The following is a 54,806-nucleotide window of genomic DNA, read 5'->3' as shown; positions in this document are numbered from 1 at the left end:
AATCCCCACCGAAGTGGTTCATCGTTCGACTTGCATGTGTTAAGCACGCCGCCAGCGTTCGTCCTGAGCCAGGATCAAACTCTCCGTGAATGTTTTCCCGACTGCGCTCGATTAAAAGCTGCGGGTGACACCACGATGAGCGGAACAGCCAGGCGGAATAAGCCCGGCCGTTCACAGCGTCCTCGCTGTGTTTTGTTTCAAAGGAACCGCGTCCCAGCCATGAAGACTGGAGACGGGGTATCAACATATCTGGCGTTGACTTTTGGCACGCTGTTGAGTTCTCAAGGAACGGACGCTTCCTTTGTACTCACCCTCTCGGGCTTTCCTCCGGGCTTCCCTTCGGTGTTTCCGACTCTATCAGATCTTTTCGATCCGATTTCCTCGGTGCTTTCCAGGTTCTCGCTTTCGCGTTTCCCTTTCCGGCGGTTCCGACTCTAGCAGACCCTTTCGGTTCTGATTCCCGGTCGGAGCGGGTTGCCTTCGGGCTATTGGCTTTGCGCCGTTGGCCTTTCGACGTTCACTACGCTAACCGATTGCCTCGCCAACTCATAATCGAGTTCCTCGGAATAGGAATTCAGGCATGCGCACATGACTGAGAGACCCTGTCGAGGGAGGTGGTAGGTAGTGGTGGTGGCCGCTTCCGGCTGCTGGCGAAACGCCGTACCCGGTTCAAGCGGCTCGGGCTACATTACGGAACCGCGCTGCGGCGAGTCAAGTTGAGCGGCGGCGGGGGGCGTGGGCCCGGTACGGACTCACTGTCGGGTCGTCAGCGATCCAGAACCGCCAGGGGTGCACGCCCCCTTCGCCGGCGACTCCGGTCCGCGGCCCACTGCGTACCTGGTCGGACGGGACCGGTGTACCGGACAGGATCCGCAGGGGAGTGTCACCGGACGTACAGGCGTCGACCCCGTTCTGGGCCCGGTCCACCCCCAGTGCCGTGGCGAGGCGGGCCGGTCCTTTGGCCAGTTCCTTGTCGTGTCGGGCCGAGAACCGCCGTTCGCGGGCCAGCTCCACGCCGTCGACCACCTCGCCCGCGCGCAGCAGGACACCGCTCGCCGTGCCCACCGGACCGCAGACGAAGTTCATGCAGTGCCACATGCCGTAGGTGAAGTAGACGTACACGTGACCGGGCGGCCCGAACATCACGTCGTTGCGGGGCGTACGCCCGCGGAAGGCGTGGGAGCCCGGGTCGTTCGCGCCGTCGTACGCCTCCACCTCCGTGAGGCGCAGCGTGATCGGGCCCTCCGGTGTGGACCGGACCAGCAGGCGGCCCAGCAGGTCGGGGGCGACGTCGAGCACGGGTCTGGCGAAGAAGGCGCGGTCGAGGGGCTTACGGTCGGGGCTCACGATCATGGCGTTCGAGGGTAGTGCAGAGCGGCCGTGCGGGCGGGGTGGTCAACGCGGCGTCGCCTTGCCAGGGTGAGTGCGCGGAACCGGCGGGTGCGCGAGCGCGTTTGTAGTGGTCGAGGACCCGCGTGATCAAGGACCCGCGCGACGTACGCAGGACGACAGAACAGGTGTGGCCCGGCCTGGGCCGCCTGGAGAGGGAGAGAGATGCCGTTCAAGAAGCTGCTCGCGAGTCTGGGGGCCGGCGGGGCTTCGGTCGAGACCGTTCTGACCGAGGTCAACGTCGTTCCGGGTGGCGTTGTGCAGGGCGAGGTGCGGATCCAGGGCGGATCCGTCGACCAGGAGATCCAGGGAGTGACGGTCGGCCTTCAGGCGAAGGTCGAGGTCGAGAGCGGGGACCAGGAGTACAAGCAGAACATCGACTTCGCGAAGCTGCGGCTCGGCGGCGCCTTCTCGCTCCGGGCGGGCGCGGTGCACGCCGTGCCGTTCGGTCTGGAGATCCCGTGGGAGACGCCCGTCACGATGATCGACGGGCAGGCCCTGCGCGGCATGAACATCGGTGTCACGACGGAGCTGGAGATCGCGCGCGCCGTGGACTCCGGTGACCTCGACCCCATCAACGTGCACCCGCTGCCGGCGCAGAAGGCGATCCTGGACGCGTTCATCCAGCTCGGCTTCCGCTTCAAGAACGCGGACCTGGAGCGCGGTCACATCCGCGGGACGCGGCAGCAGCTCCCCTTCTACCAGGAGGTGGAGTTCCACCCGCCGGCCCAGTACCGGGGTCTCAACCAGGTCGAGCTGAGCTTCGTGGCCGACGGGCACGGGATGGACGTCGTGCTGGAGATGGACAAGAAGCCCGGACTGTTCAGCGAGGGCAGCGACACGTTCCGGTCCTTCGAGGTCGGTCTGCACGACTACCAGAACACGGACTGGGCGGGCTATCTGAACCAGTGGCTGTCCGAGGTCGGCAGCAAGCGCAACTGGTTCTGACCGGTCGCCCCGTTCCGGACAGTTGACCCTGTCCGGAACGGGGTACCCGGCGCGTCCGGGCGGTCCCCGTGCCGCGTTCCGGAGGCCGCGCGCCTAGGCTCGGTGCTGTGCTTCCCGTACGCGGGGAGCCCGTGCGAAGCGATCAGGAAACCCGATCAGGAGGTACCGAGGTGTCCGAGCTCAAGAGGCGGCCGCTCCCCCATGACTTCCACCCGCCCGTGCCGTCGTTCACGGTCACGAGCGAGGACGTCGCGCCGGGCGGCACGCTCAAGGACGCGCAGGTCCAGGACGCCGGGAACACCTCGCCGCAGCTGCGCTGGGACGGCTTCCCCGCGGAGACCCGGAGCTTCGCCGTCACCTGCTACGACCCGGACGCCCCGACGGGTTCCGGCTTCTGGCACTGGGTCGTGTTCGACATCCCGGCCTCGGTGACGGAGCTCCCCGCGGGCGCGGGCACCGGCAAGTTCGAGGGGCTGCCCGAGGGAGCCGTGCAGGCGCGCAACGACTACGGCACCCAGGACTTCGGCGGCGCCGCCCCGCCGCCCGGTGACGGTCCGCACCGCTACGTGTTCACCGTCTACGCGGTGGACCAGGAGAAGCTCGGCCCGGACGCGGACGCGAGTCCCGCCGTGGTCGGTTTCAACCTGCGCTTCCACGCGCTGGCGCGCGCGCAGCTCGTCGGCGAGTACGAGGTGCCCGCCGGGAACTGAGCCCGGACCGGGCCGAGGAATTCGCTCAGCCCGGCGTTCACTGAACGTTTGCCCGCCCCTGGTCTTGGAAGTGATCAGGGGCGGGCATTTTTGTTGTCGGGGGTTCCGGGGGGCCGTCCCCCGGCGAAGCAGCAGATATTGCGTTGTCCATCCCGGCGCGCCCGGCCAGAGTTGATCCCAGCCCGCCAGGGGGTGGGCGGGTGCGTACGGGAGGTGGGCGGCAGTGCGGGACACGCTGGTACTCAATGCGAGCTTCGAGCCGTTGTCGACGGTCACGCTGAACCGGGCCGTCGTTCTGGTGCTCCAGGACAAGGCGGTCGTCGAGCAGGCCCACCCCGAACTGCGCATGCGCGGTGCCGCGGTCGACATACCGGTGCCGCGGGTGATCCGGCTCTGCCGGTACGTGCGGGTGCCGTTCCGAAGACAAGCACCGTGGTCGAGGCGGGGTGTCCTGATCAGGGACCGGCACCGCTGCGCGTACTGCGGCAGGCGGGCGACGACCGTGGACCACGTCGTACCCCGGGCGCAGGGCGGTGCCGACTCGTGGCTGAACACCGTGGCCTCGTGCGCGGAGGACAACCACCGCAAGGCGGACCGCACTCCGGACCAGGCGGGGATGCCGCTGCTGCGGCTGCCGTTCGAGCCGACGCCCGCGGACGCGATGCTGCTCGCGCTGGGGCAGGACGACTACGACTCGCTGCCCGAGTGGCTGGGGCAGCCGGCCGCGTAGGGTCGGCACGACGCGGTGGGGCCCGCCTCCCCGAGGGAGGCGGGCCCCACCGCGTCGCGGCGTGTGCGGTCAGTCGATCGGCGGGCGCTCGCGGCGCTCGGGGATCTTCGCGGTCTGCGCGGTCCCGGTGGTACCGCCGCCGTTGCCCGAACCCCCGCCGGTGCCACCGAAGTTGCCGAAGGCGCCGGACAGCCCCTTGAGGGCGTCGCCGATCTCGCTGGGCACGATCCAGAGCTTGTTCGCGTCGCCCTCGGCGATCTTCGGGAGCATCTGGAGGTACTGGTAGGAGAGCAGCTTCTGGTCGGGGTCGCCGGCGTGGATGGCCTCGAAGACCGTGCGGACGGCCTGCGCCTCGCCCTCGGCGCGCAGGGCCGCGGCCTTGGCCTCGCCCTCCGCGCGCAGGATCTGTGACTGCTTCTCGCCCTCCGCGGTGAGGATGGCGGCCTGCCGCGTACCTTCGGCGGTGAGGATCGCGGCGCGCTTGTCACGGTCGGCGCGCATCTGCTTCTCCATCGAGTCCTGGATGGAGGTCGGCGGTTCGATCGCCTTCAGCTCGACGCGGTTGACGCGGATGCCCCACTTGCCGGTGGCCTCGTCGAGGACGCCGCGCAGCGCCGCGTTGATCTCCTCGCGGGAGGTCAGCGTCCGCTCCAGGTCCATGCCGCCGATGATGTTGCGCAGGGTGGTCACGGTGAGCTGTTCGATCGCCTGGATGTAACTGGCGACCTCGTACGTCGCGGCCCGCGCGTCCGTCACCTGGTAGTAGATGACGGTGTCGATGTTCACCACCAGGTTGTCCTGGGTGATCACCGGCTGCGGCGGGAACGGCACGACCTGTTCACGCAGGTCGATGCGGTTGCGGATGGTGTCGATGAACGGAACGACGATGTTGAGGCCCGCGTTGAGCGTGCGCGTGTAGCGGCCGAACCGCTCGACGATGGCAGCGCTGGCCTGCGGGATGACCTGGATGGTCTTGATCAGGGCGATGAAGACCAACACCACCAGAATGATCAATACGATGATGACCGGTTCCATCGTGGCTCCCCGAACCCTTCTTCGCCTCGGAACTTGCGGAAGATCTCATGGTGTTGAAGATCTTGCTGGTCGAGTCTGTCAGACCGCCGGACACCTCGTGGGCCGTTCCGGGCAGTTGGCGCCGCGCATGATCACAGAACGACCGCCGTGGCGCCGTCGATCTCCACGACGTCCACCTCCTGGTCGACCTCGTAGACGCTGTCGGAGTCGAGCGCGCGGGCCGACCAGATCTCGCCGCCGAGCTTGATCCGACCGCCCCTGCCGTCGACCCGTTCCAGGACGCGGGCGCGCTTGCCCTTCAACGCGTCGATTCCCGAGGCGAGTTGGGGGCGCTGCGCGCTGTGCCGGGCGGCGATGGGCCGGACCACGGCGACGAGCGCGACGGAGACGACGACGAAGATGAGCACCTGGGCGACGAAGCCCGCGCCGAGAGCCGCGGCCACGGCCGAGACGGCCGCGCCGATGCCGAACATCGCGAACTCCGGCATCGCCGTGACCACAAGCGGGATGCCGAGTGCCACCGCGACGACGAGCCACCACACCCACGCGTCGATGTCGTTCACGCCGCCCATCGTAGGGCGCGGTGCGCGCCGCCGACAGGGCGCGGATCAGCCCGCGCTCCGGGCACGCCGACAGCCGGCACGACGTGACGGGACGCGGTGTGCCGGTGGGCGGCGCGAGGCGGATGTGACGCGGTGCGGTCCGGTGCGGTCCGGTGCCGTCCGATCAGGACATGGGGAGGCCCTGCGCGGTCCAGCGCTCGCCGACCTGTTCGACGACGAGCGGGAGGCCGAAGCACAGGGAGAGGTTGCGCGAGGTGAGCTCCAGCTCCAGCGGACCGGCGGCCAGCACCTTGCCCTGCCGGATCATCAGGACGTGCGTGAAGCCGGGCGCGATCTCCTCGACGTGGTGCGTGACCATGATCATGGAGGGCGCGATCGGGTCGCGGGCCAGCCGGCCGAGGCGGCGCACCAGGTCCTCGCGGCCACCGAGGTCGAGACCGGCGGCGGGCTCGTCGAGCAGCAGCAGTTCGGGGTCGGTCATGAGCGCGCGGGCGATGAGGGTGCGCTTGCGCTCGCCCTCGGAAAGGGTGCCGAAGCGGCGGTCCAGGAACTCCGTCATGCCGAGGCGGTCGAGGAAGGCGCGGGCGCGCTGCTCGTCGACGTCCTCGTACTCCTCCTGCCAGCCGGCCGTCATGCCGTAGGCGGCGGTGAGCACGGTCTGCAGGACCGTCTGGCGGCGGGGCAGCTTCTCGGCCACGGCGACACCCGCGATGCCGATGCGGGGGCGCAGTTCGAAGACGTCGGTGCCCGGCTTGCCGAGGGCCTCGCCGAGGATGCTCACGGTGCCGGTGGTGGGATACAGGTAGCTGGAGGCGACGTTCAGCAGGGTGGTCTTGCCGGCGCCGTTCGGTCCCAGGATGACCCAGCGCTCACCCTCCTTGACCGACCAGGAGACCTGATCCACGAGAGCCCGGCCCTCACGGACCACGGATACGTCCTGAAGCTCCAGAACATCGCTCATGAGCGCGTTGTCTCCCCTTGCAGTGTGGCTGTGGCCGCCGGTCTCGGCTGTGTCGTACGCCTGTGGCTCGGTCCGCCGCGCCCGCGGGCACGGCCCTCCCCGAATCTACGCCACCGGTCGGCCGCTCCATTCCATCGGTCCGGTCCTTAGGGTGGGGGGATGCTCAAGGAACCACGATCGGGGCGGCTCGCCTCTTGGGGAAACGCACTGTTGGCCGGACTCGTTCCGCCGGACGACGTGGCGGTCGCCGTCGTCGGTGAGGACGCCGCGCACCGGGTGTCGGGGCTGCCCGGCGAGCCCGCGCCCGTCGGGCTGACGCTGGCGCTGGGGCGGCTGCGCACCCTCGGCACCACGGGACTGCTGGTGGCGCTGCCCGCGCCGGGGCACCCGCTGGGGCTGAGCGGACCGCCGGAGTTCAACGCGCGGGCGCTGGACGCGGGCGAGGCGGTGGTGTGCCACGGCGCCGCGCTGGGGCTGGTGCCCGAGGTGCGCGAGGCCGGGCCGGCCGGGGACGTCCATGTCGACGTCGTCTGGCACGTACTGCCGGTACGTCCGGCGCCTCCCGCGGACGTACCGTCCCTCGGGGAGGCCGAGCGCGAACTGGCGGAGGCGCTGCGGGACGCGACCGCCGTGCTGTCCCGGCTGGACGTGGCCGGTTCGGGTCCGGTCGCCGAGGCGGCGATCGACGCGTACCGCGCGCGGGCCGAGGCGGGCCGCAAGGTGCTGGCGCCCGGCTATCCGCCGCGGGCGGTGCGGGTGCTCGAACTCGCCCAGCGGGTGGGGCTGTTGGTCGAGATCGCCCAGGAGAACGGGCACGGCGGTGCGATGAGCGCGTCGGAGATGGCCGCGCGCGCCGAGGCCCTGCGGCCGGTCCGGCGCACGGCGCGACGGGCGCAGGTCGCCGCGTACAACGCGGTCGTGGAGGAACGGGAGCGCGGGAAGCGCTAGGCCCTCGCGGCACCGACTCCCGTACGGTCGGCGGGTGTCGGCGGTCCGGCGGCAGCGGAAGGGCCCCGCGGGACGGATGTCCCGCGGGGCCCTTCGGAGCTGTTGGTCAGCCGTTGGCGGCCTGGTTGCCGAACGCCGGGTTCAGCAGACCGATGACGTTGACGCTGTCACCGACGACGTTGACCGGCACGTGGACCGGAACCTGGATGGCGTTGCCCGAGGCGACGCCCGGGGACTTCACGGCGGCACCGTCGGCACCGGCGTCGGCGAAAGCGGCACCGGCGGAGGCGCCGGCGGCGATGCCCGCGACGGTGAGGGCCACGGCGGCCTTCTTGGCGATGTTCATGAGAAGCGTTCCTCCTGCGTTTGCGTGTCCGACCCTGCCGCGGGTCGTGTTCCGTCAACGTGTCGCTGACAAGGAACGGCACGGGTGGTCACGCGGAAACGACCGTTCGGATCATTGGCACTACAAGCCCTTCAGCGGATGGGCGCACCGGCCGCCGTCGGGGCGGCGTTCCTCAGCGGTTGAGGCCGAGGTTGCCGAAGGCCGGGTTCAGCAGGCCGACGACGTTCACGCTGTTGCCGACGACGTTGACCGGGACGTGCACCGGGACCTGGATGGTGTTGCCCGAGACCACACCCGGCGAACCCGCGGTCTGACCGAGGGCCTCGGCACCCCCGTGGGCGGAGGCCATTCCGGCACCGGCGGCGACCAGACCGCCGGCCACCATCGTCACGGCCGCTGCCTTCTTCAGGTTCTTCACTTCGCAGTCCTCCTAGCGATCGCCGCGGCACTCGCCGCGGCACGCACTGGAGAACGCCGCGGCGCGCGGAAGGATGCGCCATCCGGGGGACATTCCCACGACGGTATGAATCTCAGCCCGGAGACCAATCCGGGCCGCCGGCAGGGCAGTTCCGTCAGTCCCGTCAGTCCGTCATTCCGTGGCGGACCGCCCACAGTGCCGCCTGGGTGCGGTCCGAGAGGTCGAGCTTCATCAGGATGTTGGAGACGTGGGTCTTCACCGTCTTCTCGGACAGCACCAGGGCGCGGGCTATCTCCCGGTTGGAACGCCCCTCGGCGATCTGGCCGAGCACCTCCCGCTCCCGCTCGGTGAGCGAACCTCCCCTGCCCTGGCCGGAGTTGGCGTCCTCCTGGGAGAGCAGGGCGCAGGCGACCTCGGGCTGGAGCAGGACGTGGCCCGCGTGCACGGAGCGGATCGCGCCGGCCAGCGCCTCGGGGTCGACGTCCTTGTAGACGTATCCGGCGGCGCCCGCGCGCAGGGCGGGGACCACGGTGCGCTGCTCCGTGAAGCTGGTCACGACGAGGACGCGGGCGGCGTTGCCGAGTTCGCGCAGCCTGCGCAGCGCCTCGACGCCGTCCATGACCGGCATCTTGACGTCCATGAGGACGACGTCGGGCTTCAACTCCTCGGCGCGCAGGACCCCTTCGGCTCCGTCCGCCGCCTCCCCCACGACCTCGATGTCGTCCTGCACCTCCAGGAAGGTGCGCAGCCCCCGGCGCACCACCTGGTGGTCGTCGACGAGCAGTACCTTGATCGCTTCAGCCACCGGGGACCTCCATCTCGACGGTGGTGCCACGGCCGGGCTCCGAGCGCACCGACAGGTTGCCGCCCGCGCCGCTCGCCCGGTCCCGCATGGAGACCAGGCCGAGGTGGCGGCCGGCGGCGCGGACCGCGCCGGGGTCGAAGCCGTCGCCGTCGTCCGTGATCCGCAGCAGGGCGCCGCGGCCGGATCTGCTCAGCGTCACCTCGACGAGGCGGGCGTCGGCGTGCCGCAGGGCGTTGTGCAGGGCCTCCTGGCCGACCCGGAGCAGCGCCTCCTCCTGGGCGGCGGGCAGTGCGCGCACGCCGCGCGCGGTGAACGTCACGCGGGCGGTGTGGGCGCGGTCCAGGACCTGGACCTGGTTGCGCAGGGTGGCCACGAGTCCGTCCTCGTCGAGTGCGGTGGGCCGCAACTCGACCACGGCGGCCCGCAGTTCGTCGACCGCCTCGGCGGCGAGCGCGGCCACCTGCTGCAACTCGCCCTTGGCGCGGGCCGGATCGCGGTCGACGAGGGCCGCGGCGGCCTGTGCGGTCAGGCGCAGGGAGAACAGCTTCTGGCTGACGGCGTCGTGCAGTTCGTGGGCGAGGCGGGAGCGTTCCTCGGCGATGGTCAGTTCCCGGCTGCGTTCGTACAGGCGGGCGTTGGTGAGGGCGATCGCGGCGTGCTGGGCGAGCAGGCCGAGCAGGTCCTCGTCCTCCTCCGTGAAGCCGCAGTGGTCCCGGGGCGCGCGGTCGCCCGCGGTGGTGCCGCCGGGACGCAGCTTGTTGGCGAGGAAGAGCGCGCCGATGATCTCGTCGCCGTCGCGGATCGGCAGTCCGAGGAAGTCGGACATGTCGGGGTGCGCGGCGGGCCAGCCCTCGAACCGGGGGTCCTCGCGCACGTCGGCGAGGCGCTCGGCCTTCGCCTCGTGCAGCATCGCGGCGAGGATGCCGTGCTGGCGGGGCAGCGGGCCGATGGCCTTCCACTGGGCGTCGCTGACGCCGTCGACGACGAACTGCGCGAAGCCGCCGTGGTCGTCGGGGACGCCGAGGGCGGCGTACTCGGCGTCGAGCAGTTCGCGCGCGGAGGCGACGATCGTCTTCAGGACGTCGCGCACCTCCAGGTGCCTGCTCATGGCCAGCAGCGCGGCGCTGACCGCGGCGAGGCCGGACCGGGGTCCTTGGCTCATGTCCCTCACGGTACCGGCGGTCCCGGCCGCGCGGATCGGGCTGTGGACAGAGGCCGGGCGGCCGGTGGACGCAGGTCCGGCCTAGGTCCCGGGACGGAGGGGGCCGTCCTACGCCGAAGGGCCCCGGCGGCCTGCGTCCGGCGTCCGACGCGGCGGGCCGCTCCCCGTTCCTACCGTGAGGGCGCGCCGTTCGGACGGCGTCACGACGAGGGGAGACGGTCATGCCCGTAGCGGTGGTCACAGGAGCGTCTAAGGGGCTGGGCAGGGCGCTCGCGCGGGCCCTGGCGGCACGGGGCTGGGATCTCGTACTGGACGCCAGGGGCGGCGGAGCACTGAAGGAGGCGGCGGCGGAGGCCGCGGCGCACGGTACGCGGGTGGAGGCGCTGCCCGGGGACGTGGCGGACGCCGCTCACCGGGCGGCCCTGGTGGCGGCGGCCGGGCGCCTGGGCGGGCTCGATCTGCTGGTGAGCAACGCGAGCGCGCTGGGCGCCGAGCCGCTCGCACCGCTGGCGGAGCTGCCGGAGGCCGGGCTGCGGCGGGCGCTGGAGGTGAACGTGGTGGCGGCGCACGGCCTGGTCCGCGAGGCGTTGCCGCTGCTGCGGGCGGCGGCGGCCGGGGCGGTGGTCACCGTCAGTTCGGACGCGGCCGTCGAGGCGTACGGGACGTGGGGCGGCTACGGGGCGTCGAAGGCGGCGCTGGACCACCTCGCGGCGGTGCTGGCGGTGGAGGAACCCGGGCTGCGGGTGTGGGCGGTGGACCCCGGGGACATGGGGACGGACCTGTACGCGGCGGCGGTGCCCGGGGACGACGGGGCACGGCCGGACCCGGACGCGGTGGTGCCGGCGTTCCTGCGGCTGCTGGACGAGCGTCCCGCGAGCGGGCGGTACGTCGCGGGGGCGCTCGCGGGGTCCGGGACGGAGGCCCGGTGAGCGTCGCCGTGCGGGTGCCGGAGGAGCTGTCGGCGCGGGAGCCCGTGGAGCGGCGCGCGCCGGGGCTGGGGCGCGACGGCGTGCGGCTGCTGGTGTCGCGCGGTACGGAGGTGTCCCACCACGCGTTCACGGAGCTGCCGCGGCTGCTGCGGGCGGGCGACGTCCTGGTGGTGAACACGTCCACGACGCTGGGCGCCGCGGTGGACGGCACGGCCGGGCACGCGCGCGTGGTCGTCCACTTCTCCACGCGCGGGGACGACGGGCGGTGGGCGGTCGAGCTGCGCGACCCGGACGGGCGGGGCACCACGCGCCCGCGCACCGGCGGCCCGGCGGGCACGGAGGTCCGGCTGCCCGGCGCGGCCCTGCTGCGGCTGGAGGAGCCGCTGGCCGGGCCGGGGGCGCGGCTGTGGTGGGCGCGGGTCCGGGGCGCGGCGGTGCCGGACCTGCTGCGGGCGCACGGGCGTCCCATCCGTTACTCCTACACGGAGCGGGACCAGCCGCTGTCGGCCTACCAGACGGTGTTCGCGCTGCCGGAGGCGGACGGGGCGGGCAGCGCGGAGATGCCGAGCGCGGCCAGGCCGTTCACGGCGCGGACGGTGGCGGAGCTGGTGAGCCGGGGCGTGCAGTTCGCGCCGGTCACGCTGCACACCGGGGTGGCGTCGGCCGAGGCGCACGAGCCGCCGTATCCGGAGCGGTTCGTGGTGCCGGGTCCGTCGGCGCGGCTGGTCAACGCCGCGCGGGCCCGCTTCGGCCCCGCGGGCCGGCGGCGCGGCGGGCGCGTGGTGGCCGTGGGGACGACGGCGGTACGGGCGCTGGAGTCGGCGACGGGGCCGGACGGCAGGGTGCGGGCGGCGGCGGGCTGGACGGACCTGGTGGTCACGCCGGAGCGCGGGGTGCGCGCGGTGGACGGGCTGCTGACCGGCCTGCACGAGCCGGAGGCCTCGCACCTGCTGATGCTGGAGGCGGTGGCCGGGCGGGCCGCGCTGGAGAGCGGGTACGACGCGGCGCTCCACGGGCGGTACCTGTGGCACGAGTTCGGGGACGTGCACCTTCTGCTGCCCCCGGAAACCCCTCACGCAGTGCGTTGCTAGAGCAACTGACGGTAAGCCGGACCGGGGTGGCGTGTGACCCCACGCATAGGGCCCAGGTCACGTACGAAGAGGCCTAGGAGACCGGGAAGTCCCTTTTGACCGGGACAGATGGTCCTGTCTGTCCCGATTTGCCCTTCCCGTCTCCACTAAGCGGGATCGTATGTCACACCTTTGCTTCGGAATTTCGCGGCCGCTAACAATGGCTCACGTCGCTCGACGTCCCGGGTTCCCCCGGCAGCGTTCGTGCCGGAGGCCCCCGCCTCCAGAGCCGGACCCGGAGCGACCCCGCGCTATCCGAAGAGGTCCGACTGCCATGCACAAGTACGTCCGCTTTCGACGCCCCGCCAGCCTGAACCGCAACCAGAAGATCGCCCTCGCCGGCGTCGCCACCATCGGTGCCGCCAGCCTCGCCTTCGCGGTGGCGCCCAGCGACGGTCACACCACGACCACCGACGCCTCCTCCCAGTCCGCCGTGACCTACAAGGCCGGCCGGATCCAGGGCGTCAGCGGCAGCATCACCGGCCAGTCCGCCGGCGACAGCGTGAAGACGCAGACCATCGCCGCGCAGAAGAAGGCCGACTCCGACGCCGCCGCGAAGAAGAAGGCGGACGCGGCCAAGAAGAAGGCCGCCGTCGCCGCCGCCGCGAAGAAGGCCGCGCAGGCGCGCAGCGCCAAGGAGGCCGCCAGCCGGTCCGCGAAGCGCGCCGAGGTCAAGACCGTGTCGGCGAAGAGCTACGCCAACAACCTCAACGGCTGGATCACCCAGGCGCTGGACATCATGCACGAGAAGCACATCCCGGGCAGCTACCACGGCCTGTACAAGAACATCATGCGTGAGTCGTCCGGCAACCCGCAGGCCATCAACGACTGGGACGTGAACGCCGTCAACGGCATCCCGTCCAAGGGTCTGCTCCAGGTCATCCCGCCGACGTTCGCGGCGTACCACGTCTCCGGCACGTCCTCGAACATCTACGACCCGGTCGCCAACATCACGGCCGCGGCCAACTACGCGGCCGACAAGTACGGCTCGATCGACAACGTCAACAGCGCGTACTGAGGTCGGCGCGGACCTCTGATCGTGTGACGCCGAAGGGCGGCGCCCCCGTTGCGGGGGCGCCGCCCTTCGGCGTGCCGTGCGCGTGCTCACGCGCACCGGGTCACTTGCGCATGACCTCGGGCTCGTGGCGGCGCAGGAACCGCGCCACGAAGAAGCCGCACACCACGCCCAGGAAGATCAGCACCGCCATGTCGAGCGTCCACGCCGAGGCGGTGTGGTTCCACAACGGGTCGGTGTTGCCCGGGTCGTCGAGGTTCGGGCTGATCCCGTTGAAGTCGAGCGTCGCGCCGGCCGCGCCGACCGCCCAGCGGGACGGCATCAGGTACGAGAACTGGTTGACGCCGACCGTGCCGTTCAGGATGAACAGGCAGCCGGTGAACACGACCTGGATGATCGCGAACATCACCAGCAGCGGCATGGTCTTCTCGGCCGTCTTCACCAGCGACGACATCATCAGGCCGAACATCATCGACGTGAAGCCCAACGCCATGATGGGCAGCGACAGTTCGAGCAGCACCGAGTGCCCGAGGATCACGCCCTCGTCGGGGATCGTCCGGCTGGAGAAGCCGATCGCGCCGACCATCAGGCCCTGGAGCACCGTGATGCCGCCGAGCACGACGACCTTCGACATCAGGTACGCCGAGCGGGACAGGCCGGTGGCGCGCTCCCGCTCGTAGATGACCCGTTCCTTGATCAGTTCGCGCACGGAGTTCGCGGCGCCCGCGAAGCACGCGCCGACCGCGAGGATCAACAGCACCGTGGTGGCCGTGCCGTTCGGCGTCGGCACCCCGGTCTTCGGGTTCACCGGATTGACCAGCAGCGTCTTGTCCGGGTCGATGAGCAGGCTCACCGCGCCGAGCACCGCCGGCAGGATCACCGTCAGCGCCAGGAAGCCCTTGTCGGACGCGATGACCGACACGTACCGCCGTATGAGCGTGACGAGTTGGGATCCCCAGCCCTGCGGCTTGGGCGGCTTCATCGCCTGCGGCGGAGGCATCTGTACGGACTGCGCGGCGATCGCGTCGATGTCCGCGGCGTACATCTGGTAGTGCTGCGACCCCTTCCAGCGGCCCGCCCAGTCGTAGTCGCGGTAGTTCTCGAAGGAGGAGAAGACGTCGGCCCAGCTTTCGTAGCCGAAGAAGTTCAGCGCCTCCTCCGGCGGCCCGAAGTAGGCGACCGCGCCACCGGGCGCCATCACCAACAGCTTGTCGCAGATGGCGAGTTCGGCGACGGAGTGAGTGACCACCAGGACCGTGCGGCCGTCGTCGGCGAGGCCGCGCAGCAGCTGCATGACGTCGCGGTCCATGCCCGGGTCGAGACCCGAGGTCGGCTCGTCCAGGAATATCAGCGACGGCTTGGTGAGCAGTTCGAGGGCCACCGAGACGCGCTTGCGCTGGCCGCCGGAGAGGGAGGTGACCTTCTTCTCCTTGTGGATGTCCAGCTTGAGTTCGCGCAGCACCTCGTCGATGCGCGACTCGCGTTCGGCGGACGTGGTGTCGGCGGGAAAGCGCAGCTTGGCCGCGTACTTGAGCGCCTTCCTGACCGTCAGTTCCTTGTGCAGGATGTCGTCCTGCGGCACCAGGCCGATGCGCTGACGCAGTTCGGCGAACTGCTTGTACAGGTTCCTGTTGTCGTAGAGCACGTCGCCGTGGTTGGCGGGCCGGTAGCCGGTGAGCGCCTTCAGGAGCGTCGACTTGCCGGAGCCGGACGGGCCGATGACCGCGATCAGCGACTTCTCCGGGACCCCGAAGGAGACGTCCTTGAGGATCTGCTTGCCGCCGTCGACCTCGACGGTGAGGTGGCGCGCCGAGAAGGACACCTCGCCGGTGTCGACGAACTCCTCCAGCCGGTCCCCGACCAGCCGGAACGTCGAGTGGCCGACGCCCACGATGTCGTCGTGGTCGAGCAGCGCGGAGCCGCCCTTGGTGATCGGCTGGCCGTTGACGTACGTGCCGTTGTGCGAGCCGAGGTCGCGGATCTCGAAGCGGCCGTCGGGCGTCGCGTGGAACTCCGCGTGATTGCGGGAGACTTGGAGGTCCGAGACGACCAGGTCGTTCTCCAGCGCGCGGCCGATGCGCATCACCCGTCCCAGCGAGAACTGGTGGAACGTGGTCGGGCTGCGGTCGCCGTAGACCGGCGGCGCCCCGGTGCCCTGCTGCTGCGGCACGCGCGGCGCGGCCTGCGACGCCGCGGCCTGTGACGGCGGGGCGGCCTGCGGAGCCGGCTGCTGCTGCCAGCCCTGCTGCTGGGGCGGCTGCTGCGGCGGCGCCTGCCCGGCCCAGCCGGGGCCCGCCCCCTGCGCGGCGTACGGCTGTTGCCGCGCGGGAGCCTGCGGTGTCGCCACCGCCGCCGCCCCGGACAGGTTCAGCCGCGGCCCGTCGGTCGCGTTGCCGAGGTGCACGGCGGTACCCGGGCCGATCCCCGTCTCCGAGATCCGCGCTCCCCCGACGAACGTGCCGTTGGTGCTGCCGTGGTCGGCGAGCACCCAACCGGCGCCGTTCCATTGGATCGTGGCGTGACGCCAGGACACCCGGGCGTCGTCGAACACGATGTCACCCTGCGGATCGCGCCCGAGGGTGTATTGCCTGGTCGGATCGAGCGTCCAGGTACGTCCGTTGAATTCCAGTACGAGTTCAGGCACTCCATGCCCCACTGAGTTGTCCCCCGATTTGGCCCCCGATGCGGGGAGTCTAGGGATGTCGAACATCGGGGGGAACTATTTCAGGCTCGCCGCCCTGTCCGAAACCCTGACCCTGTGAAGAGTGCGCGGGTGCCCTCCGCGGTTGCGTTGACGAGGTTGGAACCGCCCCGGAAAGTGGTAGTCCCACCGGGGGGATGGGCGCGGTGCCGCGCCGTGGATCGGGGGGTCTGCATGACGTCTGCCGCGAGTGTCCGAAGCAGGGGTGCCGGCCGCCGGCCGCCCTGGGGGAACATCCTGCTGTCCGCGGTCGCCGCGGTGAGCTGGGCGCTGATCGGGATGGCGGGCACGGCCGCGCTCGGCCTGCACCTGGTGGGGGCCGACCGGGCCGGTTCGCTGGGCCCGTTGACGGCCGCCGCCGTCGCGCTCGGCTCGGGCGGCTCGGTGACCCCGTCCGGCGACGTCTCCGCGTTCGGCCTGAGCGGCGCCGAGGCGCACACCGCCGTCACGATCACGCCACTGGGCGTGGGACTGGTCGGCGCGCTGCTGCTGTCGTGGCTCTTCCTGAGATCCCTGCGCGGCGCGGGAGTTGAGATCTCCGCGGCCGAACTCGTGGCCCGCGCGGCCTCGGTGGCGGTCCTGTTCGTCGCGATGCTCGGCGGCCTCGCGTGGGCCGGCCACGACGTCGTCACGATCGACGGCGCCTCGCTCGGCCTGGACGACCTGCCGGGGGGCGGGTCCGGCGGCTCCGGCGGAACGAAAATCCCCGGGCTCGGCGACCTCGGCGGGCTGCTGCCGGGCAAGGTCGGCGACCTGGTGGACGCGAAGGCCGCGGTCGGGTTCGCCGTCGACACCGGGCCCACCCTGCTCGGCGGTCTCGCGTGGGTGACGGGCGTCCTGCTGATCGCCCTGCTGGCCTCCCGCCGCACCCCGCTGCCGCCCGGCTGGGGCGTCGTGCACCGAGCGGTACGGCCGGCCGTCTCCGCGCTCGTCGCCGTGCTGCTCGTGGCCGTGGCCGCCGGGCTGGCGGCGGCGGGGTACGCGGCGCTCCGCGACGACCACCCCGGCCGGATCGCCGGGTCGGCACTGCTCGGCGCCCCGAACGGCGTGTGGCTCGCCGTCCCGCTCGGCCTGTTCGTGCCGTGGGACGGCACCGCGACGGGCGCGCTCACGGGGCTGCTCCCCAATCCGCTCGACCGGCTCCTGGACGCCGGGTCCGACCGGCCCGTCACGCTCGGCCGGCTGGCCGAACTCGACGACAGAGTATGGCTGTTGGCGGTCGCGACGGCGCTGATGATGCTGCTCGCCGGGGTGCTGACGGCGGTCCGCACACCGTACGGCGGGAGCGCCGCGCCCCCCGGCGTCCTGCGGTTCGCGGGGGCGTGCGCGCTGCGGCTCGGGACGGCGACCGCGCTCGCCCTGCCCCTCCTCACCTGGCTCACCGACGTATCGGTGAACGCGTCCCTGTCCGTGCTCGGCCTCGACGCGTTCGGCGCGGGCGTCGAACTCCACGGCCACCTGGCCGCGGCACTGCTCCTGGGCGCGCTCTGGGGAGCGGGCGCGGGAGCGGCCGGGGCGCTGCTCGCCCGCGCGGCGGGGGCGGCCGGCCGGCGGGCGGCGGTACTGGCCCGGGGTGCCGCGGCGGGCGGCGGCGCCGCCCCGGACGCCGGGCCTCGGCCACCGGCGGCGCCGGACGGCCCGTACGCACCGGGGACGCCGTACCGGCCGCCCAACCCCGACACGAATCCGTACCTGCGCGTGCCGGAGGAGCTGCGGCAGTCGGGGCCGGGACGGTGGGGGGAGGCGGGAACGCAGGGGGCACCGGGGCCGCGCGGCGGTTCTCCGCGAGGGGGTACGCCGGCGCCCCGGCCGCCCGGCGGCCGCCCGGGGGACGACGTGGCGGGCGCCGAGACGATGATCGGCCCGGTCGGTCCGGGCACCCCGGGCCCACGACGACCGGGGGGACGACCGGGCGGGCGCCCACCGACCCCGCGGGACGACGGCCCACCGCCCCCGCCCCCACCACCGCCGCCACCGCGCGGAGGGCCTCGGGGGCAGCGGTAGGGGTGACGGGGGCGGCGACGGCGCCCGCAGGGGCAGACGCCAACTCGCGCTCCCGGCAACGCCCTTCAGCGACTGGCCGACGCCGCCGGGCCGATGACGTAGCGCTCTGGGCGCTGGGCCGGAGCCAGGGCAATGGCCAGGGCCGCGTCCGGTGAGCTGCTGCGCCGTTCGCCCGGAGGGCAGGCCCGGGGCCTCCCGACGGGTCGCCATGCGGCGTGCGGGGCGGATGCCCGCGTATGCGCCGTGGCGGGAAGGCTCGACCGGCACGGCGGGAGCGCGCGCTCGGGGCCGCGGACGGGCGCGACTGCGCGTCGCCGTACGGCGCGACGGGCGGGCCCCCGCGTACCCGCCGGGGCGGGAAGGCTCGACCGGCACGGCGGGAGCGCGCGCTCGGGGCGGCGGACGGGCGCCCGCGTACCCGCCGTGGCGGAGGGCTTGCACGGCGCGGCACAAGTGCGTACCCGGGCGGCAGACGAGCGCGACTGGCGGACACCACCCACCCCTGCGCAGGCACCTAGACACCAGGCGCCCATGACGCGGGCTCGGCCCCGGGGCGCCGCTCGGCATACCCGGCGGACGATCGCGTACCCGCGCGCTCGGGTGCTCGCCCGGCACGGCGAAGGGCCTGCCCCGCGCTGCGAAGGCGCGCGCCGAAAGGGCCTCTCCGCTGGGCCGAAAAGCGGCGGGCAGACGGACCCGACACCCGCACGCCCCCTGCGCGAAGGGACTCGTCAAGGCCGGTGCGCCGATCGGCCGCGCGGACACGACCCGCATCCGTACCCGGGGCCCTGCACCAAGCCCGCGTCCAGGCCCGTGGCACGACCCACCGGCCAGGCGACCCGCGGACCCGCCGTATCCGGGTGCTCACCCACCCGGACACCGGCACCCCCGGGCCGACCCACGCCCCGGCAGACGGGGTTCCCCGCGCGGACACCACCCCCGCCCCGTGCCGACCCGTGACGCGGCTCGGGCCCGGGTGATCGCGACGAGGGTCCGGCCCACCGGGCGGTCGTGCGGTCGTGCGGGCGACCGGAACCCGGCGGGCAACCCCGGAAGCGCCGGCGCCGCCCCGCGCGCGGAGCGCCTCCGCGTCACCGGACCGCCGTCCGCTGTTCCGTGTCCGTCAGGCGGACCACCGCGTCGTGCGGCACTGAGTGCCGGATACGGTGGGGATCACCATGGACGCTGCGCAGACCTCCGACGTTCCCACGCTCCTCGTCAAGATCTTCGGCAAGGACAGGCCGGGCATCACGGCCGGCCTCTTCGACACCCTCGCCGCCTACTCCGTCGACGTCGTCGACATCGAGCAGGTCGTCACCCGCGGCCGGATGGTGCTGTGCGCGCTGGTGACCCACCCGCCCGCCGGGCTGGAGGGCGACCTGCGGGCCACCGTGCACAGTTGGGCCGAGTCCGTCGGGATGCAGGCGGAGATCATCTCCGGCACCGGCGACAACAGGCCCCGCGGGCACGGGCGTTCACTCGTCACTGTGCTCGGGAACCCGCTCACCGCCGAGTCGACGGCGGCCATCGCCTCGCGGATCACCAAGGCGGGCGGCAACATCGACCGCGTCTTCCGCCTCGCCAAGTACCCCGTGACGGCAGTGGAGTTCGCCGTCTCGGGCGTGGCCACGGAGAACCTGCGGACGGCCCTGGTGACCGGCGCCTCCGCGCTCGGCGTGGACATCGCGGTGGTCGGCGCCGGGCTGCACCGCCGGGCGCAGCGGCTGGTCGTGATGGACGTGGACTCGACGCTCATCCAGGACGAGGTGATCGAGCTCTTCGCCGCGCACGCCGGCTGCGAGGACAGGGTCGCCGAGGTGACCGCCGCCGCGATGCGCGGGGAGCTGGACTTCGAGCAGTCCCTGCACGCACGCGTGGCGCTGCTGGCCGGGCTGGACGCCTCGGTGGTGGACAAGGTGCGCAGCGAGGTGCGGCTGACGCCCGGCGCGCGCACCCTGATCCGCACCCTGAAGCGGCTCGGCTACCAGGTGGGCGTGGTCTCCGGCGGGTTCACCCAGGTCACCGACGACCTGCGGGAACGGCTCGGGCTCGACTTCGCGCAGGCCAACACCCTGGAGATCGCCGACGGGCGGCTGACCGGCCGGGTGACCGGCGAGATCGTGGACCGCGCGGGCAAGGCGCGGCTGCTGCGCCGGTTCGCCGACGCCGCCGGGGTGCCGCTGTCGCAGACCGTCGCGATCGGTGACGGCGCCAACGACCTCGACATGCTGAACGCGGCCGGTCTGGGCGTCGCGTTCAACGCGAAGCCCGTCGTGCGCGAGGCGGCGCACACCGCGGTCAACGTGCCGTTCCTGGACACCGTGCTGTACCTGCTGGGCATCACCCGCGAAGAGGTCGAGGCCGCCGACATGGACGACGAGGGCTGAGCAGCGCGGACACCGAAGGGCCGGGCCGCCGCCGACAGGCGGGGCCCGGCCCTTCGGTACGTACGCGCCCGTCTACGCGGTCGCCCGGTCGCTCACTCCGAGGGGGCCCAGTAGTCGCGCAGGGTCGCGACGCCCGGTTCCAGGTCCTTCCAGGAGCCGTCGAAGGTCAGGACGGCGAACGCGGCGGTCGGGAAGCCCCTGCGCTCCAGCCGGGTGCGGGTGTCGCCCTCGACGGAGCCGGCGAGGACGTCGGTGACGCCCTGCACGCCGGGGTTGTGGCCGATCAGCAGGACGTTGCGGGCGTCGTCCGGCGTCTCGTTCAGGACGGCGATCAGTTCGCCGGGCGAGGCGTCGTAGATCCGCTCCTCGTAGACGGTCTTCGGCCGGTGCGGGAACTCCTGCACGGCGAACTTCCACGTCTCCCGGGTCCTGACGGCGGTGGAGCACAGGGCCAGGTCGAAGGGGATGCCGGTGTCCGCCAGTTTGAGCCCGGCGGCCGCCGCGTCCGTGCGCCCGCGTTCGGCGAGCGGACGCTCGTGGTCGGTCACCTCCGGCCAGTCGGCTTTCGCATGGCGGAAGAGGACGATCCTGCGCGGTTCTGCGACGCTCATGGGTACCAGCTTCGCACGAAACAGACCACACGTCGCAGGGAGTTGGCAGGCGGGCGTGAGGGGACGTGACGGTCGCTTGCCGGACGAAGCGGGCAGGGTGGCGGGGCCCCCGGGGCCCGCGGCGCTAGCCGGCGATCAGGTGCCGGGCCTGCGTGAGGAACCGGGCGATCGAGGGGTCGCCGGCGGAGGCGTGGGCGTCCGCCGGGTTCTGTATCAGCACGAGCAGGACGACGAACGCGAGAGCCGGGAGCGCCAGTGCCCACCAGGGCAGGCGACTGCCGACGACACCCGTGGTCGCCGGGTGGGGCCGGGTGTGCGTACGGGCCGACATGACTGCCTCCGCTGGTCTCCGCGTGGTCCGTGGTCCGCATGTCCGCGGCCATGGAAAACGCTACGGAATCCGCGGCCACCGGCCCATCCGGTGATCCACCCACTCCACCCTGACACTCGCCCCCTAGGGGACGGGGGGTTAGCCCCACCCCGCGGGGCGCACGGGTACGCGCGCGGGACCGGCGGGAGGCGTGGGGCGGTCGCGGCGGCCGGACCCGTCGTCGCGGCGGCCGGACCGGTCAGGGGGAGGCGATCGACGCGATGACGGCGATGATCACGAAGATGAGGAAGAACGAGCCGAAGACGAGCAGCATCTTCTTCTGGCCGTTCTGGGGATTCGGATCGAGCACTGGCATGCGCAACAGTGTCCCACCCGGTCCCCCGCCCCGGCGGCCGGGGGTGGCACGGCGGGGCGGACGGGACGGGTGTTCGAGCCGGGCGGCGGCTCAGCGGGCGCCGGCCGCGGCCGCCGCCTCGTCCTCCACCGTGCGGTCGCGGCCCGCCAGGTAGCCCACCACCATCTGCGGCAGCATCAGGGCGGCCATCAGCGCGATCGGCACGCCCCAGCCGCCGCTGGTCTGGTAGAGCACGCCGACGAGCAGCGGCCCGGGGATGGAGATGAGGTAGCCGGTGCTCTGCGCGAACGCCGAGAGCTGGGCCACGCCCGGTCCGGTCCGCGCCCGCATGCCGACCATCGTCAGGGCGAGCGGGAAGGCGCAGTTGGAGATGCCCAGCAGGACGGCCCAGGCCCAGGCGCCGCCGGCGGGCGCGAGGTACAGCCCCGCGTATCCGGCGAGGCCGCAGACGCCGAGCACGACGACGATCGGGCCCTGGTGGGGCAGCCGCGTGGCGACCCGGGGGATGACGAAGGCGAGCGGTATGCCCATCGCCATGGTGACGGCCAGGAGCACGCCCGCGGTGCCCGCCGAGACGCCGGCGTCCCGGAAGATCTGCGCCATCCAGCCCATCGTGATGTAGGCGGCGGTCGCCTGGAGCCCGAAGAACACGGCGAGCGCCCAGGCGGTGCGGCTGCGGGTGATGCGCAGCGCGGGTGCCGGGGCGGCGCCCGGACGGGGTTCCGCCGCCCGGGACGCCTCGGCCCGCTCCCCCGCGCGCCCGGCGCGCACGAGCGGCAGCCAGGGCAGCACGGCGACGGCGGCCAGCGCGGCCCACACGGCGAGGCCGGGCTGCCAGCCGCCGCCCAGCGCGTCGGTCAGGGGCACGGTGGCCGCCGCGGCGACGGAGGTGCCGATGGCGAGCGCCATCGAGTAGAGCCCGGTCATCGAGCCGACCCGGTCGGGGAACCAGCGCTTGACGACGACCGGCATGAGGACGTTGCTGACCGCGATGCCCATGAGTGCCAGCGCGCTGCCCACGAGGAATCCGGCGGTGCCGCCGACGTAGGGCCGCAGCAACAGGCCGGCGGTGATCGCGGCCATGCCGGCGCAGACCACCGCGGGCGCGCCGAACCGCCGGGCGAGGCGGGGCGCCATGACGCCGAAGGCGGCGAAGCAGAGCGGCGGTACGGAGGTGAGGAGCCCGGCGACGCTGCCGCTCATGCCGAGTCCGTCGCGGACCTCCTCCAGGAGGGCACCGAGGCTGGTGATCGCGGGGCGCAGGTTCAGGGCGGACAGCACGATGCCGACGACGACCAGCCGTACCGCCCACGCGCGCGGGGCGCCGCCCGCCGTACCGGTGCCGCGGGGCTCGCCGGACGCGCGCCCGGTCTCGGGGCTGCCGGACCCGGAGTGCGGCTCCGGCGCGGACTTGACGGACGTCAGGGTGGGGTTCTGGGGTCGGGATTCCTCGGGGGCCATGTGGACCATCATAGAATCATGGGATGATTGGTTGTCCAGCCCCGGACCCCACCGTTCCCGTCCTCGCGTGCGAAGGTGTGCCATGCCCCTGAGCCATCCCCGTCGCTCGGCGCTCTCCGAGCAGGTCATCGCCGCGCTGCGCGCCCAGATCGCCTCGGGCGAGTGGCCCGTCGGGTCGCGCATCCCGACCGAGCCGGAACTCGTCGAACAGCTCGGGGTCGCGCGCAACACGGTCCGCGAGGCTGTCCGCGCCCTCGCGCACAACGGCCTGCTGGACATCCGCCAGGGCTCGGGCACCTACGTCGCCGCGACCAGCGAGCTGGCCGGGGTGATGCACCGGCGCTTCGCCGACGCGGACCCGCGGCACATCGCCGAACTGCGCTCCACGCTGGAGTCGGGGGCCGCGCGCCTGGCCGCCGAGCGGCGCACCGAGAAGGACCTCAAGCAGCTCGACGCGCTGCTGGTGCGGCGCGGCGAGGCGTGGGAGTCCGGCGACACGGAGGCCTTCGTGACGGCCGACACCTCGTTCCACATGGCCCTCGTCGCCGCCTCGCACAACGACGTCATGACGGCGATGTACGCGGACCTCGGCGAGGTGCTCCGGGACTGGCTGCGCGACGACGTCGGGGAGAAGCTCACCCCGGACACGCTCCTCGACCACACGCGCGTGGTCGACGCGATCCGCACGGGCGACGCCGCGACGGCGGCGGCGGAGGCCGAGGGCTATCCGCGCCCGTGCCGGCCGGGCCCGTTCGGCACTCCTCCGGACGCGGCGTAGCGCCCCTCGGGTTCAGCGCCCCCGGGGATCGTGCCCGACCCACGCGGAGTGGATCTCCTTCCAGCACCGGCCGGTCAGCCGCACGGTCTGCGCGGGGCCCGTCGCGACGGGGGCGCCGTCGCTGTCGACGTCCCACCAGCGGTCGCACTCGATGTGCAGGCTGACCCGGTCCGTCGCCGGGTACGGGTTGTGGCAGTAGGCCGTGACGCGGGAGCCGTCCACCGTGGTGCGGCACTGGGCGCCGGAGAGCCGCGGAGCGACCGGGCCGATGTCGCGCACGCCGGTCTGCGGGAGCCCCTCGAACGGCAGGGACGTCAGGAGCGCGGCGGCGACGACGGCTGGGGCCAGTCTGCTGGACAGGCGCACAAGGGAGACCTCCTCGGCCGGGCTGGGGAGGGAACCACGTGGGTGAACGCGTACTCCAACAGTGACCGTCCGACGCCCCGCCCCGCCCGGCCGGGTAGCCCGAACGGGCGACGCCCCGCCGCCCGCACGGGGCGGGGACGGGGCGTCGGGGGCCGCGGGGGCGTGCGACGCGTTCAGGCGCCGATCGCGTGCAGGCCGCCGTCGACGTGGATGATCTCGCCGGTGGTCTTCGGGAACCAGTCGCTGAGCAGCGCGACGATGCCGCGGCCGGCCGGCTCGGGGTCGTTGAGGTTCCACTCCAGCGGGGCGCGGGTGTCCCACACGGCGGCCAGGTCGGAGAAGCCCGGGATGGACTTCGCGGCCATCGAGCCGATCGGCCCGGCCGAGATCAGGTTGGACCGCACGTTCTGCTTGCCCAGGTCGCGGGCGAGGTAGCGGTTGGTCGCCTCCAGGGCGGCCTTCGCGGGGCCCATCCAGTCGTACTGCGGCCAGGCGTACTGCGCGTCGAAGGTGAGGCCGACGACCGAGCCGCCGTCCTGCATGAGCGGCAGGCAGGCCATGGTCAGCGACTTCAGGGAGAAGGCGGAGACGTGCATGGCGGTGGCGACCGACTCGAACGGCGTGTTCAGGAAGTTGCCGCCCATGGCGTCCTGCGGCGCGAAGCCGATGGAGTGCACGACGCCGTCGAGGCCGCCCAGCTCCGCGGACACGAGGTCGGCGAGGCGGGCCAGGTGCTCGTCGTTGGTGACGTCGAGCTCGATGACCTTGGTGGGCTTCGGCAGCTTCTTGGCGATGCGCTCGGTCAGCGTGGGCCGCGGGAACGCGGTCAGGACGATCTCCGCGCCCTGCTCCTGGGCCAGCTTCGCGGCGTGGAAGGCGATGGACGACTCCAGCAGTACGCCGGTGATCAGGACGCGCTTGCCCTCGAGGATTCCGCTCATGGTGATCAGTGACCCATTCCCAGTCCGCCGTCAACGGGGATGACGGCTCCAGTGATGTACGAAGCGTCGTCCGAGGCGAGGAACCGCACCGTCGCGGCGATCTCCTCCGGCTGCGCGTAGCGGCCGAGCGGCACCTGGGACACGATGCCGGCGCGCTGCTCGTCGGTGAGCGCCTTGGTCATGTCGGTGTCGACGAAGCCGGGCGCGACGACGTTGAAGGTGATGTTGCGGGACCCCAGCTCGCGGGCGAGGGAGCGCGCGAAGCCGACCATGGCGGCCTTGGACGCGGCGTAGTTCGCCTGTCCCGCCGAGCCGAGCAGTCCGACCACGGAGGAGATCAGCACGACGCGGCCCTTCTTGGCCCGCAGCATGGCGCGGTTGGCCCGCTTGACCACGCGGAAGGTGCCCGTGAGGTTCGTGTCGACGACCGAGGTGAAGTCCTCCTCGGACATGCGCATCAGGAGCTGGTCCTTGGTGATGCCGGCGTTGGCGACCAGGACCTCGACCGGGCCGTGCGCGGCCTCGATCTCCTTGTAGGCCTGCTCCACCTGCTCGGTGTCGGTGATGTCGCACTTGACGCCGAGGACACCCAGCGCGGTCAGGGCCTCCGGCGGTTCACCCGAGCGGTACGTGACGGCGACCTTGTCGCCGGCCTCGGCGAACGCGCGGGCGATGGCGAGGCCGATGCCCCGGTTGCCTCCGGTGACGAGAACCGAGCGGCTCAACGGATCACCCTTTCGATAGCGGTCTGGCACAGCCCGCCCGGACACCCCGAACACATGGATGGCAGGCGGCTTCCACGGAAACCTATCGTCAGCGCCGCTCGCCGGGACAATCGGGCATCGACAGTGGCGTCCCCCGCCTCCTGTCGGGTTTCCACAGTCCGGCCGCCCGCGGCACCGCCGGGACGGCGGGGCGGACCGCGCGCGGAACCACCGTGTGCCGGGCATGCCGGACGTGCTTCACTTCCGTCCTGCGACGCGGCACCGCACAGGACGGGCCGTTGGCCGGAGCGAAGGGATCCCCACCCGTGCCCCATGACATCGATCAGTCGTTCCTCGCCCTGCCCCTGCGCCCCCTCGCCGACGCGGCGCTGGCGCGGGCGCGGGCGCTGGGGGCCGAGCACGCCGACTTCCGGTTCGAGCGGGTGCGCGGCGCGTCCCTGCGGCTGCGGGACGCGCGGCCCGCCGGGTCGTCGGACACCACCGACCTCGGGTACGCGGTACGGGTCGTGCACGGCGGGACCTGGGGGTTCGCCTCCGGCGTGGACCTGACGCTGGACGCCGCCGCCAAGGTCGCCTCGCAGGCCGTGGCGATGGCGCAGCTGTCCGCGAAGGTGATCCGCGCGGCGGGCTCCGACGAGCGGGTGGAACTCGCCGCCGAGCCGGTGCACGCCGACCGGACGTGGGTCTCGTCGTACGCGATCGACCCGTTCACCGTGCCGGACGAGGAGAAGGCCGAGCTGCTGGCCGGCTGGAGCGCGCGGCTGCTCGCGGCCGACGGGGTCGACCACGTGGACGCCTCGCTGGTGACCGTGCACGAGAACAAGTTCTACGCCGACACCGCAGGCACCGTGACCACGCAGCAACGGGTGCGGCTGCACCCGGAGTTGACGGCGGTCTCGATCGACGAGTCGAGCGGCGAGTTCGACTCCATGCGCACGCTGGCCCCGCCGGTGGGACGCGGCTGGGAGTACCTGACCGGCACCGGCTGGGACTGGGACGGTGAACTCGCCCGGCTGCCCGAGCTGCTGGCGGAGAAGATGCGCGCGCCGAGCGTGGAGGCGGGGGTGTACGACCTGGTGGTCGACCCGTCCAACCTGTGGCTGACGATCCACGAGTCGATCGGTCACGCCACCGAGCTGGACCGCGCGCTGGGCTACGAGGCCGCGTACGCGGGGACCTCGTTCGCCACCTTCGACCAGCTCGGCAAGCTGCGCTACGGCTCGGAGCTGATGAACGTCACCGGCGACCGCACGGCCGAACACGGCCTGGCCACCGTCGGGTTCGACGACGAGGGCGTCGAGGCGCAGTCCTGGGACCTGGTGAAGGACGGCACGCTCACCGGTTACCAGCTCGACCGCCGCATCGCCCGGCTGACCGGCTTCGAGCGCTCCAACGGCTGCGCGTACGCCGACTCCCCGGGCCACGTGCCGGTGCAGCGGATGGCGAACGTGTCGCTGCGTCCGGATCCGGCGGGCATGTCGACGGAGGACCTGATCGGCGGGGTGGACCGGGGCATCTACGTGGTGGGCGACCGCAGTTGGTCGATCGACATGCAGCGCTACAACTTCCAGTTCACCGGGCAGCGCTTCTTCCGCATCGAGAACGGGCGGATCACCGGGCAGCTCCGGGACGTCGCCTACCAGGCCACGACGACGGACTTCTGGGGTTCGATGGCGGCGGTCGGCGGCCCGCAGACGTACGTGCTCGGCGGCGCCTTCAACTGCGGAAAGGCCCAGCCGGGCCAGGTCGCCGCGGTCTCCCACGGCTGCCCCTCGGCCCTCTTCAGGGGCGTGAACATTCTCAACACGACGCAGGAGGCCGGACGTTGAGTCCCCGTACCAGCAAGCCGCACGAAGTCGTCGAGCGGGCGCTAGAGCTGTCGCGGGCCGACGGCTGCGTCGTGATCGCCGACGAGCAGTCCAGCGCCAACCTGCGCTGGGCCGGCAACGCGCTCACCACCAACGGCGTCACCCGCGGCCGTACCCTCACCGTGATCGCGACCGTGGACGGCGCGCGGGGCACCGCCTCCGGTGTCGTGTCGCGTTCGGCGGTCACCGCGGACGACCTCGAACCGCTGGTGCGCGCCGCCGAGGCCGCCGCGCGCGGTGCCGAACCCGCCGAGGACGCACAGCCGTTGGTGTCCGGCGGGGCCGCGTCGCCGGACTTCACGGACCGGCCGGCCGAGACCTCGTCGGCGGTGTTCGACGCGTTCGCGCCCGCGCTCGGCGAGTCGTTCGCCCGTGCCCGCGCCGGCGGCCGGGAGCTGTACGGGTTCGCGAACCACGAGCTGACCTCCAGCTACCTGGGCACGTCGGCGGGGCTGCGGCTGCGGCACGACCAGCCCACCGGGACGCTGGAGCTGAACGCGAAGTCGCCCGACCGGACGAGGTCGGCGTGGGCGGGGCGCTCCACCCGGGACTTCAAGGACGTCGATCCGGCCTCCCTGGACGCCGAGTTGGCGGAGCGCCTGCGCTGGGCCGAGCGACGGGTGGACCTGCCGGCCGGGCGGTACGAGACGCTGCTGCCGCCGACGGCCGTCGCGGACCTGCTGATCTACCAGATGTGGTCGGCGTCGGGCCGGGACGCGGCCGAGGGCCGCACGGTGTTCTCGCGTTCCGGCGGCGGCACCCGCGTCGGCGAGAAACTGACCGACCTGCCGCTGACGCTGCGCAGCGACCCGCACGAGCCGGGCCTGGAGTCGGCGCCCTTCGTGCTGGCCCACTCCTCGGGCGGCGACCGCTCGGTGTTCGACAACGGGCTGCCGCTGGCGGCGACGGAGTGGGTGAGCGGGGGCGAGCTGTCCCGGCTGACGACCAGCAGGCACGGCGCCGGTCTGACCGGCCTGCCGGTGGCGCCCGCGATCGACAACCTGGTCCTGGACGGCGGCGAGGACCGCTCGCTGGCCGAGATGGTCGCGGCGACCGGGCGCGGGCTGCTGCTGACGTGCCTCTGGTACATCCGCGAGGTCGACCCGGCGACCCTACTGCTCACGGGTCTGACCCGGGACGGCGTGTACCTGGTGGAGAACGGCGAGGTGACGGGCGCGGTGAACAACTTCCGGTTCAACGAGTCGCCGGTGGGCCTGCTGGGCCGGGCCACCGAGGCGGGCCGCACGGAGCGGACCCTGCCGCGCGAGTGGAGCGACTGGTTCACCAGGGCGGCGATGCCCGCGCTGCGGGTGCCCGATTTCAATATGAGTTCGGTCAGCCAGGGCGTATAACCTCGTAGACCGGCGGCCGACCGGCGGCCGGAGAACCATGCAAGGAGACGCGAGAGACGTGACGGACATCGTCGACGAGCTGACGTGGCGCGGGCTGATCGCCCTCTCCACGGACGAGGACGCACTGCGCAAGGCGTTCGCGGACGGGCCCGTCACGTTCTATTGCGGCTTCGACCCGACCGCGCCCAGCCTGCACCTCGGCAACCTCGTGCAGATCCTGACCATGCGCCGCATCCAGCAGGCGGGCAACCGCCCGCTGGGGCTGGTCGGCGGGGCCACGGGCCTGATCGGCGACCCGAAGCCGACCGCCGAGCGGACGCTGAACGCGCCGGACGTCGTGGCGCAGTGGGTGGAGCGGCTGCGGGGCCAGATCCTGCCGCTGCTGGACTTCGAGGGTCCGAACGCCGCGGTCATGGTGAACAACCTGGACTGGACCCAGGGCCTGTCGGCGATCGAGTTCCTGCGGGACGTGGGCAAGCACTTCCGGGTCAACAAGATGATCGCGAAGGAGGCCGTCTCGCGGCGGCTCAACTCGGACGCGGGCATCAGCTACACCGAGTTCAGCTACCAGATCCTGCAGAGCATGGACTTCCTGGAGCTGTACCGGCGCTACGGCTGCACCCTCCAGACGGGCGGCAGCGACCAGTGGGGCAACCTCACCTCCGGCACCGACCTGATCCACCGGGTCGAGCCGGACGCCGTGGTGCACGCGCTGGGCACGCCGCTGATCACGAAGGCCGACGGCACGAAGTTCGGCAAGACCGAGTCGGGCACGGTGTGGCTGGACCCGGAGATGACGTCGCCGTACGCGTTCTTCCAGTTCTGGCTGAACGCGGACGACCGGGACGTCTCCAAGTTCCTGCGGATCTTCAGCTTCCGCTCCCGCGAGGAGATCGAGGAGCTGGAGCGGCAGACCGAGGAGCGTCCGCAGGCCCGTGCCGCGCAGCGCGCGCTCGCGGAGGAGCTGACCACCCTGGTGCACGGCGCGGAGCAGACGGCCGCGGTGGTCGCCGCGTCCCGCGCGCTGTTCGGACAGGGCGAGCTGGCGGACCTGGACGAGCGGACGCTCGCCTCCGCGCTGTCCGAGGTGCCGCAGGTGAGGATCGCCGAGCTGGGCCCGGTGGTGGACCTGTTCGCCGAGGTCGGTCTGGTCGCCAGCAAGTCCGCCGCGCGCCGCACGGTCAAGGAGGGCGGCGCCTACGTGAACAACGTCAAGGTGGCCGCCGAGGACGCGGTGCCCGCCGCGTCGGACCTGCTGCACGGGCGCTGGCTGCTGCTGCGCCGGGGCAAGAGGAACCTGGCGGCCGTCGAGGTCACCGGCGCCTGAGCCGGACGCCGGACGCCGGACGCCGGACGCCGGACGCCGGACGCCGGTACGAACGCCGAGGGGCGGCCCTCCCGCACGGTCGCGGGAGGGCCGCCCCTCGGCGTTCGCCGCGGCCGTCGGAGGGCCGGGGCGGGGCTCAGACCTGCTGTTGCTTCTTCTTGTTGCCGCGTACCGCCATGTAGGCCATGTCGCCCAGGAAGACGATGACGAGCGCGGCGACCAGCTGGAAGATGTGCCGGCTCCAGTCGATGCCCGGAGTGGCCGCGACCCCGAAGGCACGGGCGAGCGCGTTGCCGGCGATCGCCCCCAGCATGCCGAAGATGGTGGTCAGCCACAGGGGGCTGTGCTGCTTGCCGGGAAGGATCGCCTTCGCGATCAGACCCAGCACGAATCCGACGATGATCGCCCACAACCAGCCCATTGCAGCCTCCTCGATGGCTCTACGTGAGCAGTTCGTCCCAGTCTCGGTCCGCCCGCCGTACGCCGCATGTCGAGCCGGGCGGTACGGCGGACCGCGCAGTGTGTTCGCACGGCTCATCGGCGCCCCGCTCTCGAAGCGGGCTGACACGCGGCGTAACGTGGACGCTGTCCGGTGCGGGTCTCCCGGCCGGGGGCGGGCCGGACGTCGGGCCGGGGAGAGTCCGATGCGGGCGGGTGGTGGAACGTGATGCGGAAGCAGAGCGGCGGTGGCGGCACCGAGGTGTTCCGGATCACCGGGGCACGGACGGGTCTCCAGGAGGACGTCCGCGGCCGTCAGCGCCGTTACGTCATCTCCATGTCGATCCGTACGCTCGCGGTGATCCTCGCGGCGTCCCTGTGGAACGTCGAGCGGTACGTCGCGATCGTGGCCCTCGCGCTCGGTGTGCTGCTCCCCTATGTCGCCGTGGTGATCGCCAACGCCGGGCGGGAGAACGTCCCGTCCCTGCCGTCGACGTTCGTGACCGTGCCGGCCCGGCCGATGATCGCACCCCCGGTGGCCACCGTGACCGGCGCCGGCCCGGCTGCTCCGAACGGCGGTACCGGATTCACGGAAGCCGTCCCGGAGGACGCCGCCGCCGGTCCCGCGGACGGCCCGCGCGCGGAGCGCGCCGAACGGACGTGACCCTCCCAACCGGGCGCCGGGGTGCGTCAGTTCTGTCTCAAGACCGGGAAAAGCCTGCGATCGATCGGATTGTTCCGGTGACGGGCGGCGGGTCGTGCGTGACATACTTCTCAAGCGCTCCGCATCCCCCGTCGGAGCGACAGACCGACGCCGGGCAGCTCCCCCCGTGGCTGCTCGGCGTCGCCTTGTTTCTCCCGCGCGTTCCGCGCATCCCGCGTATCTGTGAGACGAATCTGTGAGTGACGAGACCCCTGTCTGTTCCGCCAAGGGCTGCCGTGCGCCGGCGTGCTGGGTCCTCGTGTGGAACAACCCGAAGCTGCACACGCCGGACCGGCGCAAGACGTGGCTGGCGTGCGACGAGCACCGCGAGCACCTGTCGTCGTTCCTCGGGGTGCGCGGGTTCCTGAAGGACGTCGTGGCGTTCGACGAGTGGGAGTCCGCCGAGCGGTCGGGCTGAGCGCCCCTCCCGGCGGGCCGGCCCGTGCGGGGTCAGCCGCCGATCGCCGACATCGGGCGCTCCGGCTGGAGGAACGCGGGGTCGTCGAGCCCCGAGCCCGCCTTCTTGCCCCACATGGCCGTCCGCCAGATCCGCGCGATCTCCTCGTCCGGCGCCCCGGAGCGCAGCGCCGCGCGCAGGTCGGTCTCCTCGGAGGCGAACAGGCAGGTGCGCACCTGGCCGTCGGCGGTCAGGCGGGTGCGGTCGCACTCCGCGCAGAACGGGCGGGTGACGGAGCCGATGACGCCGACCCGGTGCGGTCCGCCGTCCACCAGCCAGCGTTCCGCGGGCGCCGAGCCGCGCTCTCCGCGGTCCTCGGGCGTCAGCTCGAAGCGGGTGCGCAGCGAGGCCAGGATGTCGTCGGCGGTGACCATGCCCTCGCGCTTCCAGCCGTGCTGGGCGTCGAGCGGCATCTGCTCGATGAACCGCAGCTCGTAGCCGTGGGCGACGGCCCAGGCCAGCAGGTCGGGGGCCTCGTCGGCGTTGAGGCCGGGCATCAGGACGGTGTTGACCTTGACCGGGGTCAGACCGGCGTCGCGGGCCGCGAGCAGTCCGTCGAGGACGTCCTTGTGCCGGTCGCGGCGGGTGAGGGCCTTGAAGACGTCCGGTCGCAGGGTGTCCAGCGAGACGTTGACACGGTCGAGTCCCGCGGCCTTCAGCGCGGCGGCGGTGCGCCGCAGCCCGATGCCGTTGGTGGTGAGCGACATGCGGGGGCGGGCCTCCAGGGCCGCGACCCGCTCGACGATGCCGACGAGTCCGGGACGCAGCAGCGGCTCACCGCCGGTGAAGCGGACCTCGCGGACGCCGAGCGAGCCGACGGCGACGTCGATCAGCCGGACGATCTCGTCGTCGGTCAGCAGGTCGGGCTTGGCGAGCCACTGGAGCCCTTCCTCGGGCATGCAGTAGGTGCAGCGCAGGTTGCAGCGGTCCGTGAGCGAGACACGCAGGTCGGTGGCAACTCGGCCGAAGGTGTCGATGAGCATGGGGCCCCCTCCCTCGATGACGAGTACGACGCTCCGACACTTGCGAGCCTACGTGACATCACCGACGGCGACAGCGGCCGATCGCACCAGGTACGGCGGGGCCGCGTCGTAGGGATCTACGACGCGGCCCCGCCGTCGAGGGGCACGGAGGGGGTCAGGCGGCCCCGGTTCCGGTGAGGGAGCGCACCTCCAGTTCGGCGTACTTGCCCGCGTCGGGCTCCTCCTTCGACAGCAGGGTGCCGAGCCAGCCGAGCAGGAAGCCGACCGGGATCGAGATGAGCCCGGGGTTCTCCAGCGGGAACCAGTGGAAGTCGACGTCGGGGAACATCGACGTCTCCTTGCCGGAGACCACCGGCGAGAAGAGCACCAGCCCGACCGCGGTGACCAGGCCGCCGTAGATGGACCAGAGGGCGCCCGCGGTGGTGAAGCGCTTCCAGAACAAGCTGTAGAGGATGGTCGGCAGGTTCGCGGACGCGGCGACCGCGAAGGCCAGCGCGACCAGTCCCGCCACGTTCAGGTCGCGGGCGAGGGCGCCGAGCAGGATGGAGACCGCTCCGATGCCGACGGTCGCCCAGCGGGCGGCGCCGATCTCCTGCTTCTCGGTGGCCTCCCCCCGCTTGATCACGTTCGCGTAGATGTCGTGCGCGAACGACGAGGACGAGGCGAGGGTGAGCCCCGCGACCACGGCCAGGATCGTCGCGAACGCCACCGCGGAGATCGTGGCGAGCAGGACGGCGCCCCAGTTGGAGTCCACGCCGCCCAGATGCAGGGCGAGCAGCGGTGCCGCGGTGTTGCCCGCCTTGTTGGAGGCGATGATCTCGTCCGGCTTGATCAGGGCGGCGGCGCCGAAGCCGAGGGCGAGGGTCATCAGGTAGAAGACGCCGATCAGGCCGATGGCCCAGATCACGGACTTCCGGGCGGCCTTGGCGGTCGGCACCGTGTAGAAGCGGATCAGGATGTGCGGCAGTCCGGCGGTGCCGAGCACCAGGGCGATGCCGAGCGAGAGGAAGTCCAGCTTGGTGGTGCTGGTGGCGCCGTACTTGAGGCCGGGTTCGAGGAACGCCCGCCCCTTGCCGCTGTTGTCGGCCGCCGAGCCGAGCAGGTCGGAGATGTTGAAGTTGAACTTCAGCAGCACCAGGAAGGTCAGCAGCAGGGCGCCGATGATGAGCAGCACGGCCTTGACCATCTGCACCCAGGTGGTGCCCTTCATGCCGCCGATGGTCACGTACACGATCATCAGGACGCCGACCAGCGCCACGATGCCGATCTTGCCGCCGTCGCTGGTGATGCCGAGCAGCAGCGACACCAGGACGCCCGCGCCCGCCATCTGCGCCAGCAGGTAGAAGATCGACACGACGATGGTGGAGACGCCGGCCGCGGTGCGCACCGGGCGCTGGCGCATCCGGTAGGCGAGGACGTCGCCCATCGTGTAGCGGCCGGAGTTGCGCAGCGGTTCGGCGACCAGGAGCAGGGCGACGAGCCAGGCGACGAGGAAGCCGATCGAGTAGAGGAAGCCGTCGTAGCCGAACAGCGCGATGGCGCCCGCGATGCCGAGGAAGGACGCGGCGGACATGTAGTCGCCGGAGACGGCGAGTCCGTTCTGGAATCCGGTGAACTGGCGTCCGCCCGCGTAGAAGTCGGCGGCGCTGCGGGTCTGGCGGCCGGCCCAGACGGTGATGACGAGGGTCACGAGGACGAAGACCGCGAACAGCGTGACGATCAGCGTCCGGTGCTCGCTCGCCTCCCCGGCGGCGAGGGTGACCTGCTGGGCCTGGGCGATCGCGCGGCTCATGCGCCTTCCTCCATACGGGACTTGATGGCGTCGGCCTTCGGGTCGAGCTGCGTGGAGGCGTGCCGCGCGCACCACCAGGCGATGAGGAACGTGGTGAGGAACTGGGCGAGGCCGAGCACGAGGGCCACGTTGATGTTGCCGAACAGGCGGGTGCCCATGAAGTCGCCCGCGTAGTTCGACAGCAGGACGTACAGCAGGTACCAGGCGACGAAGCCGATGGTCAGCGGGAAGGCGAAGGAGCGGAAGGAGCGGCGCAGTTCACCGAACTCCGCGCTCTGCTGCACCTCGACGAACTCCTCGGTGGAGGGCAGGGGTGCTCCGTCCTTGGAGGGGGGCGGTGCGTCGGTTGCCACGAAGTCTCCTCGCGTTGCGGGTGCGGGTTGCGGCGGTGCCGGGACGGGCTGGGCGGTTGACCGGTCGGTCGGGGACAGGACGGTGCGGGGTGCGGACAGGACGGCCCGCACCCTGCGGGTGACGTGGATCACGTTACTGGGCGCGATGTTAAGGCTCCATTGCGTGATTCGACAGGGGGCTCGAACGTCCCCGGTCCCCCTGTTCGAGGTCACGGCGCGGCCCGCGGACCGGTTCAACTCCCGCGCGTTCTTTCGGGAGTCGTTCTCAACTCGTGTGCTCCGCGCCCTGTTTGGCCGCCGGGACGGACGGATAGCTTGGCCCTGCACCACTCGTCATGTACCTGCCCGAGCCCCGTCGGAGTCTCGGGCTGTTTCGTATCCGGATGATGTGGAGACCCCATGGCTCATCTGCGTTCCAGACGAGGAATCGCGCTCGCCGTACCCGTCGTGCTGTCGCTGACCGCGTCGCTCGGCCTGCTGCCCGCCGCGGCCTCGGCCGTCCCGTACGACACCTCCGCGGTGACGGCCGCGGACGGGCCCGAACTGGCCTACGTCGTCAACACCCGCCTGGACCACCGCACGATCGAGTCGGTGAGGAAGGCGGTCACCGCGGCCGGCGGCACCGTCGTCGTCACGTACGAGAAGATCGGCGTGATCGTCGCGCACTCCGCGAACCCGGACTTCGGCGCCCGGCTGCGCGCGGTGCGCGGCGTCGTGTCGGCGGGCGCCACCCGTACCGCGCCGCTGGCCGCCACGGGCACCACCGACGAGGGTGCGGTGCAGTACCTGTCCGCGGGCGAGGCCGCCAAGGCGGCCGCGCGGAGCACCACTTCGGGCGCGGAGCCGCTGGAGTCGGACCAGTGGGACCTGCGGGCCATCGGCGCCGACAAGGCCGCCCGCATCGACCCCGGCAGCCGCTCGGTGACCGTGGGCATCATCGACACCGGCGTCGACGACACCCACCCGGACATCGCGCCCAACTTCTCGGCGTCGCAGTCCGCGAACTGCGTCAGCGGCAAGGCCGACACCACGTACGGCTCCTGGCGGCCGGTGGACGCCGACCACTACCACGGCACGCACGTCGCCGGTGAGATAGCCGCCGCCCGCAACGGCATCGGCGTCGCGGGCGTCGCCCCGGGCGTGAAGGTCTCGTCCATCACCGTGGCGCAGCCCGACGCCGGGCAGCTCTTCTATCCGGAGAGCGTCGTGTGCGCCTTCGTGTTCGCCGCCGACCACGGCGTGGAGATCACCAACAACAGCTACTACGTGGACCCCTGGCTCTACAACTGCTCCGACGACCCCGACCAGCGCGCCATCCTGGACGCCGTCAACAGGGCGCAGCTGTACGCGCAGCACAAGGGCACCCTCAACGTCGCCGCGGCCGGCAACTCCAACGACGACCTCGACTCCGACGCCCTCGTCGACGAGTCGAGCCCGGACGACTCGACAGCGGTCACCCGTACCGTCGACCCGCACAAGTGCCTCGACATACCGACCCAGTTGCCCGGCGTGGTCACCGTTTCGGCGACCGGTGTGCAGGGTGCCAAGTCGTACTACTCCAGCTACGGCCTCGGGGTGATCGACGTCGCGGCGCCGGGCGGCGACAAGTACCAGATACCCGACACCCCCTCCGCCAACGGCCGCATCCTCTCCACCCTCCCGGGCAACCAGTACGGCTGGCTCCAGGGCACGTCGATGGCCACCCCGCACGTCGCCGCCGTGGCCGCGCTGCTGAAGTCCGAGCACCCGCGCGCCACCCCCGCCCGGTTGCAGGCACTGCTCAAGGCGCAGGCGGACAACCCGGGTTGCCCCACCGCCCCGTACGACGGGGACGGCGACGGCGTCGTCGACGCGACGTGCGCCGGCGGCAAGCACCTCAACGGCTTCTACGGCGCCGGCATCGTCGACGCCCTGCGCGCGGTCAAGTAGCCCGGCCGACCGCCGCACGCGGCAACGGACTTCACCGAGATCTCCCGCACGGCCCGCCCGTCACGCGAACGAATCGGAGAACCAGACACATGACCGCGCCCCACCCGCGCCACCGGCGCGCCCTCGCCCTCCCGGTCGGACTGGCGGTGGCCGCAGCCCTCGCCTTCCTGCCCGGCACCTCCGCCACCGCGGCGGAACCCGCGGCGGCGCCGACCGTGAGCGACGGCACCCCGCTGAGCTACGTCGTCAACGTCCACCCGGGACACGGGGTCTCGTCCCGTGTGAAGCAGGCGATCGCCCGGTCCGGCGGCACGATCGTGACGTCGTACGACAAGATCGGCGTGATCGTCGTCCACTCCTCCAACGCGGGCTTCGCCGCCGCGCTGCGCCGGGTGCCCGGTGTCGACTCCGCGGGTGCCACCCGCAACGCGCCGCTGCCGGCCCAGTCGACCACCGACGTCGGCACCCCGAAGGCGCTGACCGCCGAGCAGATCGCGTCGGCCGGGGCCGAGGCCGCCGCGGGGCAGGACCCGTTGGAGCCGTTGCAGTGGGACCTGCCCGCCATCAAGGCGGACAAGGCGCACGAGAAGACGCTCGGCAGCCGCAAGGTCACGGTCGGCGTGATCGACACCGGCGTCGACGACACCCACCCGGACATCGCGCCCAACTTCTCGGCGTCGCAGTCCGCGAACTGCGTCAGCGGCAAGGCCGACACCACGTACGGCTCCTGGCGGCCGACCGCCGAGGAGAGCCCGCACGGCACGCACGTGGCCGGGGAGATCGCCGCGGCCAAGAACGGCGTCGGCGTCACGGGCGTCGCACCCGGCGTGAAGGTCGCCGGCATCAAGGTCGCGACGACCGCCGGGTACTTCTACACGGAGGCCGTGGTCTGCGGCTTCATGTGGGCGGCGACCCACGACATCGACGTCACCAACAACAGCTACTACACCGACCCCTGGTACTTCAACTGCACGACGGACCCCGACCAGAAGGCCCTGGTCTCGGCCATCACCCGGGCCTCCCTGTACGCGGAGAGCAAGGGCACGGTCAACGTCGCGGCGGCCGGCAACGAGAGCTACGACCTCGCCGCCGACTCGATCACCGACCCGGTCTCCCCGAACGACGGCACCCCCTCGGACCGGGTCATCGACCCCTCCAAGTGCCTTGACATACCGACCCAGTTGCCGGGCGTGGTGACCGTCTCGGCAACCGGCGCCAAGGACCTGAAGTCGTCGTTCTCCAACTACGGCCTGGGCGTCGTCGACATCGCCGCACCCGGCGGCGACTCCACGGCGTACCAGACGCCCGCCCCGCCCGCGACCAGCGGCCTGATCCTCGGCCCGCTGCCCGGCGGCAGTTGGGGCTACATGGCCGGTACGTCGATGGCGACACCGCACGTCGTCGGCGTCGCCGCGCTGATCAAGTCGACCCACCCGCACGCCTCCGCCGCCCTGGTGAAGGCGCTGCTGTACGCGGAGGCGGACGCCACGCCGTGCGGCAACCCGTACGACATCGACGGCGACGGCACGGTCGACGCGGTGTGCACGGGCTCGAAGAAGTACAACGCCTTCTACGGCCACGGCACGGCCGACGCCCTGGACGCGGTCACCAAGTAGGCCCTCCAGTAGGCGAGTTGGCTGCGCGCCGGCCCGGACGTCCACGACGGCGTCCGGGCCGGTGCCGTTCGCGCGCGCCGCGCCCGCGGCCCCGCGCGACCGGACGCGCAATGCATCGGGCACCGTGGGGACCATGTCGGACACCAAGAAGACCGGATCGGCCTGGGCCGCCCTGGGCGGCGACCCCTCCCTCCTCGCGCGCGTACGGACCCTGCGGCGCCCCGGAGCGCTGGCGGCACGGCTGCCCGTACGGGAGACCGCGCGGGCCTGCGTCGCCGGATGCGCCCTGGCCGCAGCGGAGTTGACCGCGCTGCGCGCCTCGCTGCCCCACGCGCCCGCGGTACGCGTGGACGACGGGGCCGTCGCCACCGCCTTCACCAGCGAACGCCACCTGCGCGTGGACGGGCGGGCACCTCGGTCGTTCGCACCGCTGTCGCGCTTCTGGCGCACGTCGGACGGCTGGGTGCGCACCCACGCCAACTACCCGCACCACCGCGCCCGGTTGCTGACGGTGCTCGGTCTGCCCGCCGACGCGTCGCCCGAGACCGTCGCGGCGCGCATCGCCGTGCGCGGGGCGGAGGAGATCGAGGAGAGCGTGTCCGGCGCCGGCGGTCTCGCCGTGGCGCTGCGCACCGCGCCGGAGTGGGCCGCGCACCCGCAGGGCGTCGCGGTGGCCGGCCTGCCGCTCCTCGAACGGCGCCGCCTGGACGACGCGCCCGCCCGGGTGCTCCCGCCCCTCGACGCACCGCGCGACGGACGGCCGCTGCTGCCCGCCGCCGGCATCCGGGTGCTGGACCTGACCCGGGTGATCGCCGGGCCGGTCGCCACCCGCACCCTCGCCCTGCTCGGCGCCGACGTGCTGCGGCTCGACCCGGCCTGGCTGCCCGAGATCGCCGACCAGCACGCGGACACCGGCTTCGGGAAGCGGTCGGCCACCGTGGACCTCGGCACGGACCGCGCCGTGTTCGAGGAACTGCTGTCGGCGGCGGACGTCGTGATCACCGGGTACCGGCCCGGCGCCCTCGACCGCTTCGGTCTCTCCCCCGAGGCGCTCGCCGAACGCAGGCCCGGAGTGGTCGTCGCGCGCCTGTCCGCGTGGGGCGACGACGGCCCGTGGGCCGGACGGCGCGGCTTCGACAGCCTCGTGCAGGCCGCCACCGGCATCGCCGTCACCGAGGGGTCGGCCGCGGAACCCGGAGCCCTCCCCGCGCAGGCGCTCGACCACGGCACGGGCCATCTGCTGGCGGCGGCCGTGCTGCGCGCGCTCACCGAACAGTCGTACGACGGCGGTAGCCGCTTCGCCGGGGCCGTCCTCGCCCGGACGGCGGCCTGGCTGACGGACGACACCGACCGTGTGCCGGACGCGCCGGACGGCCCCGTCGAGGAGGGCGCCCCGTACACGGCGGCGGACCCCTGGCTGACGGCCACCGGTCGCCCGAGCCCGCTCGGCGAGCTGCGGTACGCCCGCCCGCCGGTCGCCTTCGACGGCGGCCCGGACGACTGGGCCCGCCCGCCGGGCCGCCCGGGAGCGGACCGGCCCGCCTGGGCCTGAGCGCGCGACCGGGCGGCGAACGGCCGCCGCCCGGTCGCCGCGTCGCGGTTGCCGCCCCGCGGAGTGGCCGGTGAAGATCATTTGGTGACGTTGCTACGACCGACCGCCGAAGCGGCCTGTGCGGGCCGCGCCGTCCGCCGTCCCGGTACCGGCCGGGCCCTCACCGTCCTCGCGCTGCTCGCCGTCGGCGCCCTGATCCCGCTGTTGGGGCCGGCCGCCGCACTGCACGGCACCGGCGAGACGGCAGCGCCCGGCACGGCGGGCGTGGCCCTGCTGCGCACCGCCCTGTTCGCCGCGCTGGCCGTCCCGCTGGGCGAACTGTTCGTGGAACGGCTGGCACGGGGGCTGCCCGGCGCCCCGGCGGACCGTCCGCGCGACTGGACCCCGTACGCGCTCGGCGTGGGATTCCTCGCCGCGCTCGGGCTCGCCCTGGAGGTCGCGTCGGGCAGTCCCGTCACCCACCACGTCACCCACCACCTCACCGGCATGGACGTGGGCGGCCTGCGCCGGACCCGGGACGGACTGCTCGCCCTGTTCGAGGTCAACGCGTTCCTGGTGGCCGGCCTGTGCGCGCTGTCCCGGCGGCCGGGCACCCGGCTCTGGCCGCTGGCGGCGGTGATCGTGGCCGAGGCGCTGCGCGCCCACCCGCCCGCCGAGTACTTCGCGCCGGCCGGTTCCCTGCTGACGCTGGTCCACCTGACCTGCGCGGCCCTGTGGACGGGCGGCCTGCTGCACGCCCTGCGGGTCCTGCGCCGCTGGCGGAGCGCGGGAACGGCGGGGGCCGCGCTGCTGGGCCGGTACGCGCGCGTGGCCGCCGCCCTGTTCGCGGCGGTCACCGCGACCGGCGTGTGCAGCACCCTGCGCCGCATGCCGTCCGGAACCCTCCTGGACCACCTGGCCACGACGGCCTACGGCCGGGCCCTGCTCGCGAAGGTGCTCCTGGTGGCGGCGGCGGCGCTGCTCGCCCTCGCGGCACGCGGGCGGCTGCGACGAGCCACCGGTGCGGCGGAACGGGGCGGCCCCGCCGCACCGGACACGGCACCGCCGCCGGACCTGCCGACGGCCCGGACCCCGCTGACCGCGTACGCCCCCGCCCGCGCGGAGATCGCCGCACTGGGCGTGGCGGTGGCCCTCTCGGGCCTGCTCACGGCACTGCCGCTGCCCGCACGGTAGACGAGAACGACGGCGCGCGCCTGCGTACCGCAGGGCGTCAACTGACCGCCGGACGGCGGTGGTTCACACCTGAAGCGGAACGGGGCGGGGCGGCGGTGCCGGCGCGCGCCGCCCACACCCCGCACACGCACCGCCGCCGGACACGCGCACGCGTCACGACCCCGCCCCAGAACGACCGTGCCGCACCCGGCACCGTCCCCCGCACCAACGGCAACCGGCGCCCGGCGCGACCCTCCCGTCCGCACGGCTCATCGGGTGCGCCGGGCGCCGACCTCCGTGTCTGCCCACGGCCCCGGCGGTCCGCACACGCCCGCGCACGACGGGAGACCCGCCGTGCCGGACGCCCCCGCGTCCCGCCCTCCGGGGCCCGGCCCCGGCTCCGGGTCAGCCGTTCGTGACCAGCACCTTCAGTGCCGTGCGCTGGTCCATCGCCTTGTAGCCGTCCGGGACGCCTTCGAGGCCGACCGTCAGGTCGAAGACCGGGGACGGGTCGATCGTGCCGTCGAGGATGGAGGGCAGCAGTTCCGGGATGTACGCGCGTACCGGGGCGACGCCGCCGCGCAGCGCGATGTTGCGGTTGAACATGGTGCCGAGGTCCACGCCCGTGCCGCTGCCGTGCGGCACGCCGACGAAGCCGACGGCGCCGCCGTCCCGGGTGATGCCGATGGCGGTGCCCATCGACTGCTCGGTGCCGACGGCCTCCACCACCGCGTGGGCGCCCTGGCCGCGGGTCAGTTCGCGGACCGCGGCGACCGCCGCCTCCCCGCGCTCCGCGACGACGTCGGTGGCACCGAAGCGGCGCGCGATGTCGGTGCGCGCCTCGTGGCGCCCCAGCGCGATGATCCGCTCGGCGCCGAGCCGCTTGGCGGCCAGCACGGCGCACAGGCCGACGGCGCCGTCACCGACGACGGCGACGGTCGCACCCGGCCGGGCACCGGCGCCCAGCGCCGCGTGGTGGCCGGTGCCGAGCACGTCGGAGAGGGTCAGCAGCGAGGTGAGCAGGTGCTCGTCGGACGCCGCGTCCTTGGGGAGCCCGACGAGGGTGCCGTCGGCGAAGGGCACGCGCACGGCCTCGCCCTGGCCGCCGTCGTAGCCGACCGAGCCCCAGAAGCCGCCGTGCTCGCAGGAGGTGGTGAGACCCTCGCGGCAGTAGTCGCAGACTCCGTCGGACCACATGAACGGGGCGACGACCAGGTCCCCGCGCCGCACGGTGCCGACCTCGGCGCCGGTCTCCTCGACGACGCCGAGGAACTCGTGGCCGATCCGCTGGCCGGGCTGCCGGGCGGCCTCACCGCGGTAGGCCCACAGGTCGCTGCCGCAGATGCAGGCGCGCAGCACGCGCACGACGGCGTCCGTCGGCAGCTGCACCACCGGCTCTGGCACGTCCTCCACGCGCATGTCGAACGGGGCGTGGATGGTGGTGGCGCGCATGACGGTTCCTTCTCGTACGACGTTCGGCTTCGACGGTCCACCCCCGGGAGGACCTGAAAGAAAACGGACAGGGGTTCGTTTCACGGTACGCCGAGAACCGCGCCCCGCGCGCCGAGGGGGTCCCCGAGCTGCGGAAACCTCCCCGCTCCCCGGCCTCAGGCGCCGAAGGCCCCCAGCAGGGCACCCGCCCCGTACGTCACCGCCATGGCGAGCGCGCCGCCGGCCGCGTTGCGCAGGACGGCCGGCCCCGGCCGCGCCGAGCCGAGGCGGGCGCTGCTCCAGCCGGTGAGGACGAGCGCCGCGAGGACGCAGCCCACGGTCACCGGCACGCGGGCGCCGGCCGGCGGCAGCACGATCGCGAGCAGCGGCAGCAGCGCGCCGGCCGTGAAGGCGAGGAAGCTCGCCCAGGCCGCGTGCCAGGGGTTGGTGAGGTCGTCCGGGTCGATGCCGAGCTCCACGCGTGCGTGCGCCCGCAGGGAGTCGCGTGCCGTCAGCTGCTCGGCGGCCTCTCGCGCCACCTCGCGCGAAAGCCCGCGTTCGGCCAACAGGTCGGCCAGTTCCGCGAGTTCGGCCTCGGGCCGGTCACGCAGCTCCTGTCGCTCCAGGTCCAGCGCGGCCTGCTCCGAGTCGCGCTGGGTGGAGACGGAGACGTACTCCCCCGCGGCCATCGACAGGGAGCCGGCGAGCAGCCCGGCGAGCCCGGCCGTCAGCAGCGCGGAACGGCTCCCGGTGGCGCCGGCCACACCGACGACGAGTCCGGCGGTCGACACGATGCCGTCGTTGGCGCCGAGGACCGCCGCGCGCAGCCAGTTCAGCCGGGAGGCGAGCGCGCCGCCGTGCGCCTCGTCGTGGGACGCGCGCCCGTCCTGCGTGCCGGGGGCGCCGGGATCCTTCGGTGTGTTCACAGCGGGAGACTCTCACCCCCGCCCCGGCCCCGGTGCGGGGCACGCCGCGCGTCGGCGGCGGGCGGTGGACCGCGTTCGCGCACCGGTCCGTCGGCCCCTCAACCGCCGCCCGTGCGGGGCGCGTTGACGCCCGCCCTCCGCGCGGCGCCGAACACCGCCCGCAGCGGCGCCTGTTGCCGCCACCCGGCGCCGGGCCGGCGCGCGACGCACCGCGCGGACGCACACCACGAAACGCCCAAAACCTTATCGATCGCACCATCTCCGACATTCGAACAGCCCGAACATCCGCCTGCCGCAAGGGACCTGGGGCCGCGGAGTGTCGGCCGCGGCCCGTATCCTCAGGAACCATGCTCGAAGACCGCATGATCGAAGCGTCGTCCCCCACCGTCTGGCCGGAGGCGTATCCCCGCGGATACGCGGTGGTTGACGTGGAGACCACCGGGCTCGCCCGGGACGACCGGATCATCTCCGCCGCCGTCTACCGGCTGGACGCGCGCGGCGAGGTCGAGGACCACTGGTACACCCTGGTCAATCCGGAGCGGGACCCCGGCCCCGTGTGGATCCACGGGCTGACCACGCAGGTGCTGCGCGGCGCGCCCCTGTTCCGGGACGTCGCCGAGGAGTTCGCCGCCCGCCTCGACGGCCGGGTGCTCGTCGCGCACAACGCAGTCTTCGACTGGCAGATGATCGCCCGCGAGTACGCACGCGCACAGGGCGAGGCCCCGGTGCGGCAGCGGCTGTGCACGATCGCGCTCTCCAAGGAACTGCGGCTGCCCCTGCCCAACCACAAACTGGAGACCCTGGCCGCGCACTTCGGGGTCGTTCAGCAGCGCGCGCACCACGCCCTCGACGACGCGCGCGTGCTGGCCGAGGCGTTCCGCCCGAGCCTGCGGGCGGCGGCGGCGGGCGGCGTGCGGCTGCCGCTGCACGAGTGCCGGCCACTGACCGAGTGGTCGGACCGCCCCGCGCCCCGGATCGGCCACCAGGCCGGCCCGGCCGGCGGGTACGGGGGCGGGGGGTACGGGGGCGGCGGCTGGCGCCCCGCGCGCAAGCGGCCCGCGTGCCCCTACCCGAACCCCGGCCGCTACGAGGACGGCAGGCCGCTCAGGCAGGGCATGCGCATCGCGTTCTCGGGCGACACGTCCGTCGAGCGCGAACTGCTGGAGGACCGGGCAACCGAGGCCGGTCTGCACGTCGCGACCAGCCTGTCCCGGCTGACCAGCCTCCTCGTCACCAACGACCCGGACTCGGGCACCTCGAAGGTGGTGAAGGCCCGCCAGTTCGGCACCCCGGTCGTCGACGAGGCGGCCTTCGGCCAGCTCCTGCGGGACGTCGCCCCGGCCGCGGAGAGCTGAGCCCGCGCCCGGGACCGGCGTACGGGACCGACGTACGGGTGATTGACGGACGACGCGCCCGGCGCCCGCTCGCCCCGCCGGGCCGCGCGCCGCACCCTGTGGCGCATGGCGAGATGTGAAGTCTGCGGCAACGACTACGGCATGACGTTCGAGGTGCACGCGCAGGGCAATGTGCACGTGTTCGACTGCTTTTCCTGCGCCATCCACCGTATGGCGCCCATCTGCGAACACTGCCGGGTCCAGATCATCGGTCAGGGAGTGGACGTCGACGGTCAGTGGTTCTGCGGCGCGCACTGCGCGCGGGCGGAGGGGAAGGTGGGCGTCGTCGACAACGTGTGAGCCCGGAACCGCCCCGGCCCCCGCGGGACCCTCCCGTCGGGGGCCGATCCACGACGGGTACCGTCAGTGGGGTGTACCGCTTCCTGATGTCCCGGCAGTGGGTGATCCTCACCCTGATCGGCCTGCTGCTGATTCCCACGATGATCAGGCTGGGCATCTGGCAGATGCACCGCTACGAGATGCGCACCGCCCGCAACCAGCTGGTGTCCGACGCGCTGTCCGCCAAGCCGCTGCCCGTCGAGGACCTGACGTCCCCCGGGCACACGGTCACCGGCCGGGAGCGGTACCGCACCGTCACGGCGACCGGCACCTTCGACACCGCCGAACAGGTCGTCGTGCGCCGTCGCGTCAACGAGGACGGCGAGGTGGGCTTCCACGTCCTGGCCCCGTTCACGCTCACCGACGGCACCGTCGTGCTGGTCAACCGCGGCTGGATCCCGGCGAACGGCGCGCAGACCGCCTTCCCGAAGGTCCCGGCACCGCCGGCCGGCAAGGTCACCGTCTCCGGGCGGCTGATGCCCGACGAGACCACCGCGGCGAGCGGCATCAAGGACCTCAAGGACCTGCCGGACCGCCAGATCATGCTGATCAACAGCGCGGCGCAGGCCAAGCGCCTCCACACGCGCGTGCTGGGCGGTTACATCGAGCAGACCGCCCCGAAGGCGAAGGGCGGCTCCCCGGAACAGATCTCCGACCCGGGCAGCGAGGACGCCCCGCTGAACTACGCGTACATGATCCAGTGGTGGCTGTTCGCCGCCGCCGTGCCGGTGGGCTGGTGGATCCTGGTGCGGCGCGAGCGGCGCGACCGGGAGGCCGCCGCGCAGGCCGGGACCGGAGCCGGGCCGGACGCGCAGGCCGAGCCGGACGCCGCGCCGGAGTCCTCCGGGGTCCCCCGCTAACCCACCCGGCCGCACGCCCTGGTTGCCCCGGCCGCGCATCGGGAACCGGCAACCCGTGCATCCCCGTATCGAGGACTACGCGCTCGTCGGCGACGAGCAGACCGCGGCGCTGATCGGCAAGGACGGTTCCGTCGACTGGCTGTGCCTGCCCCGCTTCGACTCCGGTGCCTGCTTCGCGCGGCTGCTGGGCGGCGAGGAGAACGGGCACTGGCGCGTCGCCCCCGTCGGCGCCGACCGCTGCACCCGCCGCGGCTACCGGCCCGACACCCTCGTCCTGGACACCGAGTGGGACACCGAGGACGGCTCCGTCCGGGTCACCGACCTGATGCCCCAGCGCGACAAGGCACCCGACCTCGTCCGGATCGTCGAGGGGCTCAGCGGCCGGGTCACCGTGCGCAGCACCATCCGGCTGCGCTTCGACTACGGGTCGGTGGTGCCGTGGATGCGCCGCTCGGACGGCCACCGGGTCGCCGTCGCGGGACCGGACTCGGTGTGGCTGCGCAGCGAACCCGAGGTGCGGACCTGGGGCGAGGACTTCGGCACCCACTCGGAGTTCACCGTCGAGGCGGGCCAGAAGGTCGCCTTCGTCCTCACCTGGCATCCCTCGCACCGGCCGCGCCCCAAGCTCGTCGACCCGTACGAGGCGCTGAGCCGCAGCGTCTCCGACTGGCGCGCGTGGTCGGACCGCTGCCGGTACGCGGGTCCGTACCGGGACGTCGTGCTGCGCTCCCTGATCACGCTGAAGGCGCTGACCTACAAGCCGACCGGCGGCATCGTCGCCGCCCCCACCGCGTCCCTCCCGGAGGAACTGGGCGGCGTCCGCAACTGGGACTACCGCTTCTGCTGGCTGCGCGACTCCACGCTCACCCTGGGCGCCCTGCTGTCGGCGGGCTACCACAAGGAGGCGGAGTCCTGGCGCAACTGGCTGCTGCGCGCGGTCGCGGGCGACCCGGCCGACCTCCAGATCATGTACGGCCTGTCCGGCGAGCGCAGGCTGCCCGAGTTCGAGCTGCCGTGGCTCCCGGGGTTCGCCCGGTCGGCACCGGTGCGGATCGGCAACGCGGCCGTGGACCAGCTCCAACTGGACGTGTACGGCGAGGTGATGGACTCGCTGTGGCTGGCGCGCCGGGCGGGTCTGTCCGCGCGCCCGCACGTGTGGGCCCTCCAGGTCGAGCTGATGGAGTTCCTGCGCACCGCGTGGCGGCGGCCCGACGAGGGGCTGTGGGAGGTGCGCGGCGAGCGCCGGCACTTCGTGCACTCGAAGGTGATGGCGTGGGTCGCCGCCGACCGGGCGGTGCGCACCCTGGAGGAGAACCCGGGGCTGCCCGGCGACGTCGCGGCCTGGCGGGAGATGCGCGACGAGGTGCACGAGGAGGTGTGCCGCGAGGGCTTCGACGCCGCCCGCAACACGTTCACGCAGTCCTACGGTTCACGCGAACTGGACGCCTCGCTGCTGCTGATCCCCCGTGTCGGCTTCCTGCCGCCCGACGACCCGCGCGTGGTGGGCACCGTGGACGCGGTGCGCGCGGAGCTGGACCAGGACGGGTACCTGCGCCGCTACAGCGCCGAGACGACCTCGCTGGACGGGCTGCCGGGCGGCGAGGGCACCTTCCTGGTGTGCTCGTTCTGGCTGGCGGACGCCCTGCACATGACCGGACGCACCGTCGAGGCCCGGGAGCTGTTCGAACGGCTGGCGGGGCTGGTCAACGACGTGGGACTGCTGGCCGAGGAGTTCGACCCGACGACCGGCCTGCAGCTCGGCAACTTCCCGCAGGCGTTCAGCCACATCGGTCTGGTGAACACGGCCCTCACCCTCTTCGGCGCCGAGGGGGCAGGATAGGGAGCATGGATCTTGGACTGAAGGACCGGGTGTACGTCGTCACCGGGGCCACCCGCGGCCTCGGCAACGCCACCGCGCGCGAACTCGTCGCGGACGGCGCGAAGGTGGTCGTCACCGGCCGGGACGCGAAGACGGCCGCGGACGCGGCCGAGGCGCTGGGCCCCGACGCGGTCGGAGTGGCGGTCGACAACGCCGACCCGGACGCGGCCGGGCGGCTGGTCGCCGCGGCCCGTGAGCGGTTCGGCCGCTTCGACGGCATTCTCGTCAGCGTGGGCGGGCCGCCCGCCGGTTTCCTCGCCGACACCACGGACGAGCAGTGGCAGGCAGCCTTCGAATCGGTGTTCCTGGGGGCGGTGCGGATGGCCCGCACGGCCGTCGCGGAACTCGGCGAGGGCGGGGTCGTCGGGCTGGTGCTGTCCGGCTCGGTGCGCGAGCCGATCGCGGGTCTGACCATCTCCAACGGGCTGCGCCCCGGGCTCGCCGGGTTCGCGAAGTCGCTCGCGGACGAGGTCGGGCCGCGGGGCATCCGCGTCTTCGGGCTGCTGCCGGGCCGCATCGACACCGACCGGGTGCGGGAGCTGGACGGTCTGTCGGCGGACCCGAGAGCGACACGGACGGCGAGCGAGTCCCGCATCCCGCTGCGGCGTTACGGCACCCCGGAGGAGTTCGGGCGCACGGCGGCGTTCCTGCTCTCGCCCTCCGCCTCGTACCTGACCGGGCTGATGGTGCCCGTCGACGGCGGGGCGTTGCGCGGGTTCTGAGGTCCGCCGTTCATGGGTGTGGCGCTGTCCCTCCGGCCGGAGGGACAGCGCCACACCCACGAACGCGTACCTGACGTGTCGTCAACTCACCCGTTCCGCGCGGTGCTTGACACCCTTTAACCGCACCTCGGTCGGCAGCGAGCCGAGGTTCGCCGAGTCGCGGGCGTGCGCGAGCGCGTGGGTGGTGAGGTGGTCCAGGGCGGCGCCGGGGTCCAGGTGCGACGCGAGCAGCAGCCGTACGCGGGACGTCGGGGCGCGGCGCCGGCCGGTGAGCCGCACCTGGGCGCGCTCCACGCCGTCCAGGCCGGTCGCCTCGTCGGCGAGCACGGCCTCCAGGGCCCTGCCGCGCAGCAGCGCGCCCTCGCCGTCGCCCGTGTCGACGAGCACCTCGGCCAGGCGGCGCCTGCGCAGCACGGACACCAGCCACCACAGCGCGAGCAGGACGAGGACCGCGAGCACGGCGATGACCACGGGCCACCACCAGCCCTCGTCCCGCCAGCGGGTGCGCCGGGCCTCGGTGAGCAGGACGTCGTGACGGCTGTCGTAGATCCACCACGAGGGCGGCTTCACGCCGAGGCCGACGGCCAGCACGGATCCCCCGGCGACGACCAGGACGAGTCCGACGATGGCGAGCAGGACGCGGTTGACGCTCTTGAGCACCGCGGTCACCCCTTCCGTCCGGGCCGGGCGACGCGCACGCGCGCCTTCGGCGGGTGGCTGAGGCCGAGCCCGTCGACGGCGTCGGCGATGGTGAGGTCCAGGTCGCCGCGCACGTCGTCGAGTTCACGGAAGTGGGCCAGCGCCCGGACGTCGGCCCTGCGGCGCCGCAGCTTGACGCGCACCTTCTGCACACCGGCCACCTCCATGGCCCGGTCGCGCAGCACCGTCGCGGCGGCGTCGCGGTGCAGTCCCGCGCGGACGTCGGCGTCGGTGCGCACCATCGGCAGCAGCCTGCGCAGTCCGGGGGTGAGGGCGAGCAGCAGCAGCCACAGGCCGAGGGCCGCGGCGACGCCCGCGCCGACGAGGACCCCGGTGTCGTCGAGGGGCTTCTCGGCGAGCTGCTGGGCGAGGTTCCGGCGCCACCACATGGTCGGGCGGCCCGCGCGCACGGCGGCGACGTCGTAGAGGAACAGCCCGGCGGCCGCCAGCAGCAGCAGCGCGACGATCCCGGCGGGGATCCGGCGCGCCGACCAGAACCGGTGGCCGCGCGCGACCGCGTCCGGGGCGGCCGGACGGTGTTCCGCGGCTCCGCCGGGATCCGGACCGTCCGACTTCTCCATGACCGGCAGTGGCCTGGTGGGGCCACCTCCGGCGGCACCGTCCCCGGTGCTCCAGGGCTCGCTCATCGCGTCCTCCCCTGTGCGGCTTGGTGCGCCTGTGACAGGTGCAGCCGTTCCACCTGGACGGCGACCTCCGGCACTTCCATTCCCACCAACGCGCCTACCCGCTGCACGACTTGGGAACGCACCCGGCCGCAGCGGGCGCCGATGTCGCCGGGGTAGTCGAGTTCCACGAGGACGCGGACCCGGGCGGAGTCGCGGTGCACGACCACGGTGGCGTGCGGCGGCGCGACACCCGAGGCCAGCGGTGCGAGGGCCTCGCGCGCGGCCTGCGCGGCGACCTTCGCCACGACCCGGTCGGCGATCCGGGTCGCGCCCCGCTCACCGGGGGCGACGCCCGCCGCGGAGTCGCTCCCGGCCGCCGCGACACGCGCGGCCCTGCGCACTTCGCCGGAATCGGTGCTCAAGGGTCACCGCCGCCGGTCGCGGTCGTCGCGCGAGCGGAAGAAGTCGCCGAGTTCGAGGTCGCCCTCCAACAGCCGCCCGACGACGAACCCGACGGCGCCGAGCGCCGCCACCAGCAGAAACGCGCCGAACCCACCGAAGTACCCGGCGAATCCGAGCGCCATCCCGGCGATCATGCCGATCACGGCCATGCTCATGGTGCGCTCCTCAGCCCCTCAGCGGTCCAGCGGGTCCGCGCTTCAGCAGTTCGGATGAACGTGTTCGGTGGGCCCGGCCGGGCCAGGATCGCCGCGGGGCTCACTGGATCCGGGGTTCCGGGTCCTCGTCCTCCTCGTCGGGCAGCTTGACGTCGCTGACCGCGATGTTGACCTCGACGACCTCAAGGCCGGTCATCCGCTCGACGGCCGCGACGACGTTCTCGCGCACGTTCTTGGCCACGTCGGCGATGGACACGCCGTAGTCCACGACGATCTCCAGGTCGAGCGCGGTCTGCACCTCGCCGACCTCGGCCTTGACACCGCGGGTCACCGACTTGGAGCCGCCCGGCACCCGGTCGCGCACGGCGCCGAAGGTACGGGCCATGCCGCCGCCCATGGCGTGCACGCCGACGACGTCGCGGGCGGCGAGGCCCGCGATCTTCTCCACGACCCCGTCGGCGATGGTGGTGCGCCCGCGCGAGGAGGGGGCTCCCCCGCCGCGCCGCTGCGCTCCGCCCTTGTTCGCCGTGTCGCCCTCGGGGCCACCGGTCCTGGTCTGTTCGGTCATGTCACTCATCGCCGCACGTCCCTTTCGGTCGTCGTCCTTTTTCCACCGTAAGCGCGGTTCCGCGGCAGCGCGCTGCCGATACGGCAGGCTGGGGCAATGACGGCGGACGGGTGGACGAGAGCAGTGCGGCAACAGGTGGGCCTCGGCAGGCTGCTGCCGCTGGGCGGTCCGGGCGACGGCGCCTGGATCACGGAACGGGCGGCGCGCGGGGTGCTCGCGCACGCGGCGGCGGAGGTGACGGGAGTGCGGCTCGGCACGACCCGGATCGCGGCGGCCGACCCCGACGCGGACCCGGAACCCCAGGTGAAGGCCCCTCCCGGCGCGTTGCCGCCGGGTCCGCTGCGGGTGACCGCGGAGTTCGCGGCGGCGGGCACCGAACCGCTGCCGGCGGTCGCGTCCCGGCTGCGGGCGGCCCTGGTCGCGGCGGCCTCGCAGCGGCTGGGCCTGCCACCGGTCGACGTGGACCTGCGGGTGACGGAACTGCTCGACGAGCCCCCGCACGGCACCACCCCCGGGCCCGCCGAATCCGATCACGTGGATGCGGCCGAACGGGCGAACGCGGACGCCGGCGGCACGCACGGGCCGGCCCCGGAGGGTGGGGAGCCGGAGGGCGGGGAGCCGGAGGGCGGGGAGCCGGACGAGCCGGCCCGGGTCACCGCCGCCGCGCTGGGTGTGCCGGGCGTGCTGCGGCCGACCGGCGGGCTGGGCGGCGCGGGGCGTGCGGTGCACATCGAGGAGCAGCCGGGCGACGGCACGGCGCTGCCCCGCCGCCATGTCCGCGTCGACCTCGCGGTGGGCAGCGGGCGGCGGACCCTGGACGTGGTGAGGGAGGTCCGCACGGCGGTGGGCGCCGCACTGCGGGACCACCCGACGGTGGCGGTACTGGTGACAGCGGTGGAGTGAACAACCGCCGAGAGAGCGGGACTTGAGGCTCCCGCCTCTGAACGACAGGTTCGGGCGCGGGACTTGGGCAATGACGGAAGCAACTGCCTGCCCGTGAACGGGACTTGCGTGGAATCCGTCGCCGTGTCCGTGGGTGAGCCGACGGCCCGCGCGCTCGGTCCCGTGCGGGAGCCGGGACCCGTGCGGTGCGGGCCGTCGTCTCGGGGCGGGTGGCTACTCGCCGACGCCCGCCAGGTCGCGCAGGCGGCGCCCCTGGGCCGCGCGTTCGGCGGCGCGCTGCGCCTCCTCGTCGCGGCCGGCGGCACCGCGCAGCAGCGCCTTGGTCTCGACGACGGCGTCGCGCGGGGCGGCCAGGATCGCGGCCACCAAGTCCTTGACGGCGACGTCGAGTTGGCCGGCCGGCACGGAGAGGTTGGCGAGTCCGGACGACACCGCCTCGTCGGCGGTCACGAAGCGGCCGGTGAGGCAGATCTCCAGCGCGCGGCCGTATCCGACGAGGCCGACGAGCGGGTGGGTGCCGGTGAGGTCGGGCACCAGACCGAGACCGGTCTCGCGCATGGCGAACTGCACGTCGTCGGCGACGACGCGCAGGTCGCAGGCGAGGGCGAGCTGGAAGCCCGCCCCGATGGCGTGTCCCTGCACGGCGGCGACGGACACGATGTCACTGCGCCGCCACCAGGTGAAGCCCTCCTGGTACCCGGCGATGGCGGCGTCGAGTTCGGCCTCTCCACCGCGGGCCAGGTCGATGAACGACGGTTCGCCGTCGAAGCCCTCGGGGGTGAACGCCTGCCGGTCGAGCCCGGCCGAGAAGGACTTCCCCTCGGCACGCAGCACCACGACACGGACGGTGCCCGGCAGCAGCCGCCCGGCCTCCGCGAGCGCGCGCCACAGAGCGGGACTTTGCGCGTTGCGCTTGGCCGGGTTGGTCAGCGTCACCGTGGCGATCGCGTCGTCCACGGTGAGCCGTACGCCGTCCTGGTCGAGTACGGGAGCGAGGTCCTTGTCGGGCGAAGCCACGGTGCGCCTCCGGTGGGTGCGGTCGTCCTGGGACACCGCCCCCGCGAGGGGGCGGATCACTAAGTGACTGCACAGTAACCACCCGGTCGATCGGCTGACCGACCGGGTGGCCACCATCGATGCACGATGGGCCGCCCGGAGTCGGTCAGGCGGACGCGGCCTTCTTGCCGCGCGTCGCCCCGCCACGCCCTCGCAGCGTGACACCCGACTCACTGAGCATGCGGTGCACAAATCCGTACGAACGGCCGGTTTCCTCGGCCAACGCACGGATGCTCGCACCGGCGTCGTACTTCTTCTTCAGGTCTGCCGCGAGCTTGTCGCGCGCGGCGCCGGTTACCCGGCTGCCCTTCTTCAGAGTCTCGGCCACCCGTGCCTCCTCATGGGAAGTGCGCTCTGGTCTCCTCATGATCACCCCTCCGGAGCTTGATGGCCACCCATTCGGCAAGGTCCGTAGGACGAGGTTGTGACGACAGGAGTCGGCACACACAACCGGAATCGATGACTCCACACGGCGGCCGCTCTCGGGAAAGTCGGAATTTCTCGCGAAAGGGCAGGTCAGCGCGTCGGCGTGGCAGGGACACGTCTTATAGACGGAACCGCGGCGGAATTGATGTAGGACACACCGCGGTACGAGGGGATCTCACACAGATGGTGGATCACCGATAGGCCGAATGATCCATAGCCCGTGGATCAACGGATTCAGCACGAGCCGCTGCCCGTGTCGACACGGGCAGCGGCTCAAGGCGCCGCGGGAGGCCGCGCGACCGGCGGCGGGCCGGTCGCGCGGCGGGGGTCAGGCCAGCGAGACGAGGTCCCGGTAGTCGGCACCCCACAGGTCCTCGACGCCGTCGGGCAGCAGGATGATCCGCTCCGGCTGGAGCGCCTCGACCGCGCCCTCGTCGTGCGTGACCAGCACGACGGCGCCCTTGTAGGTGCGCAGCGCGCCGAGGATCTCCTCGCGGCTGGCCGGGTCGAGGTTGTTGGTGGGCTCGTCGAGGAGCAGGACGTTCGCCGCCGACACCACGAGGGTCGCGAGCGCGAGACGGGTCTTCTCGCCGCCGGACAGCACAGAGGCCGGCTTGTCGACGTCGTCGCCGGAGAACAGGAACGAGCCGAGCACCTTGCGGACCTCGACGAGGTCCAGGTCGGGCGCCGCGGAACGCATGTTCTCCAGCACCGAGCGCTCGGGGTCGAGGGTCTCGTGCTCCTGCGCGTAGTAACCGAGCTTGAGGCCGTGACCGGGAACGACGTCACCGGTGTCGGGCGTCTCGACGCCCGCCAGCAGCCGCAGCAGGGTGGTCTTGCCGGCGCCGTTGAGGCCGAGGATGACGACGCGGGAGCCCTTGTCGATCGCGAGGTCGACGTCGGTGAAGATCTCGAGCGAGCCGTACGACTTCGACAGTCCCTCCGCGGTGAGCGGGGTCTTGCCGCAGGGCGCGGGCTCCGGGAAGCGGAGCTTGGCGACCTTGTCGGACTGGCGCACGTCGTCGAGGCCGGACAGCAGGCGCTCGGCACGGCGGGCCATGTTCTGCGCGGCGACGGTCTTGGTGGCCT

General features: G+C 72.9%; 55 protein-coding genes and 1 rRNA gene (1 of these 56 only partly in view). 25 read left to right on the top strand and 31 right to left on the bottom strand.

Translation table 11 applies throughout. From position 1 onward, the window contains the following. A 16S ribosomal RNA gene (locus ACFZA0_RS05700) occupies nucleotides 1–90 on the bottom strand; the annotation flags it as partial. 621 nt (nucleotides 91–711) lie between these two features. Then, entirely contained in the window at nucleotides 712–1,353 is a 642-nt protein-coding gene (locus tag ACFZA0_RS05695; RefSeq protein WP_391011716.1) for a DNA-3-methyladenine glycosylase, read from the bottom strand. A 201-nt stretch (nucleotides 1,354–1,554) separates the two neighbouring features. On the opposite strand from ACFZA0_RS05695, the gene ACFZA0_RS05690 reads away from it, so the two are divergent. The 3 genes from ACFZA0_RS05690 (at nucleotide 1,555) to ACFZA0_RS05680 (ending at nucleotide 3,777) form a co-directional block, all read left to right on the top strand. After that, a complete protein-coding gene (locus tag ACFZA0_RS05690) occupies nucleotides 1,555–2,337 on the top strand; it encodes a sporulation protein (protein ID WP_391011713.1) in 783 nt (260 codons plus the stop codon). 170 nt (nucleotides 2,338–2,507) lie between these two features. Beyond that, nucleotides 2,508–3,047 carry a YbhB/YbcL family Raf kinase inhibitor-like protein gene (locus tag ACFZA0_RS05685; protein ID WP_391011709.1) on the top strand — a complete coding sequence of 180 codons (540 nt, stop codon included), beginning with the start codon at nucleotides 2,508–2,510 and terminating at the stop codon, nucleotides 3,045–3,047. A 223-nt stretch (nucleotides 3,048–3,270) separates the two neighbouring features. Further along, nucleotides 3,271–3,777 carry an HNH endonuclease gene (locus tag ACFZA0_RS05680; RefSeq protein ID WP_391011706.1) on the top strand — a complete coding sequence of 169 codons (507 nt, stop codon included), beginning with the start codon at nucleotides 3,271–3,273 and terminating at the stop codon, nucleotides 3,775–3,777. A gap of 69 nt (nucleotides 3,778–3,846) precedes the next feature. Here the strand turns inward: ACFZA0_RS05680 and ACFZA0_RS05675 are convergent, their stop codons facing one another. The 3 genes from ACFZA0_RS05675 to ACFZA0_RS05665 all read right to left on the bottom strand — a co-directional run bounded on the left by ACFZA0_RS05675 (nucleotide 3,847) and on the right by ACFZA0_RS05665 (nucleotide 6,336). Continuing rightward, nucleotides 3,847–4,812 carry an SPFH domain-containing protein gene (locus ACFZA0_RS05675; RefSeq protein WP_391011703.1) on the bottom strand — a complete coding sequence of 322 codons (966 nt, stop codon included), beginning with the start codon at nucleotides 4,810–4,812 and terminating at the stop codon, nucleotides 3,847–3,849. A 131-nt stretch (nucleotides 4,813–4,943) separates the two neighbouring features. Continuing rightward, nucleotides 4,944–5,375, bottom strand: coding sequence for an NfeD family protein (locus ACFZA0_RS05670; protein WP_391011700.1), 432 nt, complete (start codon nucleotides 5,373–5,375; stop codon nucleotides 4,944–4,946). A gap of 163 nt (nucleotides 5,376–5,538) precedes the next feature. Further along, complete coding sequence (locus ACFZA0_RS05665; protein WP_391011697.1) at nucleotides 5,539–6,336, bottom strand: ATP-binding cassette domain-containing protein; 798 nt, start codon at nucleotides 6,334–6,336, stop codon at nucleotides 5,539–5,541. A gap of 159 nt (nucleotides 6,337–6,495) precedes the next feature. Here ACFZA0_RS05665 and ACFZA0_RS05660 point away from each other — a divergent pair, with 159 nt between their 5' ends. Next, entirely contained in the window at nucleotides 6,496–7,284 is a 789-nt protein-coding gene (locus ACFZA0_RS05660) for a hypothetical protein (protein WP_391011694.1), read from the top strand. 106 nt (nucleotides 7,285–7,390) lie between these two features. Here ACFZA0_RS05660 and ACFZA0_RS05655 read toward each other — a convergent pair whose 3' ends face one another. From ACFZA0_RS05655 to ACFZA0_RS05640, 4 genes are all read right to left on the bottom strand, one after another. Beyond that, entirely contained in the window at nucleotides 7,391–7,630 is a 240-nt protein-coding gene (locus tag ACFZA0_RS05655; protein WP_391011691.1) for a chaplin family protein, read from the bottom strand. Nucleotides 7,631–7,802: 172 nt separating this feature from the next. Continuing rightward, nucleotides 7,803–8,048, bottom strand: coding sequence for a chaplin family protein (locus ACFZA0_RS05650; protein WP_391011688.1), 246 nt, complete (start codon nucleotides 8,046–8,048; stop codon nucleotides 7,803–7,805). A 163-nt stretch (nucleotides 8,049–8,211) separates the two neighbouring features. Continuing rightward, nucleotides 8,212–8,853, bottom strand: a complete 642-nt coding sequence (locus ACFZA0_RS05645; protein ID WP_391011685.1) for a response regulator — start codon at nucleotides 8,851–8,853, stop codon at nucleotides 8,212–8,214. Beyond that, on the bottom strand, nucleotides 8,846–10,015 hold the full coding sequence (locus tag ACFZA0_RS05640; RefSeq protein WP_391011682.1) for a GAF domain-containing protein: 1,170 nt from the start codon (nucleotides 10,013–10,015) through the stop codon (nucleotides 8,846–8,848). The genes ACFZA0_RS05645 and ACFZA0_RS05640 overlap by 8 nt, the downstream gene beginning before the upstream one ends. A 221-nt stretch (nucleotides 10,016–10,236) precedes the next feature. Here ACFZA0_RS05640 and ACFZA0_RS05635 point away from each other — a divergent pair, with 221 nt between their 5' ends. From ACFZA0_RS05635 to ACFZA0_RS05625, 3 genes are all read left to right on the top strand, one after another. After that, nucleotides 10,237–10,944 carry an SDR family NAD(P)-dependent oxidoreductase gene (locus ACFZA0_RS05635; RefSeq protein ID WP_391011679.1) on the top strand — a complete coding sequence of 236 codons (708 nt, stop codon included), beginning with the start codon at nucleotides 10,237–10,239 and terminating at the stop codon, nucleotides 10,942–10,944. Beyond that, nucleotides 10,941–12,035, top strand: a complete 1,095-nt coding sequence (locus ACFZA0_RS05630; RefSeq protein WP_391011676.1) for an S-adenosylmethionine:tRNA ribosyltransferase-isomerase — start codon at nucleotides 10,941–10,943, stop codon at nucleotides 12,033–12,035. Before ACFZA0_RS05635 ends, ACFZA0_RS05630 begins: the two co-directional genes overlap by 4 nt. A gap of 313 nt (nucleotides 12,036–12,348) precedes the next feature. Further along, complete coding sequence (locus ACFZA0_RS05625) at nucleotides 12,349–13,092, top strand: transglycosylase SLT domain-containing protein (RefSeq protein ID WP_391011673.1); 744 nt, start codon at nucleotides 12,349–12,351, stop codon at nucleotides 13,090–13,092. Between the two features lie 100 nt (nucleotides 13,093–13,192). On the opposite strand, the gene ACFZA0_RS05620 is transcribed toward ACFZA0_RS05625, so the two are convergent. Then, nucleotides 13,193–15,733 (bottom strand): FHA domain-containing protein, encoded by a 2,541-nt coding sequence (locus tag ACFZA0_RS05620; RefSeq protein WP_391011670.1) that lies wholly within the window; start codon nucleotides 15,731–15,733, stop codon nucleotides 13,193–13,195. Between the two features lie 231 nt (nucleotides 15,734–15,964). On the opposite strand from ACFZA0_RS05620, the gene ACFZA0_RS05615 reads away from it, so the two are divergent. Together ACFZA0_RS05615 and serB are read left to right on the top strand one after the other, a co-directional pair. After that, a complete protein-coding gene (locus ACFZA0_RS05615) occupies nucleotides 15,965–17,794 on the top strand; it encodes a streptophobe family protein (protein ID WP_391011668.1) in 1,830 nt (609 codons plus the stop codon). 1,178 nt (nucleotides 17,795–18,972) lie between these two features. Continuing rightward, nucleotides 18,973–20,181, top strand: a complete 1,209-nt coding sequence (gene serB, locus ACFZA0_RS05610; protein WP_391011665.1) for a phosphoserine phosphatase SerB — start codon at nucleotides 18,973–18,975, stop codon at nucleotides 20,179–20,181. 92 nt (nucleotides 20,182–20,273) lie between these two features. Here serB and ACFZA0_RS05605 read toward each other — a convergent pair whose 3' ends face one another. The 4 genes from ACFZA0_RS05605 to ACFZA0_RS05590 form a co-directional block, all read right to left on the bottom strand. Continuing rightward, nucleotides 20,274–20,792 (bottom strand): histidine phosphatase family protein, encoded by a 519-nt coding sequence (locus ACFZA0_RS05605; protein WP_391011662.1) that lies wholly within the window; start codon nucleotides 20,790–20,792, stop codon nucleotides 20,274–20,276. Nucleotides 20,793–20,916: 124 nt separating this feature from the next. Then, on the bottom strand, nucleotides 20,917–21,123 hold the full coding sequence (locus ACFZA0_RS05600; protein ID WP_391011660.1) for a hypothetical protein: 207 nt from the start codon (nucleotides 21,121–21,123) through the stop codon (nucleotides 20,917–20,919). 238 nt (nucleotides 21,124–21,361) lie between these two features. Continuing rightward, complete coding sequence (locus ACFZA0_RS05595; protein ID WP_391011657.1) at nucleotides 21,362–21,478, bottom strand: SGM_5486 family transporter-associated protein; 117 nt, start codon at nucleotides 21,476–21,478, stop codon at nucleotides 21,362–21,364. A 90-nt stretch (nucleotides 21,479–21,568) separates the two neighbouring features. Beyond that, nucleotides 21,569–22,939 (bottom strand): CynX/NimT family MFS transporter, encoded by a 1,371-nt coding sequence (locus tag ACFZA0_RS05590; RefSeq protein WP_391011655.1) that lies wholly within the window; start codon nucleotides 22,937–22,939, stop codon nucleotides 21,569–21,571. Between the two features lie 82 nt (nucleotides 22,940–23,021). On the opposite strand from ACFZA0_RS05590, the gene ACFZA0_RS05585 reads away from it, so the two are divergent. After that, nucleotides 23,022–23,717, top strand: coding sequence for an FCD domain-containing protein (locus ACFZA0_RS05585; RefSeq protein ID WP_391011652.1), 696 nt, complete (start codon nucleotides 23,022–23,024; stop codon nucleotides 23,715–23,717). 12 nt (nucleotides 23,718–23,729) lie between these two features. On the opposite strand, the gene ACFZA0_RS05580 is transcribed toward ACFZA0_RS05585, so the two are convergent. The 3 genes from ACFZA0_RS05580 to fabG form a co-directional block, all read right to left on the bottom strand. Next, nucleotides 23,730–24,083, bottom strand: coding sequence for a hypothetical protein (locus tag ACFZA0_RS05580; RefSeq protein WP_391011649.1), 354 nt, complete (start codon nucleotides 24,081–24,083; stop codon nucleotides 23,730–23,732). 173 nt (nucleotides 24,084–24,256) lie between these two features. Then, nucleotides 24,257–25,024, bottom strand: a complete 768-nt coding sequence (gene fabI, locus ACFZA0_RS05575; RefSeq protein ID WP_391011646.1) for an enoyl-ACP reductase FabI — start codon at nucleotides 25,022–25,024, stop codon at nucleotides 24,257–24,259. Nucleotides 25,025–25,029: 5 nt separating this feature from the next. Beyond that, entirely contained in the window at nucleotides 25,030–25,749 is a 720-nt protein-coding gene (fabG, locus tag ACFZA0_RS05570; RefSeq protein WP_391011643.1) for a 3-oxoacyl-[acyl-carrier-protein] reductase, read from the bottom strand. 305 nt (nucleotides 25,750–26,054) lie between these two features. Between fabG and ACFZA0_RS05565 the strand changes: the two genes are divergently transcribed. The 3 genes from ACFZA0_RS05565 to tyrS are packed head-to-tail and all read left to right on the top strand — an operon-like array spanning nucleotide 26,055 to nucleotide 30,296. Beyond that, nucleotides 26,055–27,578: a metallopeptidase TldD-related protein gene (locus ACFZA0_RS05565; RefSeq protein WP_391011640.1), complete on the top strand. Its 1,524-nt coding sequence runs from the start codon at nucleotides 26,055–26,057 to the stop codon at nucleotides 27,576–27,578. Further along, the gene (locus ACFZA0_RS05560; protein WP_391011637.1) at nucleotides 27,575–28,969 is read left to right on the top strand and encodes a metallopeptidase TldD-related protein; all 1,395 of its coding nucleotides are present in this window, start codon (nucleotides 27,575–27,577) and stop codon (nucleotides 28,967–28,969) included. Before ACFZA0_RS05565 ends, ACFZA0_RS05560 begins: the two co-directional genes overlap by 4 nt. Nucleotides 28,970–29,027: 58 nt before the next feature. Then, the gene (gene tyrS / locus ACFZA0_RS05555) at nucleotides 29,028–30,296 is read left to right on the top strand and encodes a tyrosine--tRNA ligase (protein ID WP_391011634.1); all 1,269 of its coding nucleotides are present in this window, start codon (nucleotides 29,028–29,030) and stop codon (nucleotides 30,294–30,296) included. A 136-nt stretch (nucleotides 30,297–30,432) separates the two neighbouring features. Here tyrS and ACFZA0_RS05550 read toward each other — a convergent pair whose 3' ends face one another. Further along, nucleotides 30,433–30,717 carry a GlsB/YeaQ/YmgE family stress response membrane protein gene (locus ACFZA0_RS05550; protein WP_391011632.1) on the bottom strand — a complete coding sequence of 95 codons (285 nt, stop codon included), beginning with the start codon at nucleotides 30,715–30,717 and terminating at the stop codon, nucleotides 30,433–30,435. Nucleotides 30,718–30,963: 246 nt separating this feature from the next. Here ACFZA0_RS05550 and ACFZA0_RS05545 point away from each other — a divergent pair, with 246 nt between their 5' ends. Beyond that, a complete protein-coding gene (locus tag ACFZA0_RS05545) occupies nucleotides 30,964–31,398 on the top strand; it encodes a DUF3099 domain-containing protein (protein WP_391011629.1) in 435 nt (144 codons plus the stop codon). Nucleotides 31,399–31,633: 235 nt separating this feature from the next. Next, entirely contained in the window at nucleotides 31,634–31,855 is a 222-nt protein-coding gene (locus ACFZA0_RS05540; RefSeq protein WP_391011626.1) for a hypothetical protein, read from the top strand. A 32-nt stretch (nucleotides 31,856–31,887) separates the two neighbouring features. On the opposite strand, the gene moaA is transcribed toward ACFZA0_RS05540, so the two are convergent. The 3 genes from moaA to ACFZA0_RS05525 form a co-directional block, all read right to left on the bottom strand. Continuing rightward, complete coding sequence (gene moaA / locus ACFZA0_RS05535; RefSeq protein WP_391011623.1) at nucleotides 31,888–32,877, bottom strand: GTP 3',8-cyclase MoaA; 990 nt, start codon at nucleotides 32,875–32,877, stop codon at nucleotides 31,888–31,890. A 154-nt stretch (nucleotides 32,878–33,031) separates the two neighbouring features. Next, the gene (locus ACFZA0_RS05530) at nucleotides 33,032–34,669 is read right to left on the bottom strand and encodes a sodium/solute symporter (protein WP_391011621.1); all 1,638 of its coding nucleotides are present in this window, start codon (nucleotides 34,667–34,669) and stop codon (nucleotides 33,032–33,034) included. Further along, nucleotides 34,666–35,022 (bottom strand): DUF485 domain-containing protein, encoded by a 357-nt coding sequence (locus tag ACFZA0_RS05525; protein WP_391011618.1) that lies wholly within the window; start codon nucleotides 35,020–35,022, stop codon nucleotides 34,666–34,668. Before ACFZA0_RS05525 ends, ACFZA0_RS05530 begins: the two co-directional genes overlap by 4 nt. A 399-nt stretch (nucleotides 35,023–35,421) precedes the next feature. Between ACFZA0_RS05525 and ACFZA0_RS05520 the strand changes: the two genes are divergently transcribed. The 4 genes from ACFZA0_RS05520 to ACFZA0_RS05505 all read left to right on the top strand — a co-directional run bounded on the left by ACFZA0_RS05520 (nucleotide 35,422) and on the right by ACFZA0_RS05505 (nucleotide 41,292). Next, nucleotides 35,422–36,951, top strand: a complete 1,530-nt coding sequence (locus tag ACFZA0_RS05520) for a S8 family serine peptidase (RefSeq protein WP_391011615.1) — start codon at nucleotides 35,422–35,424, stop codon at nucleotides 36,949–36,951. Between the two features lie 89 nt (nucleotides 36,952–37,040). Next, complete coding sequence (locus ACFZA0_RS05515) at nucleotides 37,041–38,567, top strand: S8 family serine peptidase (RefSeq protein ID WP_391011612.1); 1,527 nt, start codon at nucleotides 37,041–37,043, stop codon at nucleotides 38,565–38,567. 133 nt (nucleotides 38,568–38,700) lie between these two features. Next, nucleotides 38,701–40,119: a CoA transferase gene (locus ACFZA0_RS05510; protein WP_391011609.1), complete on the top strand. Its 1,419-nt coding sequence runs from the start codon at nucleotides 38,701–38,703 to the stop codon at nucleotides 40,117–40,119. A gap of 84 nt (nucleotides 40,120–40,203) precedes the next feature. Then, nucleotides 40,204–41,292, top strand: coding sequence for a CopD family protein (locus tag ACFZA0_RS05505; RefSeq protein WP_391011606.1), 1,089 nt, complete (start codon nucleotides 40,204–40,206; stop codon nucleotides 41,290–41,292). Between the two features lie 384 nt (nucleotides 41,293–41,676). Here ACFZA0_RS05505 and ACFZA0_RS05500 read toward each other — a convergent pair whose 3' ends face one another. Together ACFZA0_RS05500 and ACFZA0_RS05495 are read right to left on the bottom strand one after the other, a co-directional pair. Then, a complete protein-coding gene (locus tag ACFZA0_RS05500; RefSeq protein ID WP_391011603.1) occupies nucleotides 41,677–42,723 on the bottom strand; it encodes a zinc-binding dehydrogenase in 1,047 nt (348 codons plus the stop codon). 155 nt (nucleotides 42,724–42,878) lie between these two features. After that, a complete protein-coding gene (locus ACFZA0_RS05495; protein ID WP_391011601.1) occupies nucleotides 42,879–43,628 on the bottom strand; it encodes a VIT1/CCC1 transporter family protein in 750 nt (249 codons plus the stop codon). 347 nt (nucleotides 43,629–43,975) lie between these two features. Between ACFZA0_RS05495 and ACFZA0_RS05490 the strand changes: the two genes are divergently transcribed. The 5 genes from ACFZA0_RS05490 to ACFZA0_RS05470 all read left to right on the top strand — a co-directional run bounded on the left by ACFZA0_RS05490 (nucleotide 43,976) and on the right by ACFZA0_RS05470 (nucleotide 48,822). Continuing rightward, the gene (locus ACFZA0_RS05490; RefSeq protein ID WP_391011598.1) at nucleotides 43,976–44,983 is read left to right on the top strand and encodes a DEDDh family exonuclease; all 1,008 of its coding nucleotides are present in this window, start codon (nucleotides 43,976–43,978) and stop codon (nucleotides 44,981–44,983) included. 105 nt (nucleotides 44,984–45,088) lie between these two features. Then, nucleotides 45,089–45,322 (top strand): hypothetical protein, encoded by a 234-nt coding sequence (locus ACFZA0_RS05485; protein ID WP_391011595.1) that lies wholly within the window; start codon nucleotides 45,089–45,091, stop codon nucleotides 45,320–45,322. A 71-nt stretch (nucleotides 45,323–45,393) separates the two neighbouring features. Next, on the top strand, nucleotides 45,394–46,221 hold the full coding sequence (locus tag ACFZA0_RS05480) for an SURF1 family cytochrome oxidase biogenesis protein (RefSeq protein WP_391011591.1): 828 nt from the start codon (nucleotides 45,394–45,396) through the stop codon (nucleotides 46,219–46,221). A gap of 55 nt (nucleotides 46,222–46,276) precedes the next feature. Next, nucleotides 46,277–48,061, top strand: coding sequence for a glycoside hydrolase family 15 protein (locus ACFZA0_RS05475; protein ID WP_391011588.1), 1,785 nt, complete (start codon nucleotides 46,277–46,279; stop codon nucleotides 48,059–48,061). A gap of 5 nt (nucleotides 48,062–48,066) precedes the next feature. After that, nucleotides 48,067–48,822, top strand: a complete 756-nt coding sequence (locus ACFZA0_RS05470; RefSeq protein ID WP_391011586.1) for an SDR family oxidoreductase — start codon at nucleotides 48,067–48,069, stop codon at nucleotides 48,820–48,822. Nucleotides 48,823–48,903: 81 nt separating this feature from the next. Here the strand turns inward: ACFZA0_RS05470 and amaP are convergent, their stop codons facing one another. From amaP to ACFZA0_RS05445, 5 genes are all read right to left on the bottom strand, one after another. Continuing rightward, nucleotides 48,904–49,491, bottom strand: coding sequence for an alkaline shock response membrane anchor protein AmaP (gene amaP, locus ACFZA0_RS05465; RefSeq protein ID WP_391011584.1), 588 nt, complete (start codon nucleotides 49,489–49,491; stop codon nucleotides 48,904–48,906). Then, on the bottom strand, nucleotides 49,488–50,168 hold the full coding sequence (locus tag ACFZA0_RS05460) for a DUF6286 domain-containing protein (protein ID WP_391011582.1): 681 nt from the start codon (nucleotides 50,166–50,168) through the stop codon (nucleotides 49,488–49,490). The genes amaP and ACFZA0_RS05460 overlap by 4 nt, the downstream gene beginning before the upstream one ends. After that, the gene (locus ACFZA0_RS05455; RefSeq protein WP_391011854.1) at nucleotides 50,165–50,548 is read right to left on the bottom strand and encodes a hypothetical protein; all 384 of its coding nucleotides are present in this window, start codon (nucleotides 50,546–50,548) and stop codon (nucleotides 50,165–50,167) included. Before ACFZA0_RS05455 ends, ACFZA0_RS05460 begins: the two co-directional genes overlap by 4 nt. Nucleotides 50,549–50,572: 24 nt before the next feature. Next, nucleotides 50,573–50,764, bottom strand: coding sequence for a hypothetical protein (locus tag ACFZA0_RS05450; protein ID WP_391011579.1), 192 nt, complete (start codon nucleotides 50,762–50,764; stop codon nucleotides 50,573–50,575). A 100-nt stretch (nucleotides 50,765–50,864) separates the two neighbouring features. Further along, the gene (locus ACFZA0_RS05445) at nucleotides 50,865–51,341 is read right to left on the bottom strand and encodes an Asp23/Gls24 family envelope stress response protein (RefSeq protein WP_391011576.1); all 477 of its coding nucleotides are present in this window, start codon (nucleotides 51,339–51,341) and stop codon (nucleotides 50,865–50,867) included. A gap of 87 nt (nucleotides 51,342–51,428) precedes the next feature. On the opposite strand from ACFZA0_RS05445, the gene ACFZA0_RS05440 reads away from it, so the two are divergent. Beyond that, nucleotides 51,429–52,235, top strand: a complete 807-nt coding sequence (locus tag ACFZA0_RS05440; protein ID WP_391011573.1) for a nucleopolyhedrovirus P10 family protein — start codon at nucleotides 51,429–51,431, stop codon at nucleotides 52,233–52,235. Nucleotides 52,236–52,448: 213 nt separating this feature from the next. Here the strand turns inward: ACFZA0_RS05440 and ACFZA0_RS05435 are convergent, their stop codons facing one another. The 3 genes from ACFZA0_RS05435 to ACFZA0_RS05425 all read right to left on the bottom strand — a co-directional run. Beyond that, nucleotides 52,449–53,252, bottom strand: coding sequence for an enoyl-CoA hydratase-related protein (locus ACFZA0_RS05435; protein ID WP_391011571.1), 804 nt, complete (start codon nucleotides 53,250–53,252; stop codon nucleotides 52,449–52,451). A gap of 145 nt (nucleotides 53,253–53,397) precedes the next feature. Then, complete coding sequence (locus tag ACFZA0_RS05430) at nucleotides 53,398–53,619, bottom strand: helix-turn-helix domain-containing protein (protein ID WP_018567695.1); 222 nt, start codon at nucleotides 53,617–53,619, stop codon at nucleotides 53,398–53,400. Nucleotides 53,620–54,045: 426 nt separating this feature from the next. Then, on the bottom strand, nucleotides 54,046–54,806 hold the end of the coding sequence (locus ACFZA0_RS05425; RefSeq protein WP_391011568.1) for an ATP-binding cassette domain-containing protein. Its footprint extends 838 nt past the window's final position; 761 of the gene's 1,599 nt are visible here — the last part of the coding sequence; the start codon falls outside the window, past its right edge; it ends in the stop codon at nucleotides 54,046–54,048.

Origin of the sequence: Streptomyces sp. NPDC008150, from assembly GCF_042956945.1 — a bacterium.
Lineage (GTDB): Bacteria > Actinomycetota > Actinomycetes > Streptomycetales > Streptomycetaceae > Streptomyces.
The sequence above is the reverse complement of the archived record's forward strand: the minus strand, read 5'-3'. Positions and strand labels throughout refer to the sequence as shown.

Bases quoted from the DNA above. Each gene is read 5' to 3' on its own strand.
- ACFZA0_RS05695 (WP_391011716.1), bottom strand. From the start codon at position 1,353: ATGATCGTGAGCCCCGACCGTAAGCCCCTCGACCGCGCCTTCTTCGCC.
- ACFZA0_RS05690 (WP_391011713.1), top strand. From the start codon at position 1,555: ATGCCGTTCAAGAAGCTGCTCGCGAGTCTGGGGGCCGGCGGGGCTTCG.
- ACFZA0_RS05675 (WP_391011703.1), bottom strand. From the start codon at position 4,812: ATGGAACCGGTCATCATCGTATTGATCATTCTGGTGGTGTTGGTCTTC.
- ACFZA0_RS05665 (WP_391011697.1), bottom strand. From the start codon at position 6,336: ATGAGCGATGTTCTGGAGCTTCAGGACGTATCCGTGGTCCGTGAGGGC.
- ACFZA0_RS05660 (WP_391011694.1), top strand. From the start codon at position 6,496: ATGCTCAAGGAACCACGATCGGGGCGGCTCGCCTCTTGGGGAAACGCA.
- ACFZA0_RS05655 (WP_391011691.1), bottom strand. From the start codon at position 7,630: ATGAACATCGCCAAGAAGGCCGCCGTGGCCCTCACCGTCGCGGGCATC.
- ACFZA0_RS05640 (WP_391011682.1), bottom strand. From the start codon at position 10,015: ATGAGCCAAGGACCCCGGTCCGGCCTCGCCGCGGTCAGCGCCGCGCTG.
- ACFZA0_RS05635 (WP_391011679.1), top strand. From the start codon at position 10,237: ATGCCCGTAGCGGTGGTCACAGGAGCGTCTAAGGGGCTGGGCAGGGCG.
- ACFZA0_RS05625 (WP_391011673.1), top strand. From the start codon at position 12,349: ATGCACAAGTACGTCCGCTTTCGACGCCCCGCCAGCCTGAACCGCAAC.
- ACFZA0_RS05615 (WP_391011668.1), top strand. From the start codon at position 15,965: ATGACGTCTGCCGCGAGTGTCCGAAGCAGGGGTGCCGGCCGCCGGCCG.
- serB (WP_391011665.1), top strand. From the start codon at position 18,973: ATGGACGCTGCGCAGACCTCCGACGTTCCCACGCTCCTCGTCAAGATC.
- ACFZA0_RS05605 (WP_391011662.1), bottom strand. From the start codon at position 20,792: ATGAGCGTCGCAGAACCGCGCAGGATCGTCCTCTTCCGCCATGCGAAA.
- ACFZA0_RS05600 (WP_391011660.1), bottom strand. From the start codon at position 21,123: ATGTCGGCCCGTACGCACACCCGGCCCCACCCGGCGACCACGGGTGTC.
- ACFZA0_RS05595 (WP_391011657.1), bottom strand. From the start codon at position 21,478: ATGCCAGTGCTCGATCCGAATCCCCAGAACGGCCAGAAGAAGATGCTG.
- ACFZA0_RS05590 (WP_391011655.1), bottom strand. From the start codon at position 22,939: ATGGCCCCCGAGGAATCCCGACCCCAGAACCCCACCCTGACGTCCGTC.
- ACFZA0_RS05585 (WP_391011652.1), top strand. From the start codon at position 23,022: ATGCCCCTGAGCCATCCCCGTCGCTCGGCGCTCTCCGAGCAGGTCATC.
- fabI (WP_391011646.1), bottom strand. From the start codon at position 25,024: ATGAGCGGAATCCTCGAGGGCAAGCGCGTCCTGATCACCGGCGTACTG.
- ACFZA0_RS05550 (WP_391011632.1), bottom strand. From the start codon at position 30,717: ATGGGCTGGTTGTGGGCGATCATCGTCGGATTCGTGCTGGGTCTGATC.
- ACFZA0_RS05545 (WP_391011629.1), top strand. From the start codon at position 30,964: ATGCGGAAGCAGAGCGGCGGTGGCGGCACCGAGGTGTTCCGGATCACC.
- moaA (WP_391011623.1), bottom strand. From the start codon at position 32,877: ATGCTCATCGACACCTTCGGCCGAGTTGCCACCGACCTGCGTGTCTCG.
- ACFZA0_RS05530 (WP_391011621.1), bottom strand. From the start codon at position 34,669: ATGAGCCGCGCGATCGCCCAGGCCCAGCAGGTCACCCTCGCCGCCGGG.
- ACFZA0_RS05520 (WP_391011615.1), top strand. From the start codon at position 35,422: ATGGCTCATCTGCGTTCCAGACGAGGAATCGCGCTCGCCGTACCCGTC.
- ACFZA0_RS05515 (WP_391011612.1), top strand. From the start codon at position 37,041: ATGACCGCGCCCCACCCGCGCCACCGGCGCGCCCTCGCCCTCCCGGTC.
- ACFZA0_RS05510 (WP_391011609.1), top strand. From the start codon at position 38,701: ATGTCGGACACCAAGAAGACCGGATCGGCCTGGGCCGCCCTGGGCGGC.
- ACFZA0_RS05500 (WP_391011603.1), bottom strand. From the start codon at position 42,723: ATGCGCGCCACCACCATCCACGCCCCGTTCGACATGCGCGTGGAGGAC.
- ACFZA0_RS05490 (WP_391011598.1), top strand. From the start codon at position 43,976: ATGCTCGAAGACCGCATGATCGAAGCGTCGTCCCCCACCGTCTGGCCG.
- ACFZA0_RS05485 (WP_391011595.1), top strand. From the start codon at position 45,089: ATGGCGAGATGTGAAGTCTGCGGCAACGACTACGGCATGACGTTCGAG.
- ACFZA0_RS05470 (WP_391011586.1), top strand. From the start codon at position 48,067: ATGGATCTTGGACTGAAGGACCGGGTGTACGTCGTCACCGGGGCCACC.
- ACFZA0_RS05460 (WP_391011582.1), bottom strand. From the start codon at position 50,168: ATGAGCGAGCCCTGGAGCACCGGGGACGGTGCCGCCGGAGGTGGCCCC.
- ACFZA0_RS05450 (WP_391011579.1), bottom strand. From the start codon at position 50,764: ATGAGCATGGCCGTGATCGGCATGATCGCCGGGATGGCGCTCGGATTC.
- ACFZA0_RS05445 (WP_391011576.1), bottom strand. From the start codon at position 51,341: ATGAGTGACATGACCGAACAGACCAGGACCGGTGGCCCCGAGGGCGAC.
- ACFZA0_RS05440 (WP_391011573.1), top strand. From the start codon at position 51,429: ATGACGGCGGACGGGTGGACGAGAGCAGTGCGGCAACAGGTGGGCCTC.